The sequence below is a fragment of the Maribacter sp. UBA3344 genome (assembly GCF_002362375.1).
GTDB lineage: Bacteria > Bacteroidota > Bacteroidia > Flavobacteriales > Flavobacteriaceae > Maribacter > Maribacter dokdonensis.
Map to the genome: position 1 here is coordinate 58532 of NZ_DERI01000030.1, position 57671 is coordinate 116202.

General features: G+C 36.0%; 58 protein-coding genes (2 of these 58 running past the window's edge). 16 read left to right on the forward strand and 42 right to left on the reverse strand.

Annotated features, from left to right (window positions below; translation table 11 throughout):
- The 4 genes from B2Z27_RS18250 to dinB all read right to left on the reverse strand — a co-directional run.
- Positions 1 to 373: the start of an efflux RND transporter permease subunit gene (locus B2Z27_RS18250; RefSeq protein WP_286814758.1), read on the reverse strand. Its footprint begins 2870 nt before the window's first position; 373 of the gene's 3243 nt are visible here — the first part of the coding sequence; it begins with the start codon at positions 371 to 373; its stop codon lies off the left edge, out of view.
- A 16-nt stretch (positions 374 to 389) separates the two neighbouring features.
- Positions 390 to 1475: an efflux RND transporter periplasmic adaptor subunit gene (locus B2Z27_RS18255; RefSeq protein WP_074670560.1), complete on the reverse strand. Its 1086-nt coding sequence runs from the start codon at positions 1473 to 1475 to the stop codon at positions 390 to 392.
- Between the two features lie 153 nt (positions 1476 to 1628).
- A complete protein-coding gene (locus B2Z27_RS18260; protein WP_074670558.1) occupies positions 1629 to 2048 on the reverse strand; it encodes a hypothetical protein in 420 nt (139 codons plus the stop codon).
- A 108-nt stretch (positions 2049 to 2156) separates the two neighbouring features.
- Complete coding sequence (gene dinB, locus B2Z27_RS18265) at positions 2157 to 3260, reverse strand: DNA polymerase IV (RefSeq protein WP_286814759.1); 1104 nt, start codon at positions 3258 to 3260, stop codon at positions 2157 to 2159.
- A 52-nt stretch (positions 3261 to 3312) separates the two neighbouring features.
- Here dinB and B2Z27_RS18270 point away from each other — a divergent pair, with 52 nt between their 5' ends.
- Positions 3313 to 3780, forward strand: coding sequence for a CYTH domain-containing protein (locus B2Z27_RS18270; RefSeq protein ID WP_286814760.1), 468 nt, complete (start codon positions 3313 to 3315; stop codon positions 3778 to 3780).
- Positions 3774 to 4271: a YciI family protein gene (locus B2Z27_RS18275; RefSeq protein ID WP_074670552.1), complete on the forward strand. Its 498-nt coding sequence runs from the start codon at positions 3774 to 3776 to the stop codon at positions 4269 to 4271. Before B2Z27_RS18270 ends, B2Z27_RS18275 begins: the two co-directional genes overlap by 7 nt.
- An 8-nt stretch (positions 4272 to 4279) precedes the next feature.
- Here the strand turns inward: B2Z27_RS18275 and B2Z27_RS18280 are convergent, their stop codons facing one another.
- The 19 genes from B2Z27_RS18280 to B2Z27_RS18370 all read right to left on the reverse strand — a co-directional run bounded on the left by B2Z27_RS18280 (position 4280) and on the right by B2Z27_RS18370 (position 25288).
- On the reverse strand, positions 4280 to 4852 hold the full coding sequence (locus B2Z27_RS18280) for a TetR/AcrR family transcriptional regulator (protein ID WP_286814761.1): 573 nt from the start codon (positions 4850 to 4852) through the stop codon (positions 4280 to 4282).
- 17 nt (positions 4853 to 4869) lie between these two features.
- The gene (locus B2Z27_RS18285) at positions 4870 to 6273 is read right to left on the reverse strand and encodes a TolC family protein (protein WP_286814762.1); all 1404 of its coding nucleotides are present in this window, start codon (positions 6271 to 6273) and stop codon (positions 4870 to 4872) included.
- 15 nt (positions 6274 to 6288) lie between these two features.
- The gene (locus tag B2Z27_RS18290) at positions 6289 to 9426 is read right to left on the reverse strand and encodes an efflux RND transporter permease subunit (protein ID WP_286814763.1); all 3138 of its coding nucleotides are present in this window, start codon (positions 9424 to 9426) and stop codon (positions 6289 to 6291) included.
- A gap of 35 nt (positions 9427 to 9461) precedes the next feature.
- Positions 9462 to 10547 carry an efflux RND transporter periplasmic adaptor subunit gene (locus tag B2Z27_RS18295; protein ID WP_099190772.1) on the reverse strand — a complete coding sequence of 362 codons (1086 nt, stop codon included), beginning with the start codon at positions 10545 to 10547 and terminating at the stop codon, positions 9462 to 9464.
- Positions 10548 to 10641: 94 nt separating this feature from the next.
- Positions 10642 to 11127 (reverse strand): GbsR/MarR family transcriptional regulator, encoded by a 486-nt coding sequence (locus tag B2Z27_RS18300; protein WP_236973339.1) that lies wholly within the window; start codon positions 11125 to 11127, stop codon positions 10642 to 10644.
- 161 nt (positions 11128 to 11288) lie between these two features.
- Positions 11289 to 11753 carry a hypothetical protein gene (locus B2Z27_RS18305; protein ID WP_286814764.1) on the reverse strand — a complete coding sequence of 155 codons (465 nt, stop codon included), beginning with the start codon at positions 11751 to 11753 and terminating at the stop codon, positions 11289 to 11291.
- A gap of 49 nt (positions 11754 to 11802) precedes the next feature.
- Positions 11803 to 12198: a hypothetical protein gene (locus tag B2Z27_RS18310; RefSeq protein WP_286814765.1), complete on the reverse strand. Its 396-nt coding sequence runs from the start codon at positions 12196 to 12198 to the stop codon at positions 11803 to 11805.
- A gap of 9 nt (positions 12199 to 12207) precedes the next feature.
- On the reverse strand, positions 12208 to 13227 hold the full coding sequence (pheS, locus tag B2Z27_RS18315; RefSeq protein ID WP_058104759.1) for a phenylalanine--tRNA ligase subunit alpha: 1020 nt from the start codon (positions 13225 to 13227) through the stop codon (positions 12208 to 12210).
- 203 nt (positions 13228 to 13430) lie between these two features.
- Positions 13431 to 14060: a carbonic anhydrase family protein gene (locus B2Z27_RS18320; RefSeq protein ID WP_286814766.1), complete on the reverse strand. Its 630-nt coding sequence runs from the start codon at positions 14058 to 14060 to the stop codon at positions 13431 to 13433.
- Positions 14061 to 14196: 136 nt separating this feature from the next.
- Positions 14197 to 15789, reverse strand: coding sequence for a SulP family inorganic anion transporter (locus B2Z27_RS18325; RefSeq protein ID WP_286814767.1), 1593 nt, complete (start codon positions 15787 to 15789; stop codon positions 14197 to 14199).
- A 61-nt stretch (positions 15790 to 15850) separates the two neighbouring features.
- Positions 15851 to 16144 (reverse strand): hypothetical protein, encoded by a 294-nt coding sequence (locus B2Z27_RS18330; RefSeq protein ID WP_058104762.1) that lies wholly within the window; start codon positions 16142 to 16144, stop codon positions 15851 to 15853.
- A 59-nt stretch (positions 16145 to 16203) separates the two neighbouring features.
- Entirely contained in the window at positions 16204 to 16965 is a 762-nt protein-coding gene (locus B2Z27_RS18335) for a tetratricopeptide repeat protein (protein WP_074670537.1), read from the reverse strand.
- A 2-nt stretch (positions 16966 to 16967) separates the two neighbouring features.
- Positions 16968 to 18692, reverse strand: a complete 1725-nt coding sequence (locus B2Z27_RS18340) for a BatD family protein (RefSeq protein WP_074670535.1) — start codon at positions 18690 to 18692, stop codon at positions 16968 to 16970.
- Positions 18693 to 18751: 59 nt separating this feature from the next.
- A complete protein-coding gene (locus B2Z27_RS18345; protein ID WP_210708873.1) occupies positions 18752 to 19612 on the reverse strand; it encodes a tetratricopeptide repeat protein in 861 nt (286 codons plus the stop codon).
- Positions 19605 to 20651, reverse strand: a complete 1047-nt coding sequence (locus tag B2Z27_RS18350) for a VWA domain-containing protein (protein ID WP_058104766.1) — start codon at positions 20649 to 20651, stop codon at positions 19605 to 19607. The genes B2Z27_RS18345 and B2Z27_RS18350 overlap by 8 nt, the downstream gene beginning before the upstream one ends.
- 1 nt (position 20652) lies before the next feature.
- A complete protein-coding gene (locus B2Z27_RS18355) occupies positions 20653 to 21651 on the reverse strand; it encodes a vWA domain-containing protein (RefSeq protein WP_286814768.1) in 999 nt (332 codons plus the stop codon).
- Positions 21652 to 23313 (reverse strand): hypothetical protein, encoded by a 1662-nt coding sequence (locus B2Z27_RS18360; RefSeq protein ID WP_286814769.1) that lies wholly within the window; start codon positions 23311 to 23313, stop codon positions 21652 to 21654.
- 5 nt (positions 23314 to 23318) lie between these two features.
- Positions 23319 to 24185, reverse strand: a complete 867-nt coding sequence (locus B2Z27_RS18365; RefSeq protein WP_210708877.1) for a DUF58 domain-containing protein — start codon at positions 24183 to 24185, stop codon at positions 23319 to 23321.
- A gap of 101 nt (positions 24186 to 24286) precedes the next feature.
- Complete coding sequence (locus B2Z27_RS18370) at positions 24287 to 25288, reverse strand: AAA family ATPase (RefSeq protein WP_058104770.1); 1002 nt, start codon at positions 25286 to 25288, stop codon at positions 24287 to 24289.
- Between the two features lie 171 nt (positions 25289 to 25459).
- Between B2Z27_RS18370 and B2Z27_RS18375 the strand changes: the two genes are divergently transcribed.
- The 3 genes from B2Z27_RS18375 to B2Z27_RS18385 are packed head-to-tail and all read left to right on the forward strand — an operon-like array spanning position 25460 to position 28269.
- Positions 25460 to 26323, forward strand: coding sequence for an aldo/keto reductase (locus B2Z27_RS18375; protein ID WP_244745395.1), 864 nt, complete (start codon positions 25460 to 25462; stop codon positions 26321 to 26323).
- A 12-nt stretch (positions 26324 to 26335) separates the two neighbouring features.
- Complete coding sequence (locus B2Z27_RS18380) at positions 26336 to 27088, forward strand: SDR family NAD(P)-dependent oxidoreductase (protein ID WP_286814770.1); 753 nt, start codon at positions 26336 to 26338, stop codon at positions 27086 to 27088.
- Between the two features lie 44 nt (positions 27089 to 27132).
- Positions 27133 to 28269, forward strand: a complete 1137-nt coding sequence (locus B2Z27_RS18385; RefSeq protein WP_058104773.1) for an ATP-binding protein — start codon at positions 27133 to 27135, stop codon at positions 28267 to 28269.
- Here the strand turns inward: B2Z27_RS18385 and B2Z27_RS18390 are convergent.
- Both B2Z27_RS18390 and B2Z27_RS18395 read right to left on the reverse strand, forming a co-directional pair.
- Positions 28256 to 30187 carry an amylosucrase gene (locus B2Z27_RS18390; protein WP_286814771.1) on the reverse strand — a complete coding sequence of 644 codons (1932 nt, stop codon included), beginning with the start codon at positions 30185 to 30187 and terminating at the stop codon, positions 28256 to 28258. The two genes, B2Z27_RS18385 and B2Z27_RS18390, sit on opposite strands and share 14 nt — an antisense overlap.
- A gap of 1 nt (position 30188) precedes the next feature.
- Positions 30189 to 31133: a carbohydrate kinase family protein gene (locus B2Z27_RS18395; protein WP_210708880.1), complete on the reverse strand. Its 945-nt coding sequence runs from the start codon at positions 31131 to 31133 to the stop codon at positions 30189 to 30191.
- A gap of 185 nt (positions 31134 to 31318) precedes the next feature.
- On the opposite strand from B2Z27_RS18395, the gene B2Z27_RS18400 reads away from it, so the two are divergent.
- The 4 genes from B2Z27_RS18400 to B2Z27_RS18415 all read left to right on the forward strand — a co-directional run bounded on the left by B2Z27_RS18400 (position 31319) and on the right by B2Z27_RS18415 (position 35386).
- Positions 31319 to 32455, forward strand: coding sequence for an SPFH domain-containing protein (locus B2Z27_RS18400; protein WP_210708881.1), 1137 nt, complete (start codon positions 31319 to 31321; stop codon positions 32453 to 32455).
- A gap of 55 nt (positions 32456 to 32510) precedes the next feature.
- Entirely contained in the window at positions 32511 to 33593 is a 1083-nt protein-coding gene (locus B2Z27_RS18405) for a DNA helicase PriA (protein ID WP_099190791.1), read from the forward strand.
- A complete protein-coding gene (locus B2Z27_RS18410; protein WP_210708882.1) occupies positions 33590 to 34324 on the forward strand; it encodes a metallophosphoesterase family protein in 735 nt (244 codons plus the stop codon). Before B2Z27_RS18405 ends, B2Z27_RS18410 begins: the two co-directional genes overlap by 4 nt.
- A gap of 63 nt (positions 34325 to 34387) precedes the next feature.
- Entirely contained in the window at positions 34388 to 35386 is a 999-nt protein-coding gene (locus B2Z27_RS18415) for an acyl-ACP desaturase (protein ID WP_058104779.1), read from the forward strand.
- A 52-nt stretch (positions 35387 to 35438) separates the two neighbouring features.
- On the opposite strand, the gene B2Z27_RS18420 is transcribed toward B2Z27_RS18415, so the two are convergent.
- From B2Z27_RS18420 to B2Z27_RS18455, 8 genes are all read right to left on the reverse strand, one after another.
- A complete protein-coding gene (locus B2Z27_RS18420) occupies positions 35439 to 36080 on the reverse strand; it encodes a hypothetical protein (protein ID WP_286814772.1) in 642 nt (213 codons plus the stop codon).
- A 32-nt stretch (positions 36081 to 36112) separates the two neighbouring features.
- A complete protein-coding gene (locus tag B2Z27_RS18425; RefSeq protein ID WP_286814773.1) occupies positions 36113 to 37021 on the reverse strand; it encodes an OmpA family protein in 909 nt (302 codons plus the stop codon).
- A gap of 579 nt (positions 37022 to 37600) precedes the next feature.
- On the reverse strand, positions 37601 to 39154 hold the full coding sequence (locus B2Z27_RS18430; RefSeq protein WP_286814774.1) for an aldehyde dehydrogenase family protein: 1554 nt from the start codon (positions 39152 to 39154) through the stop codon (positions 37601 to 37603).
- An 80-nt stretch (positions 39155 to 39234) separates the two neighbouring features.
- The gene (locus B2Z27_RS18435; RefSeq protein WP_286814775.1) at positions 39235 to 39606 is read right to left on the reverse strand and encodes a DUF1304 domain-containing protein; all 372 of its coding nucleotides are present in this window, start codon (positions 39604 to 39606) and stop codon (positions 39235 to 39237) included.
- The gene (locus B2Z27_RS18440) at positions 39603 to 40145 is read right to left on the reverse strand and encodes a 3-hydroxyanthranilate 3,4-dioxygenase (RefSeq protein WP_074670503.1); all 543 of its coding nucleotides are present in this window, start codon (positions 40143 to 40145) and stop codon (positions 39603 to 39605) included. Before B2Z27_RS18440 ends, B2Z27_RS18435 begins: the two co-directional genes overlap by 4 nt.
- Before the next feature lie 111 nt (positions 40146 to 40256).
- Positions 40257 to 40766 carry a CAP domain-containing protein gene (locus tag B2Z27_RS18445; protein ID WP_286814776.1) on the reverse strand — a complete coding sequence of 170 codons (510 nt, stop codon included), beginning with the start codon at positions 40764 to 40766 and terminating at the stop codon, positions 40257 to 40259.
- A 269-nt stretch (positions 40767 to 41035) separates the two neighbouring features.
- Positions 41036 to 41515, reverse strand: a complete 480-nt coding sequence (locus B2Z27_RS18450) for a CAP domain-containing protein (RefSeq protein ID WP_286814778.1) — start codon at positions 41513 to 41515, stop codon at positions 41036 to 41038.
- 185 nt (positions 41516 to 41700) lie between these two features.
- Complete coding sequence (locus tag B2Z27_RS18455; RefSeq protein WP_286814779.1) at positions 41701 to 42225, reverse strand: CvpA family protein; 525 nt, start codon at positions 42223 to 42225, stop codon at positions 41701 to 41703.
- Between the two features lie 78 nt (positions 42226 to 42303).
- Between B2Z27_RS18455 and B2Z27_RS18460 the strand changes: the two genes are divergently transcribed.
- The 3 genes from B2Z27_RS18460 (at position 42304) to B2Z27_RS18470 (ending at position 46103) form a co-directional block, all read left to right on the forward strand.
- Complete coding sequence (locus B2Z27_RS18460; RefSeq protein ID WP_058104788.1) at positions 42304 to 42660, forward strand: hypothetical protein; 357 nt, start codon at positions 42304 to 42306, stop codon at positions 42658 to 42660.
- A 148-nt stretch (positions 42661 to 42808) separates the two neighbouring features.
- Positions 42809 to 44296: a glycerol kinase GlpK gene (glpK, locus tag B2Z27_RS18465; protein ID WP_286814781.1), complete on the forward strand. Its 1488-nt coding sequence runs from the start codon at positions 42809 to 42811 to the stop codon at positions 44294 to 44296.
- A gap of 139 nt (positions 44297 to 44435) precedes the next feature.
- The gene (locus B2Z27_RS18470; RefSeq protein WP_286814782.1) at positions 44436 to 46103 is read left to right on the forward strand and encodes a glycerol-3-phosphate dehydrogenase/oxidase; all 1668 of its coding nucleotides are present in this window, start codon (positions 44436 to 44438) and stop codon (positions 46101 to 46103) included.
- Here B2Z27_RS18470 and B2Z27_RS18475 read toward each other — a convergent pair.
- Complete coding sequence (locus B2Z27_RS18475) at positions 46100 to 47101, reverse strand: NAD(P)H-dependent glycerol-3-phosphate dehydrogenase (RefSeq protein WP_286814783.1); 1002 nt, start codon at positions 47099 to 47101, stop codon at positions 46100 to 46102. The genes B2Z27_RS18470 and B2Z27_RS18475 overlap by 4 nt on opposite strands.
- A 110-nt stretch (positions 47102 to 47211) precedes the next feature.
- Here B2Z27_RS18475 and B2Z27_RS18480 point away from each other — a divergent pair, with 110 nt between their 5' ends.
- Positions 47212 to 48129 (forward strand): hypothetical protein, encoded by a 918-nt coding sequence (locus B2Z27_RS18480; RefSeq protein ID WP_058104792.1) that lies wholly within the window; start codon positions 47212 to 47214, stop codon positions 48127 to 48129.
- Positions 48130 to 48183: 54 nt separating this feature from the next.
- Here B2Z27_RS18480 and B2Z27_RS18485 read toward each other — a convergent pair whose 3' ends face one another.
- Positions 48184 to 48711: a DUF421 domain-containing protein gene (locus tag B2Z27_RS18485; protein WP_286814784.1), complete on the reverse strand. Its 528-nt coding sequence runs from the start codon at positions 48709 to 48711 to the stop codon at positions 48184 to 48186.
- A gap of 82 nt (positions 48712 to 48793) precedes the next feature.
- Entirely contained in the window at positions 48794 to 49642 is an 849-nt protein-coding gene (locus tag B2Z27_RS18490) for a helix-turn-helix domain-containing protein (protein ID WP_058104793.1), read from the reverse strand.
- 144 nt (positions 49643 to 49786) lie between these two features.
- On the opposite strand from B2Z27_RS18490, the gene B2Z27_RS18495 reads away from it, so the two are divergent.
- Together B2Z27_RS18495 and B2Z27_RS18500 are read left to right on the forward strand one after the other, a co-directional pair.
- Entirely contained in the window at positions 49787 to 50761 is a 975-nt protein-coding gene (locus B2Z27_RS18495) for a phytanoyl-CoA dioxygenase family protein (protein ID WP_286814785.1), read from the forward strand.
- Between the two features lie 82 nt (positions 50762 to 50843).
- Positions 50844 to 52475 (forward strand): SulP family inorganic anion transporter, encoded by a 1632-nt coding sequence (locus tag B2Z27_RS18500; RefSeq protein ID WP_232231345.1) that lies wholly within the window; start codon positions 50844 to 50846, stop codon positions 52473 to 52475.
- A gap of 23 nt (positions 52476 to 52498) precedes the next feature.
- Here B2Z27_RS18500 and B2Z27_RS18505 read toward each other — a convergent pair whose 3' ends face one another.
- Entirely contained in the window at positions 52499 to 52750 is a 252-nt protein-coding gene (locus tag B2Z27_RS18505) for a hypothetical protein (protein WP_286814786.1), read from the reverse strand.
- 160 nt (positions 52751 to 52910) lie between these two features.
- Between B2Z27_RS18505 and B2Z27_RS18510 the strand changes: the two genes are divergently transcribed.
- On the forward strand, positions 52911 to 54014 hold the full coding sequence (locus B2Z27_RS18510; protein ID WP_286814787.1) for a lactonase family protein: 1104 nt from the start codon (positions 52911 to 52913) through the stop codon (positions 54012 to 54014).
- On the opposite strand, the gene trxA is transcribed toward B2Z27_RS18510, so the two are convergent.
- From trxA to B2Z27_RS18535, 5 genes are all read right to left on the reverse strand, one after another.
- Complete coding sequence (trxA, locus tag B2Z27_RS18515; RefSeq protein WP_074670481.1) at positions 54011 to 54307, reverse strand: thioredoxin; 297 nt, start codon at positions 54305 to 54307, stop codon at positions 54011 to 54013. The genes B2Z27_RS18510 and trxA overlap by 4 nt on opposite strands.
- Before the next feature lie 35 nt (positions 54308 to 54342).
- Positions 54343 to 55032 (reverse strand): DsbA family oxidoreductase, encoded by a 690-nt coding sequence (locus B2Z27_RS18520; protein WP_074670479.1) that lies wholly within the window; start codon positions 55030 to 55032, stop codon positions 54343 to 54345.
- Between the two features lie 139 nt (positions 55033 to 55171).
- A complete protein-coding gene (locus tag B2Z27_RS18525; protein WP_058104799.1) occupies positions 55172 to 55651 on the reverse strand; it encodes a c-type cytochrome in 480 nt (159 codons plus the stop codon).
- 170 nt (positions 55652 to 55821) lie between these two features.
- A complete protein-coding gene (locus B2Z27_RS18530; RefSeq protein ID WP_286814788.1) occupies positions 55822 to 56784 on the reverse strand; it encodes a YheT family hydrolase in 963 nt (320 codons plus the stop codon).
- Between the two features lie 9 nt (positions 56785 to 56793).
- Positions 56794 to 57671, reverse strand: the 3' portion of a protein-coding gene (locus B2Z27_RS18535) for an NAD(P)H-dependent flavin oxidoreductase (protein WP_071340610.1). The gene runs 97 nt beyond the window's last position; only the last 878 of its 975 coding nucleotides appear in the window; the start codon falls outside the window, past its right edge; the stop codon is at positions 56794 to 56796.

A 57671-nucleotide genomic window follows, 5' to 3' on the forward strand; every position in this document is an offset into this window, starting at 1 on the left:
CACGTTGTACCAGTTCTGGTAATAACGGCATTACTTGATCCACCCTTGTTTTGACCCTGACAACTGCTTGGTCAGGGTCTGTGCCAGGCTCAAAGATGATACGGATGGTACCTTCACCGGCACTTGTAGCATCAGAAGCAATATAGCGCATATCTTGTACACCATTAATTGCGGTTTCTAATGGAATAAGCGTTGATTTTACCAGTACGTCTGCACTAGAGCCCGGGTAGGCTATAAAGATATTGACCGTTGTGGGCGCAATATCCGGAAACTGTGAAATAGGTAATTGCTTTATGGAGAGCAACCCTACGAATACTATGATTACCGATATGACGATAGCCAATACCGGTCTTTTTATAAACTTACTGAACATGTTCTTTGTTTTTTGGTTATTCGGCGTAAACGGCCAATTTTGACATTACCTCGGTAGGTTCGGCAAATAGGGTTTCAATCTTTTCATTGTTTTTAACCATTCTGATACCATCTACCAAAATTCTGTCTTTAGGTTGAAGACCTTTGCTGATTACAAAAAGGTGAGGTAGTTCAGCGGCAACCGAAATTTCGGTTTGGTGAACAACATTATCATTATCAAGAACAAAGACATAGCGTTTGTCCAATATCTCAAAAGTTGCTTTTTGTGGTATGATCAAAGCGTCATTGAAAGGTATGGTCATGAGTACGCTACCGGTTTCACCGTGTCTTAAAATCTGATCTGGGTTAGGGAAAGTGGCCCTAAAGGCAATGTTACCGGTTTCATTATTGAATTCTCCTTCAATAGTTTCAACAATTCCCTTTTGGTTGAACCTTTTATTGTTGGCCATTAATAGTTGAACCTCTTTTTTAGAGTCTTTGTCCGTACTCATGATATAGTCTAGATACTCTGCCTCTGGTACATTGAAATAGACCCACATTTTAGAATTATCGGATAAGGTGGTAAGTAGTTCTCCCTCGTCTAAAAGGCTACCTTCCCTAACATGTAAATGGTCCATGATACCATCAAAAGGGGCTCGAATATTGGTAAAGCCTAAATGGGTCTGTGCGAGAGAAACTTCTGCGTTGGCCTTATCAAAATTGGCTTTTGCCATGGATAATTCATTTTCAGAAACCACATTTCCATCAGCTAAAAGTTGGGTATTTTGTAGTTCTATTTCGGCAACTTTAGCCTCTGCCTTTGCTTTTTGTAAATCTGCTTCATAAATGTTGGGCATTATATTGAACATTTTTTGCCCTTTTTTCACTATCTGTCCTTCGTCTACATGAATTTCGTTCAAATATCCTTTTTCAAGGGCCCTAAGTTCAATGTGTTTAAATGAATGTATTTGACATACATAATCTTTGGTAATAGAAGTGTCTTTTTTAATTGGACTGGTTATTAAGAATTTGGTGTGCTCTTCTTTTTTTTCTTTTTTAGAATTACAGCTTGCCACAATGAACAAAGTGCATGCGGTAGCGATCAGGAGTACGCTCTTGGTCATAAGTATAATATTTAATTGATTGGAAAATAAAATGTGAATATGTGGAGACACGCACAATTCTTAAAGCAGAAGATGATTACATCTTAAAATTGGCTGCTGCTAAAAAAATGTAGACGTGTTTTGGGTCAAATAGAGACTTGACCTGAAGAAATTTTAAATACGAAATACCTGATATAGGACAAAGCGCCTATTTGCTATGGGTAGAAAAGTAAATAGCTTTTGTAGTGTGCTGCTATTTGTAAAATAGCTGAATAAGAATAAAACAGCTAATAAATAAAATGAAGCAGAAGCTTGTTGCTGCGCTACATCTTTTTGAAAATGAGATTGTTTACTTTCTTCTTCTTCAATTTCAATGGCCTCAATTGCCATTACCTTATCTAGGTTGCCAAATGAGTTTTTAAGAACAGTTTTGTGTAAAGCAACCGTTTCTTGGGTATTGCCTATAGCATGTTGAAATTGCTGAATGTTATGAAAAGAGGTATGCTCTATATTGTAGTTACCGTATAGAGGGCTGTATATACCAGTTAGTAGTATACAGATGGAAAGAAGAAATTTTAAAAAACTCTTTTTCATTTAAGGAGCCAAAATTATTCTAGCTATAGTTGCTGTACAACTAAAAGCCGTTAATTTTTGTTAACATTTTCAATTATTGGTCAAAAGGCGAAAAAATGGGGTGAATAATTAAAAATCAAACTTTAATTGCACTAAAATCGATTTATCGTCAACTTTTTTAGTTTTCTTATCTTCTGTATTTAAATTGGATAAGGAGATGCCTAATAGTCGAACAGAGTTTTGTAACTCCTCTTGATAGAGAAGGTCTTTAGCCGTTTCTAAAATAAGATCTTTGTCCGCAATAAAATAGGGCATAGTTTTACTTCTAGTGTTTAAAGTGAAATCGCTGTATTTTATTTTTAGCGTAATAGTTTTTCCTGCTACCTTAGATTTCGTTAGTCTTCTTTCTAGTTCTTGAGCAATATGCTCTAACCTTTCCAGCATAAAAATTTCACTGCTGAGGTTTTCGTTGAATGTACGTTCCGCTCCAACAGATTTTGGTATGCGGTGCGGTTTAACTTCACTATTATGAATGCCACGTACTACATGATAATAGTATGGACCGCTTTTGCCAAAATTATCGGCAAGAAATTCAATGGATTTTGATTTTAAGTCCTTGCCCGTAAAAATGCCCAGCTTATACATTTTTTCTGCAGTAACCTTACCAACGCCATAAAACTTGCGTATATCTAAATTTTCTAAAAACGGAATTACCTCTTCTGGATTAACCGTTTTTTGTCCGTTAGGTTTATTGATATCACTTGCTACTTTGGCTATAAATTTATTGATCGAGATTCCTGCGGATGCATTTAAGCCTGTCTTTTCTAGAATACGTTGTCGGATTTCTGTGGCAAGCATAGTGGCAGAAGGGTTTCCTTTTTTATTTATGGTTACATCAAGGTATGCTTCATCAAGCGACAATGGTTCTACCAAATCTGTGTATTCAAAGAAAATGGCCCGTATTTGTTTTGAGATTTCTTTATAACGATCAAACCGGGGCTTTACAAAAGTAAGGTGAGGACAGTTTTTTCTAGCTTGAAATCCGCTCATAGCACTACGCACACCAAATTTACGGGCTTCATAATTAGCTGCCGATACCACGCCTCTTTTCTCACTGCCACCAACGGCCAAGGGCTTGCCCTTTAAATCTGGGTTGTCCAACTCTTCTACGGACGCATAAAAGGCATCCATATCAACATGAATAATTTTTCGAAGAGGCATTTCATTGGGCATAAGCAAATTTAAGACTTATCTTAGTTTATGAATAGTAGTTTTACCCATTCATATGTTAGAAATAGAGCGTAAATTTTTGGTAGGATCAGAAGATTATAAATCTGAAGCAAGGTCTAAAACTAGAATAGTACAAGGCTTTTTAAATACGGACCCCAACAGAACGATTAGAATTAGGATAAAGGGAGATTTAGGCTTTATTACCGTAAAGGGGAAATCCAATGCTTCAGGTACATCTAGGTTTGAATGGGAAAAGGAAATTTCTATAGTAGATGCTGAGAGTCTGTTGAAGTTGTGTGAAAAAGGAATTCTAGATAAATATAGATATGAAGTGCCGGTAGGGAACCATGTTTATGAGGTAGATGAATTCCGTGATGAAAATGAAGGCTTGACAGTAGCTGAAATTGAATTGAACGATGAGAATGAATTATTTGAAAAACCAGCTTGGTTGGGGGTAGAGGTCACCGGTGAGGTAAAATATTATAACTCCCAATTAAGTAAAACACCTTTTAATCTATGGTAGGAAGTAAGAATCTTTTTTTTGGCATACTGGTATTGATGCTCATTTTGGCATGTAATCAAAAGAAAGTAGAATTAAGCCCTAACGTGCCCAATGAGGAAAAGAAATCGGCGGCACAGTTGAAAACAGAACTAACTGAGAAGGGTTTTCAGATTTTTGATTATGTAGATGAGAAAACCAAAGACACGGTACTTATGCAGGAGTATTATATTGCTTTTTTAAAAAGTGGTCCAAACCGTGATCAGCCAAAAGCTGTAGCGGATAGTTTGCAAATGCTACATATGGCACACTTGGGTAAAATGTATGAATTGGGCTATGCGGATATTTCTGGACCATTTGGTGATGATGGCGATATAAGGGGAATAACTATTTACAATACACCAAGTATGGAAATTGCCGATAGTTTGGCCAACGCAGATCCCATGGTAAAAGCGGGTAGATTAAAAATAGAAATTCACCCGTGGTGGGCGGCCAAAGGTTTTGGACTTCGGTAATTCACATTTTATTTTTTGATACCATGTAAGGGTACCATAATTAAGTGTTCCAGTAGTTCCTCTGTACTGTAGCTATCAAAAAAGTCTCTATTTGGCAATATAACCTCATTTATTCGAATGAGAAATAACTCGCATATGAGCTTAAGATTGATATTATCTTTTAAAAGGCCTTTGTTCTTTGCCACTTCAAGCAAATCTAATACATAGGTCCAAACAACGGCTTGGGTAAAATTTTCGTAAAGAATATAGGACTGGGGATAATATTTTTTTAAACTATAAAAAAATGTAGGACTCAGGTTTCTAAGTTCCTTAAGTCCTACACTATAAATATGAATGATATTATTAAACGGATTTGGCTCTTGGTCAGAAATTAGAATAAACCTGCTTATTTTATCATGGGTACGATTAAGCAAAAGAGAAACACTTTCCTGAACTAGATTATTCTTATTTTCAAAAACTTCATATAATGTTTTTTTAGAGATGCCAAGGGTCTCAGCCACATCATCCATTCCGACCCTTTTGCATCCATATTTAGAGAAAAGCAGTAATGCCTGTTCTATATATTCAGTTTTTTTCTGCATTTTTTATAAGCAAAGATTTATTGCCATCCGCCGCCAAGGGAACGATACAATTCTACTGTAGCAGATAATTGATCAAGTTTGTTGTCCACTAAACTTAGTTCTGCGTTTAAAGAGTTTTCTCTTGCCGTTAATAGGTCCAAATACGTAAGGTAACCACTGTTCAATAACTCTTCAGAATTATCTTCAGCTCTTTTCAAAGCAACAACTTGCTTGCTTACAAAAGCCTCTTTTTCAACAGAGATATTGTAGTCATATAAGGCTTCGGATACTTCTTTTCCAGCAACCAAAAGCGATTGTTTAAAGCTTAATAGCGATTGCTCTTGTTGTGCTTTTGCTACTTCATAGGCAGTTCTTACTTTTCTGCCGTTGAAAATAGGTTGGGTTAGACCGCCAACTAAATTTGCGAAAATAGAGCTGGAATCTATCCAATTATCCAATTCTAAACTTTGAAATCCACCTTGTGCGGATAGGGTAATGGATGGGTAAAAGTTACTTCTGGCAACATTGGTCAATTCAAAACTATTTACCAATCCGTATTCCGCCTGCATAATGTCTGGTCTGTTACGTAATAAAAGTGCAGGTACACCAAGTTGCATGTTGGCAGATAGTTTTTGATCATCTAAAGTTCCACGGTCATAATTTTGTGGTGCCTCACTTAAAAGAATACTTAAAGTATTTTCTGTTTTGTAAAGGGCATTTTTAAGATCCAATAATTGACTTTGTGCACTATACAATTGCGCTGCTGTTTGGTCTACGCCTACCTGGTTTTCTTGCCCGGCTTCTTTTAAAGCTGTAATGGTCTCTAAACTTTTAGAGCGGGTTTCAATAGTTTCTTCGGTAACTGAAATTTGTTTGTCCAAAGCCAATAATTGATAGTAGGTAGTTGCTATTTGTGATACCAGACTTGTCTTTACCACTCTATGAGCGGCAACAGTCTGTAAGTAACTTGCATCACTGGCCCTTTTTGTACTTCTGATCTTTCCCCAAATATCTGCCTCCCAAGACAACGTTCCAGAGGTTTCAAATTGGTTAAAAGGTTGCGTAAAAAAGCTACCGAATTGTCCGTTCTCACTAGTTCTAGCGGTTCTTGTAGCACTTGCGGCACCGTTCAAGGTAGGTAAATAACCAGCCTTGCCTTGTTTAACGTAAGCCTCTGCGGCCGCAATGTTCTGCAGTGCAATTCTTATATCTAAATTGTTCTGTAAACCTCTTGCAATATAAGTTCTTAGGTAAGTATCTGTAAAAAGATCCTTGTAAGACACTGAGGCAAAAGAAATACTGTCTTGTGGCAGATTATCTGTTCTGTACAGATTCTCTGTTTCTACACTAGGGCGTTCATACGTTTTTGCCGTAAAGCAAGACTGTAATAACAGTGGCAGTATGGCTACCAGTATAAGTTTATTTGCTATTATTTTATTCATGATTTCTATAGTTCTTTATTTTTCTATGGCTTCTTTTGGAGCACCGGTAAATCTTTCTTGAATAGATTGGAAAATGACATATAGCGCAGGTATTACGAATACACCGAAAATGGTACCGATCAACATACCGCCAACGGCACTCATACCAATAGACCTGTTACCTACTGCGCCTATTCCACTGGATAGTGCCAATGGTAAAAGACCAAGGATAAAAGCAAAGGATGTCATTAAAATTGGTCTAAGCCTTGCTTTTGCACCATCAATGGCAGATTCCATTATAGACATGCCGTGCTTTCTACGCTGAAGCGCAAACTCAACTATTAGAATGGCATTTTTAGATAGCAGACCGATCAGCATGATCAATGCAATTTGAAAATAAATATTGTTTTCTAGTCCAAACAGGCTAACAAACCCAATGGCACCTGCAATACCTACCGGAAGCGATAATAAAATGGAGAATGGCAGTATATAAGATTCATACTGTGCACTTAACAAGAAATACACGAATACCAAACTCAATATAAATATGATGATGGTTTGACTACCAGCGCTATTCTCTTCTTTGGTAAGTCCGGAGTATTCATAGGTGTAATTATTGGGCAATACCTGAGCAGACACTTCTTCTATAGCGGTAATGGCATCACCGGTACTATAACCTGGATTCATGGCACCGTTAATCTTTACAGAATTCAGTAAGTTGAATCTACTAACAATTTCAGGACCATATATTTTTTGTAGCGATACAAATTGAGACACCGCAACAGATTCTCCGTTGGCATTGGTCACAAAGATGTGGTTCAGTGACTCCTCATTCGCCCTATCTTCGGGTTTAGCCTGTATCATGACACGATATTGCTTACCAAACTTATTAAAGTCGGTAGTATACAGTCCTCCATAATATCCTTGCATAGCATTGAATACATCAGTTACTGCTAAACCTGCAGACTTGGTTTTTTCAATATCTACTTGCAGCTCATATTGTGGGAAATTAGGGTTAAAGGAAGTAATAGCATATTGAACTTCCGGACGTGCATTTAAAGCTGCCAAAAACTCATTGGTCGTTTGACCAATAGACTGCCAATCTTCTGCATCTTTATTCTGTAGATTCAGCTCAAAACCGGCCGAGTTACCAAAACCTCTAACCGCTGGAGGTGTAAAGAAAAAGATACGGGCATTTTTTAACCCTGCCGTTTTAGCAAACAATTGGCCAATGGTAGCATCTACAGTTTGTGAAGGTTCTGTTCTTTCTTCCCAATCTTGTAAACGAATTACAGAGAAGCCGTAAGAACCCCCGTTAACACTGTTTAATATACTAAAGCCAGTAATGTTCATTCTTGCTTTAACAATATCCATTGATTCATAAATAGAATCTAATTGCTTAACGGTTCTTTGAGTTTCTTCCAATGTAGTACCAGGAGGCATAGTAACATCGGCAAAAATGATTCCTTTATCCTCATTTGGTATAAACCCGGTAGGTGTGGTCTTAAACATGAAAATGGTAATTACCGTGAATACTACTAAACTACCAATGGTAAGCCATTTATTTTTGGCAAATACTTTAACGGATCCTACATATTTGTCGGTTATAGTATCAAAACCAGTGTTAAAGGCTGTAAAGAAACGTTGCTTCAATCCTTTTTTATGTTCTTCTGATGGATTGTGTGGTTTTAAGAACAGTGCTGCTAATGCCGGACTCAAAGTCAAAGCGTTAACTGCTGAAATTAATATGGCGATGGCCAATGTAATACCAAATTGTTGGTAGAATACCCCAGAAGAACCACTAATGAATGATACCGGAATAAATACTGCTGACATTACCAAAGTAATGGAAATAATGGCACCGGATATTTCGGACATCGCAGATTTCGTTGCCGTTTTTGCATTGGTGGCACCTTCCTCCATTTTAGCATGAACCGCCTCTACGACTACAATGGCATCATCTACAACAATACCAATAGCCAAAATCATAGCGAACAAGGTCAACATGTTAATAGAATACCCAAATAGGGATAGGAAGAAGAATGTTCCTATAATGGCCACAGGTACCGCAATTGCGGGAATTAAGGTGGATCTGAAATCTTGTAAGAACAAGAAAACAACCAAGAATACAAGTAAAAAAGCTTCAATTAAGGTTTGTACTACGTGCTCTATTGAGGCACTTAAGAAATCTTTTGTGTTATATGGAATTACATAATCTAAACCGTCAGGAAAATCTGGTTGACTCTCTTGTAATATAGACTGTATTTGGTCAATAATTTCGTTTGCATTTGACCCAGAAGTTTGAAAAACCCCAACTGCTGTTCCAGGGTTACCCATACCTTCATTCTTGGTACCGTAATTAAATGCTCCTAATTCTAACTCTGCAACATCTTTTAAGCGTAAAAATTGTCCGTTTTCTTGAGCTCTAATTATGATGTCCTCATATTCTTCTTCTTCAGAAAGTCTACCTTTATATTTAAGAACATATTCATAAACACCATCCGCATTTTCACCTATTTTACCAGTTGCTGCTTCAAGGTTTTGTTCGTTTAAGGCTGCTTGAATATCAGAAGGCATAAGCTTATAAGCGGCCATCTTAGCTGGGTCTAGCCAAATACGCATAGAATAATCTTTGGCACCAAAAACCGTTACGTTACCCACACCTTCTATACGTTGAAGCTTAGGTACTAGGTTAATACGAGCATAGTTTTCTACGAACGTAGCATCATAATTATCATTTTCTGAAAATAATGAAAAGAACAGTAGGGCACTTGTTTGTGACTTTTGTGTAATTACACCTGTTTGTATTACAGCTTGTGGTAATACACTATTTGCCCTAGCTACTCTATTTTGAACGTTAACCGCCGCAATATCTGGATCGGTTCCTAATTTAAAGTAGACGTTTATGGTGGCACTACCATCGTTACTGGCATTAGAGGTCATATAAAGCATGTCTTCCACACCGTTTATCTGTTCTTCTAATGGTACTACTACACTTTTTAGTACGGTCTCTGCGTTGGCACCCGTGTAAGTACTAGTTACCTGTACTGTTGGCGGTGCAATTTCTGGATATTCCTCAATAGGTAAGGTACTTAAACCTAAGACACCTAGAATTACTATAATAATCGATATAACCGTAGATAGTACTGGCCGATCAATAAATTTTTGAAACATTGTTCTTTATTTATGTATTATGAAATAGCGGATGTTTATTTAACCGGAGAAATGGTCATACCGTCTTTAATTTTTGTAACACCTTCAAGAACAATTTGTGTTCCTGGTTCCAATCCGTTTTTAATAATAAAACCATGCTGCGTATTTGCAATAATGTTCAACGGTTGTGTGGTTACTGTGTTATCATCCTTAAGAATGTAAACTAGTTTTTTACCCTGTAAATCTATGGTAGCAGATTGTGGAATTTCAAATGCATTTTCATAAACTGTGGGTAATTTAATTTTACCGGTACTACCACTGCTTAGCATGTTGTTTTTATTGTCAAAATCCGCTCTAGCGGTAACACTGCCCGTTGAACTATTAATAATGTTATTGATCATTGCAATTTTTCCTTCTTCAGGATATTCTTCGCCGTTGATCATAATTAAAGATACTTTAGGAGCTTGGCTAAGGTCCATTTGGTTCTTCTCATTTTTAGGCATAGACTCCTTAAGCTTCAAAAGCTCTTTTTCATTTAGGGAAAAGTATGCACGTACCTCACTAATATCAGAAACTGTAGTCAAAGGCTGGGTCATATTAGAGCTGACCAATGCGCCTACTTTAAATGGAATTTCACCAATATAACCGTCAACAGGACTAGTTATTCTAGAATAGCCAATATTAGAAGCTACACTTTCATAGTTGGCTTTTGCTTGAGCCAATTGGGCTTTTGCCGTTTCTAATTGAACTTCACTGATAATGTTCTTTTCAACAAGAGGCTTCAATTTATTTACTTCTACTTGTGCTACGTTAACAGAAGCCTTAGCAGCATTGGCATCTTGATTTAAGGTTTGAGTTTCTAATTTAAAAAGTAATTGTCCTTTCTTTATTTTCTGCCCTTCTTCAACATAAACTTCTTGTACAAATCCTGATACTTTTGGCCATATTTCAACATTTTGCTTTCCTTCTAAGGTGGTTGAAAATTCGTTGTAAACGGTTATAGTTTCGGGGCTTAGAGACGCTACTTTTAAACTAGGTGGCGGTGGTGCCGTAGCACCTTGTGCCGGTTGCTCAGATGAGCCAAAGCAAGAGCTCAATAGTAGAGCAGAACTTAATATTCCTATAATCGATAATTTTTTCATGATAGATAGTTGTTGTTTGTATGATTGTTTTTGCGTGTTAAGGTTTTGTTAATTCTGTAAGTTCGGTAATAAACGAACTAATTAAATAAAAAAATTAGTCATCTAATTTTTTAAGATTATTAATAGTTTGTTTAAAAATCTTTCTAGTTTCTTCTAAACAGTTAAGGTAGATTTCTTTTTTCTCTTTGTTTTCCTCATATTTTGTAATGTTGTGCTCTTTATTATATTCAGCGACTTTATCAATCATTTTGCATTCAGTTTCTAATTTTTTTAATGATTGTTTTAATTTATTACTAAAGAATGCATCCTTTTCTGAAACTTTAAAATAACGTTTACGATCACCAGATTTAGTGAAATAGTTGATAAAACCAATTTGTTGTAAAAGGTTTAAAGATGTGGAAATGGAACTTTTACTAGCACCTCTTTTTTCAAGGCAATCATCAAACGTTAATCCATCTTCATCGGTTACCACAAGATTTGCAAATATTCTGGCAGCAAGTGGGGGTAGGTCATACTCTGTCTCAAAGTATACTCCTAACTCCTCAATTAACACTTGTTTGCTTTGTTCTTTGTTCATCATTCTTAATTTGAAACCACAAAGGTATGATTAGTTCGGTAGCAAGCAAACCAAAAGAACTTAAAAATTGTTAAAATTATATTTAAACGGTATTTGGTAAAATATAATATACATAACTAACTGATGTGTAGGTTTTTACCAATAGTGTGCTGCAGTATTTACCATTATGGTTTGATTATGGTGATTTTAAAAAAATCACGGTTCTCGTTAGGTAAAACTTTGTAATCAGTTGTATTATAAGTAGCGGTTTCTATATCGAAGTAAGGACCACAGCACTCGGATGTTTGATTTAATTCAACCAAATTGAGATTTAACGTATCAATTTCAGATTCTGAAAATCGTATGGTATAAATGCTTTCTCCACTTTTATTTTCAACTATAAAATTTAGAAAATCGTTTGAATTAAAAGGTATTACATCTACTTCAGATTCATTATAGTTTATTGAAATTTCAGAAAGTGAGTAGGTACCATTGGTAAATAAATTATTGCCACTGGCATCAACCAGTTCAATTGAAAACCACTGTTCAATAGCACAATCTACTAAAGAGCAATCAGTTCCTTCTTGAGAAACATTACAACTATAGTTTATAATAAGTAAAACAAAAAGAATTGCCGTTTTTAGGTTCATTTTTTATCCATAAGACGCCAACGAACAGCGTTGGTTGCTTTAGAACCTATTATTTAGCCATTATCCCTTCTTTATCTATAAGCTGAATTTGGACTAAATTATTTTCTTTAACCGTATTTTTTTCAAACACAAAACGTTTTTCGTACAATTTATTATCGGCATAAAATGTGACAAAAAATTCATTGTTCAAACCTAGAACATCTTCTTGAACAACTTCAATTTTTCTAAAAGATTTTGGTTGCATATCACCAATGCCATGTCTCATAGTTGAAGATTTACGATCTTTATCATATCCTTTTGAAACGACCATGGTCATCTCAATAGGAGTGTTGCGATCGTTAATGATATAGGCATTCCAATCTTTATCCAAAAACTCTTTGTTCCATTCACGGATCATGGCAACATAGACATCTTTGGCAACCGGTATTTCAATATCTTTTTTCACGTAATGGTTTTACAGGGCGCTTTTAAATTGTTCTAAAAATCTAACATCGTTTTCACTTAATAAACGAATGTCGGTGATTTGATGTAAAAGCATAGCAATACGATCTATACCTACGCCAAAAGCAAAGCCAGAATATTCATTAGGGTCAATTTTACAGTTGGTCAATACATTTGGATCAACCATACCACAGCCACCAATTTCTAACCAACCTGTACCTTTGGTTATTCTATAGTCTGCCTCTGATTCTAACCCCCAATAAACATCTACTTCTGCACTAGGTTCAGTAAATGGAAAATATGAAGGTCTTAGTCTAATTTTAGATTTCCCAAAAAGTTCAGAGGTAAAGTATTGAAGTGTCTGCTTTAGATCGGCAAAAGAGACATCTTTATCTATATATAAGCCTTCAACTTGATGAAAGAAGCAGTGTGATCTAGCCGAAATGGCTTCGTTTCTATATACTCGTCCAGGAGAAATAGTTCGTATAGGCGGCTTATTATTTTCCATATAACGTACTTGAACCGATGAGGTATGGGTACGCAATAGTATATCTGGATCAGTTTGTACAAAGAATGTATCTTGCATATCTCTTGCCGGATGATATTCCGGTAAGTTCAATGCGGTGAAATTATGCCAATCATCTTCAATTTCAGGACCTTCTGAAACATTAAAACCTATTCTTGAGAAAATATCAATGATTCTATTCTTTACAATAGATATTGGATGGCGCGATCCTAGTTCAATAGGATTACCTGGTCTAGTCAAATCACCATATAACTGCTCATCTGTTTTTGAATTCTCTAAAGCCTCTTTTAATTCCTCAACTTTTGCAGTTGCAGCTTGCTTAAGTTCGTTAATGGTTTGCCCAAATTCCTTTTTTTGTTCATTGGGTACATTCTTAAATTCAGCAAAAAAGTCATTAAGAATACCCTTTTTACCAAGGTATTTAATTCTAAATGTCTCAACAGCGTCAATATTATCTGCTGTGAACGAAGCTACTGTGGCAATTTCTTTCTTTATATTATCAATCATAAATGTTGATTAAAGCCGCAAATTTAAAACTTTTACAAGAGGTTTAATATGTTTTTGGCGGTTTATATAGGTTAAGTAGAATTTATAGAATTAAAATGATACAAATACCTTTATATTAAAAATGTAGATAGAACATTCATTAATAAAAAAACCGATGTATGTACATCGGTTTTTTTAAATACTTTGTTAAAATGTATTTGCGGTTATGCATAAAATTCTACAGCTCCAGAAGCAATATCATACATAGCACCTACAATCTTAATTTCTCCGTTTTCTTCCAATTCTGCAAGTACCGGGCTTTGTTTTCTTATATTCTCTATAGTTAACTCCACGTTTTTAGCTGCTACTTTATCTACAAATTCTAAATTTTTTGAATTTCTAATGCTTTCATCCGCTGGTTCAGTTACGGCTTCTACGGCTGGTTCTATCTTATTGATCAATGCCGTTAGGTTTCCTAGCCTTGCGTGATCACAAGCTCCCTTGATAGCGCCACAACTAGTATGTCCTAGAACAACAATTAATTTGGTTCCGGCTAATTTGCAACCGAATTCCATGCTACCAAGAATATCTTCGTTTACAAAATTACCTGCAATTCTAACACTGAATATATCGCCAAGTCCTTGGTCGAAAACCAGTTCTGCAGAAACTCTAGAGTCAATACAACTTAATATGGTTGCAAATGGAAATTGTCCTTCACTAGTATCATTTACCTGCTCTAACAGATTTCTGTTTGCTTTAAGGTTGTTTTGAAATCTTTCATTGCCTTCCTTTAAAAAAGTTAATGACTTTTCAGGAGTCATTGTAGCCTGTGTTTCTTTAGTATGTGCTTTCATAATGTTTTTAATATTTTAATTTGTCCAGTAATTTCTTCCTAATACTACTGCTATAACAGCGTTATAAACTTAAGCGTTTATAAAGTTTGGGTAAGCAATATGGACATTATTTTTTATTGTGTGTTAAAGGTACTGTTTAACTTAAGCTTAAATTAGATTTTGGTTTTTGCTTAAAAAACTCAATATAGCTAGGAGGGTTTTCAACCACACCTCTTTTGGAAATTAACTTAATATCAATATTTCTCTCCTTTGCCTTTAGACTAAAATCTTCTAAAATTTCAATGATATCATAATCTAAATATCTAGTTTTCATAACATCCAATTCTAGGTAGGTTCCTTCGGGTAAACTGTCAAGTTCTTTTAAAATAGCTCCTTTGTTAATAAAAGTCACTTCTTCTGCTAAAGTCATTTTTATTTTGTTTTTACCATCACTATTATCTTCAATATGCAAAAAATGAGAGTTTTGGTAATTTTTTAAAAGAATAACGATAATACCAACAGCAAGACCTAAACTAATACCTACCAGTAAATCCGTAAATACGATACCTAATACGGTTACAAAAAATGGAATAGATTGTTTCCAGCCAAGTTTGTACATTTTCATGAATAACGATGGTTTTGCTAATTTAAAACCTACAATAAATAAAATTGCAGCTAAAACCGATAGCGGAATCATATTCAACAAAGTTGGGATTAAAATCACCGAAATCAACAACAAGAATCCATGTATGATAGCCGATAATTTGGTTCTACCACCAGATTGAATGTTCGCGGAACTACGAACAATTACCTGTGTAATAGGCAAACCACCGATCAATCCAGATATGATGTTACCGGTACCTTGTGCTAATAATTCCCTGTTTGTTGGGGTAACATTTTTATGTGGATCTAACTTATCCGTAGCCTCAACACACAGCAATGTTTCTAAACTTGCTACTAAGGCAATGGTAAATCCTGTTACCCATACCTGAGGATTGGTTATGGCACTAAAGTTTGGAAAGCTGAACTGACCAATAAATGATGCTGCATCTTCAGGAACTGGAACACTCACCAAATGATCTTTAGAGATACCAAGTACTTCACTATCTTGGGTGACGATATAAAATATAATACCAACGGCAACCGCTACCAAAGGACCTTGTACCAATTGGAAGATTTTTCCTTTTTTAGACAGCACCTTATCCCAGAGTAACAAAATAGATAGTCCTATAATTGCAATAAGGGTTGCACCCGGACTTATATTGTTGACTGTATTTATTATTTCTGAAAAGGTATTCTCACCATCAACTTGAAAAAATGCCCAATCACCTTCTGGATCTGGGTCATAGCCAAAAAAGTGAGGAATCTGTTTTAGTATAATGATGATACCTATACCGGTAAGCATGCCTTTAATTACAGAAGATGGAAAATAATAACCAATAACCCCTGCTTTTAAAACACCGAAAATAATTTGGATAATTCCACCTAAAACCACGGCAACCAAGAAATTTTGATAACCGCCCAAAGTACCAATGGCAGTAAGTACTATTGCCGCCAATCCGGCAGCGGGACCACTAACCCCAATTTTAGAGCCACTAAGTCCGCCGACTACGACACCTCCAATTATACCGGCAATTAACCCTGAAAATAAGGGAGCTCCACTAGCTAATGCAATACCTAAACATAAAGGTAGCGCAACGAAAAATACAACGATACTCGATGGAATATCACTTTTAATATGTTTGAACATGAAATACAAAATTTTGCCCTAAACTAAGGACAGATTAGTTAAAATATTGAAAATGGTACAATTAACTAATATAATCTGGCGGGGGTGAAAAGACTTCTAAATATAAATCTAGATATCCTATTTTATTATTGTTTCCAATTACGGAATTTTCATAAATTGAAATGAATGAAAAATCAATAAAATTTTCATTTACAAATTTTTCTTCCCCTAAGGATTTTTTACCGGATTCTTGCTCTTCTTCGTTTAAATTGGTAATAACAATAGGGTTTTCAACATCGCACAGGGTAATAATGCTTGGTGCAGTAATTGCAAAAAGCCAAAATATTAAAAGAGTTAAACGTGCGATTAATTGCATATACTAAAATAAGAAAGGTAAAGATAGTACCCAAACGGGTATAAACTGTTAACAAGGTACTAAAAATCCTTTAACAATCTTATATCATCTTGCGGTAACCAACCTGTTTTACCGTCCGTTAGTTTAATTTTTTTCCAGTCTTCCAATTGGTCTAGAACATTCACCTTTGTACCGGCATGTATTACAAAAACTTCAGCGCTATTGGTATTGGGTTCCGCTTTAACGGTACTCTCTTCTGCAAAAACAATTGCTGGTTGGTCTTTATCAAAATCAGCTCTTTGCACGTAAGCAAACAATACCGAAATTATACAGAAAAACAGTGCGAGTAAACTACCAATAAACGTAAATCTTTTCCTAGTTGAATAGTTGGAATAATAGAATAAAATATAAAGTAGTACAAAAAGGAACATGAAGATTACTCCCAAATATGCCCATTGGTCAAAGGTTAGTTTACCGGTAACGTTTTTATAAAGTCTAGCCAAACCAGTCTCGGGCATGGTATCAATAGCGTCTATGGTCATATTTTGAGCATAGCTAAGATTTGTTTTTATTTCTTGATCATTTGGCGATAGTAACAGGGCTTTTTCATAGAAATAGATACTTTCTGCAATCTTATTTTGTTTGTAATAAGCATTGCCCAGGTTATAATAAAGGGCAGATGAATGCTTACCATTATCCAGGATATTGTTATAAAAACTTACCGCTTTCTCATAATCTCCCGCATTATATGCATCGGTAGCCTGCTCAAACAATTGATCGTTCTGAGCGGTACACAGTAGAACCATAAATAGGCCAATAAGAGTAACTAGCTTTTTGAACATGTTTATAATTGTTTATCCATTATAGAAATTACCTCGCTCGCTTTATCATAATCTGCCTGCATCTGTACGTTTGAAAAAGGACTGTACCTAGCAGCTTCGCAGTTTTTAAGTAATGCTATAAAACTATCAACAGTGGTAGGGTCTATATTTTTTTCAGTGAGTAATTCGGTAATTTTATCTTTACTGAACTCAGAAGTCTCAATTTTTAACTTGGCTTTCAGGTAATTATGAAGAGCTCTTTCTAAGGCAATATAAAAGGAGTCTTTGTTACCCAATTCTTTTCTGGCCGCAGATAAATATTTACGTGCCAATTTGTTTGCCTTTCTTATTTTATTACCTACAATATCGCCGGCCATTGCATCTCTCTTCTTTCTAAATACTATTGCAATAGGGATTAATAATAATGGGCATAACAACCAAAGGTAAAATGAGGTGGAACCAAAGAAATATGAATAACCTTTTCCGGTTAAATTAGGATTCAACTTAATAAAATTGAATTGATTTCCACTGGCAACAACCGATTGTTTTTGATTATTGGTAGAAGCGGAAGCATTGGAAGATGCGCTTAGAGGTCCTTCTAAAACATTGATTACTATTTCATCTGAGGTAAGTGTGGCATATTTACCTGTTGATGGATTAAAATAGCTAAAGTTTAAAGATGGAATAGGGTATTTTCCTCTAAATGATGGTACAATGGTATATTGGTTGCTTACCTTACCCTGCATGCCGGCCAATGTAGTTCTGACCCCTTCCGTAAATTCTGGCTCATAAACTTCTAAGGCACTTGGAAGTTCAAGTTCAGGAAGCTTAAACAGTTTAAGATTTCCTTTTCCACTAACTTCTACGGTAGCTTGCAAAGATTCAGAGGCATTTAAACTTGTTTTACTAGTAGTTACGGCAAAATCAAAATCGCCAACGGCGCCGTTAAAATTGGCGGGTTGATTATCTAATGGTAAAGGTTTTACATTAATAGTCCTATTACCGGCAGATACGGTTTTATTTGTTTGAGCGTACATACGTTGACCAAAGAAATCTCTTCTTCCTGTGGGTACGTCTACGGTAACATCTAGGGATAAGGGTTCTATATCTAATTTACCGGATTTTTGGGGATACAATACTACACGTTTTAATATGACATAACGATAAGGTTTTCCCTTATATGTGCCATTTTGGGCACTTAGGGCATTCACTTTAATGTCTTGGCTCCAAAAATTATTGTAAGTAGGATTGTCTAACGGTTGATAGTTGGATACACTAATGTTAGGACTCACATACAACTTGTAAATAACCGTAATAGCTTCGTTTAAATATGGGTTGGATTTAGAGACTTCTGCAACTAAATGTAAATTTTCATCGGCTATATCATCAGCGGTCATTTGATCGCTTGGTTTGTCTACCGCGGCAGTAACCTCAACATCTTGCGCTAGTGATTTATAGGTCTCGCCACCAATGACAATAGTAGCCTGTTTTATGGTAAACTTACCCCTGGCGGTAGGTGCCAAGGTGTATGAATATGATTTGGAATAACTTCTAACCCCGTTGATCCAAGATGAACTTATAGATTGCGACGGACCCATAATAACTTTGAACCCAGTAAAGTCCGGAGGACTAAAATTATCACCATCACGGTTCATGACAAAGTCTACCCTTAACCTTTCATTGATGCCAAGCTTTGGTTTGCTCAACTTCATTTCAAAAGTAACGTCATTACTGCCTTGGGCCATCATCAAAACAGATGATAGAAAAACGGTTAATACTAACCCTAGCTTAGTTATGGACTTAAAGTCTACCAATCCTTTTCGTTTTTAATTTTAGCACCTTTTACTTTCTTGGCATCAATCTTATCTTGAACCTTTTTCTCGGCATTTTGCATTGCCCTTAATAAGTTCTCAACTTGTTGCTTGGAAAGTTGGTTAGGTCTGGGTTGTTGTTGGTTCTGTTCATTTTCTCCATCACCTTGTTCAGGCTTTTTTTGTTGATCAGACTTATTGTCCCCGTCACCTTCACTATTATCGTCTTTTTTCTCTTCGTCTTGATCCCCTTCATCACCCTTGTCACCGTCGTCACCTTGATCTTTCTTATCCTCGTTTTCTCCTTCGTCCTTTTTGTCTTGATCTTTATTCTCGTCTTGATCCTCTTTGTCCTTGTCCTTATCGTCTTGGTTCTGTTTATTTTCGTCTTGATCTTTTTTAAGAAGCTCTTTTGCCAAAGCTAGGTTATAACGGGTTTCCTCATCGGTTGGATCGTTACGCAATGCTTCCTTATATGCTTCAACAGCTTTAGCGTAATCTTTACGTTTCATGAAAACATTGCCCATATTATGGTAGGCTTTGTGTTTGTCAGCTTTGGAGGTAGAGGTTTCACCAGCTTCCTTAAACCTACTAAATGCTTCATTATACGTTTCGTTATTATAATAAGCATTACCTAAATTATAGGGTGCAGCGCTATTATCCGGGCTTTTGGAAATCGCTTTTCTGTAATCTACTTCGGCGGCAATAAAATTGTCTTCTGATAAAGCCTTGTTACCATCCCAAGTTAAATTGGTAGATAACCTTAAAGCTTTTTCTTTTTCCTTCTCGTCTACCTCTTGAGCAAAAGATGAAAAGCAAACAAGAAGTAATACTAAAATTGTGCTTGTGTTATTCATTTCTTTTCTCATTGAACAAATTGAGTTTCTTTAACCAGCTTGTCTTGCGGTCCAAGATAAAAATATCTAAAAAGAGAAGCAATAGTGCCCCGCCAATAAACCATTGAAACTGATCTTTATATTCTGCGAATTGTTTGGCTTCAAATTCTTTTTTATCCATTTTCAACAATTCTTCTTTTATGAACTCGACGGCAGCATCAGTGTTAGACCCGTCAATATATTGTCCGTCACCTTCACTTGCTATATCTACTAGAACACTCTCGTTTAATTTTGTAATTACGGTTTCACCTTGACTATCTTTCTTCAGGCTTTCTAGTATACCGTTTCTTTTAATGGGTATTGGAGCTCCCTTTTCTTTACCAACACCAATGGTATAAATAATGATACCTTCATCTGCAGCATCTTCAACAGCGTCTATAGTTGATCCTTCTGAGTGATCTTCACCATCAGAAATTATAAATAGAACCCGGTTGGTTTGTTCGGCATCATCGTAGTACGTAGTGGCCAATTCAATAGCTTGGTCAATTGCCGTACCTTGTGATGTTAGCATATCTGTATTCATACTCTGCAAAAACATCTTTGCAGCGCCATAATCAGTAGTAATAGGTAATTGCGGGTAGGCTTGGCCAGCATAGGCAATTATACCTATTCTATCGCTTGCCAGTTGGTTGATAATTTCGGAGACCAAACGTTTTGCCTTCTCCAAACGATTGGGGGCAATGTCTTCTGCCAGCATACTTTTACTGACATCAACAGCAAAAACAATATCCACCCCTTCGCGTTTAACGGTTTCTAGTTTCGTGCCAATTTTAGGGTTGACCAAACCAATGATCAATAAAGCCAAGGCCAATATAAATACCACAAGTTTAATACCGCCTTTATTGTATGAACGGTTAGGCGTTAGCCTTTTTAATAGATCGGTATTGGCAAATTTTTTCTGTGTTCTCTTTTTCCAAACCAGTAACAAAAGGAACAGTACCACTATCACCGGAATGATAATAAGCAAATAGAAATATATTTTTTCGTCGTACTGTATCATATTATACAAAGCTTCTAAATACCGTGTTTCTTAATATCCATTCTAACAAAAGCAACCCTAGTGCCAAAAGTGCCCAAAATCTAAATTTCTCTTCGTAACGATAATATTTAAATTCCTCTACTTCGGTTTTTTCTAACTTATTGATCTCATCGTAGATTTCTTCCAATGACTCATTGTCCGTAGCTCTAAAATATCTACCGCCCGTAGCACTTGCAATATCTTTTAGAAGATTTTCATCGATTTCTACTTGTCTCATGCCATATCTAAAAGAACCATCTGGATTGTATTGTATGGGAGTTAAAGCATTTCCGTTAGTTCCTATAGCGATGGTATACGTTTTAATGCCAAATTCAATAGCTAGGTCTGCAGCCGTCTGCGGCTCTATAAAACCAGAATTGTTTACACCATCGGTCAATAAAATGATAATTTTACTTTTTGCCGTACTCTCTTTAAGTCGGTTTACAGAGGTTGCCAGCCCCATACCAATGGCAGTACCGTCGTCCAATTGCCCATAAGTAATTTCAGACAGCGCATTGAGCACTATAGATTTGTCTGTGGTAATAGGTGTTTTTGTGTAACCTTCACCGGCATATACAACAAGACCTATACGATCGTTTGGTCTCTCTTTTATAAAATCTGCGGCAACTTTCTTTAATGCAGATAATCTATTGGGTTTTAGATCGCGTGCCAACATACTTGAAGACACGTCTATGGCCATAACAATATCAATACCCTTTGTAGTTTTTGTTCTGGTAGAAATATCCTCGGTCTGTGGTCTTGCCAGCGCAACTATAATGGCGCCCAAAGCCAGTAATCTTAATAAGAAAAGTAATGGTTTAAGTTTTGGTAAAATACTGTTATGGCTAAATCCTTTGGCACTAGAAATTCGTAGTGATGCAGTTTGCTCTTTTTGTTTAAAGATATACCACACAATTGCCAATGGCAGTAATAGGAACAGCCAAAAGAAATCAGGATTTGCAAATGATATATTATCGAACATTTATGCTTCTGTTTTTACTTCTACCGATGTTAAAATACGGTCTACTATTTCTTGTGCGTATGTGTCTTCTTCTAGCCAGGTGAGTATTACATATTGTTGAAAGCCTTTTCCGCCAAAAAGTAATACTGCATATTCGCCATCAATTAATTCTTCCGATCCGGGCATAGGAAACTTGCCACTACCAAAAACCTTAACACCTTTTACCCCGCTAATAGTGCTAAATTCCTCTTGTTTGGTAATGATGTTCTTAGCTCCCTGACTTTCAAAATTTGATAGTATTTGTTCAATGGTCTTATCAAATTCTGGTTCTACATCTTGTTGTGCTAAAGTGATGCTGGTTGTACCAATGTTAAAAAGTGCAATTGGACTTCTATATTCAAAAGCTTGAATATCCGCTATGGCAGCTTTTGCTTCTGCCGGTAATTTTATCTTTTGGCGTACCAGTACTTGTGGGGTTTCTAATTGTATTGGCGGAAAACCATAGCTACTTTGTACCCATTCACCTTCTAAAAGCTCTTTTGTTGGGTGGCCCAGAACAGTGTCTTTTAAATAACCGAAACCAAATTTAACACCGGCAATGGTAAAACCTATCAATATTACGGCTACTACGGATATTACGGCAATTTGTATTTTTTTCTTTTTTGCCTTTCGCTCTAATTCTTCTTGGTATTCAGCTTGCTCCAGCAATTCTTCTTCTGTAGGTTCAGGTAAAGCCTCGTGTGTTTTTTCTACTATTTGCTCAACCAGTTTTCGATCTTGTTCAGCAACAGATGTAGAAGGTTTGTTCTTTGCGAATTTTACTAAATCTGCCGTTTGTAAAATTTGTTGAAACTGTTTTATAGTATCATCATCTAGTTTTAATTCGCCAGCATCCTTTAGTAGTTCTAACTTTTCGATCAGTTGACCGGTGGTACTCTCTAAAGCAGTTACGTGGGCATCTTCTTCTAAGTATGAACGTACAATGGTGGTTAATTCAGAATAATATTGCTTGTATTCATCTTGAATTAAATACTTGGAGTTTTCTAACTTTTTAAGTTCAAGTAATGCCCTGTCGTAAGGTGGTAACAGTGCTACTTTTTCTTCTTCGGTCAATGGTTTTTTGCGTAAGACGAACCAGTAGAAAAGTGCTCCTAAAATCAAAAGGATCAAAAGACCGATAAGTAGGTATTTCCAAAAGGTATAATTACTTTTTTCTACATTGATTATTGGTTTTATGTCATACATTTTCTGATTCAGGGTATCTACAGGAACCGTAGCTACATTGATCAAAGAAGAATCGGTCATAAAACCGGTACCGTTGATGTCAATACGTTGAGATGGTAATTTATAGGCGCCAGAATCAAATTGGGTTAATGCGTATATTTTTTGGAGCGTAAGCCGATCCTTATTTCTAGTGGTATCCGTTGCAAAGGCTTCTACGGTTTCCAATGGCGAAAATGTTTGCCCTTCAGGAAAAATTACAAAGTCTGTAGAATCTATATCTACGGTAACCTTCCATTGAACCTGTTCACCTATTTTTATAAAAGTTGTATCTATCTCAGTGGATATTCGTGGACTTTCTTGAGCGCTCATTTTAGAGCCGCATAATAGAAATACGAATACGGGTAATACACGTAAAAAGTACGATACACCTATTTTATTTGTTCTATTAGTATAACTCATTCGTATCAACCTCTTCTTTTAAAATAGCCCAATAATTTTTTCACATAACTTTCATCTACCCTACAGTCTAAAACACCGCAACCTGATTTTGTAAAAGAATCCTTGAAATACGTAACACGCTCTCTGTGAAACTCAGCATAGGCATTGCGTACTTTTTTAGATTTGGTATTCACCAATTGCAATTTGCCCGTTTCGGCATCTTCCATTTGTACCATGCCCAAGTTGGGAATAGATTCTTCACGCTCATCATAAATACGGATACCCGTGACATCATGTTTGCTACCTGTAATCTTTAAAGTTTTCTCATATCCTTCATCAATAAAATCAGAAAGCACAAAAACAATGGCTTTTTTCTTCATGACACTGCTCAAAAATTTCAGCGCTTGGGCAATGTTGGTTTTATTACTTTTAGGCTTAAACTCCAATAATTCCCTAATGATTCGCAGAACATGCGTTTTACCCTTTTTGGGCGGAATAAAAAGTTCTATTTGATCAGAGAATAATATTACACCTACCTTATCATTGTTTTGTAAGGCGCTAAAAGCTAAAGTGGCAGATATCTCCGTCACAATTTCATTTTTGAACTGGTTGGTAGTACCAAATAATTCTGAACCACTAATGTCTACCATTAGCATCATGGTCAGCTCTCTTTCTTCTTCAAAGACCTTAATGTAGGGTTCGTTATAACGAGCGGTTACGTTCCAATCTATATTTCTAACATCATCTCCAAATTGATACTGCCGTACTTCACTAAACGTCATACCGCGACCCTTAAAGGTAGAGTGGTATTCCCCACCAAATATATGGTCAGAAAGACGTCTTGTCTTAATCTCTATTTTACGTACTTTTTTGAGTAGCTCTTTGGTATCCATTGTAAGGTAAACAGTTTACAGTTTCCGTTTTAAGTATCATTGGTTCAGCACAAAAATAAATCAATGCATAAAAAGCAAATGCTGAATAAGTTGTACTGTATTTAAGGAACCTCTATCTCGTTTACAATTTTGTTGATGATATCAACAGAAGTAATATTTTCCGCTTCGGCCTCATAGGTAATACCTATTCTATGTCTTAATACATCATGTACTACGGCACGTACATCTTCTGGCACAACATAGCCCCTTCTTTTTATAAAGGCATAACATTTGGCAGCAGTACCTAAATTGATACTACCCCTAGGAGATGCACCGAAACTGATCAAAGGCTTTAAGCTTTCTAAATTGTATTTTTCCGGATATCTGGTAGCGAAAACAAGATCAAGTATGTATTTTTCTATTTTCTCGTCCATATACACTTCACGAACGGCTTTTTGTGCACTAAGTATTTGATCTATGGAAACAACAGGATTAACCGTTTCATAGCTGCCCTTTAAATTTTGGCGCATGATCAATTGCTCCTCGTTTATTTTTGGATAGTCAATAACCGTTTTCAACATAAAACGATCCACTTGTGCTTCTGGTAATGGGTATGTACCTTCTTGCTCTACAGGGTTTTGTGTTGCCATTACTAAAAATGGTTTGTCAAGTACAAAGGTTTCATCGCCAATGGTCACCTGCTTTTCTTGCATGGCTTCTAGCAGTGCCGACTGTACTTTGGCAGGAGCACGGTTAATTTCATCTGCAAGAACAAAGTTTGCGAAAATTGGTCCTTTCTTTATTGAGAAATCATTCAGTTTCATGTTATAGATCAAGGTACCAACAACATCTGCGGGTAAAAGATCGGGTGTAAACTGAATTCTGCTAAAACTACCTTTTACAGCTTTTGATAAAGTGTTGATCGCTAATGTTTTTGCTAGCCCCGGAACACCTTCCAATAATATGTGGCCCTGTCCTAAAAGTCCAATTAATAATCGTTCAACCATATATTTTTGGCCAACGATCACTTTATTCATTTCAAGCATCAATAAATCGATAAAAGCGCTTTCTTGAGCAATTTTCTCATTTACTGCACTAATGTCAATTGAGGTATTTTCTTCCATTTAAAATATTATATTATTGATTGTTAAGGCTTCTAATTTTAACAGTTATGCAAATTGAAAATTAATTCAGTCAGTCGCTGTTAATGATAGGTTAAAAAATTGGAAAAGCCCTTATTTTTATGAACGTTTTAAGGTATTTCTTTTTAATTTCATTAAACAAAATACAATATATTGAAATATTCAAGAATAATTGCAGGAACTATGACCTGGGGCAAATGGGGAAAACAACTTTCTACTGCTGAAATGATAGCTTTAATGAACCATTGTGTTGAAAATAAGATTACTACGTTTGATCATGCCGATATTTATGGAGATTATACAAATGAGGAAGATTTTGGTAAGGCTTTTAGTAAGAGTAGTATCAAGAGAGAAGATGTTCAGCTTATAAGTAAATGCGGAATTCAATTCAACGTAAAAGAAAGAAGTAATAGGGTTAAGCACTATGATTATAATGCCAGCTACATTATTTCATCTGTAGAAAGGTCATTAAAAATGCTACAGACAGATTATTTGGATTTACTCTTGTTACATAGGCCAAGCCCTTTAATGGATCCTTCAGAAATTGCCGAAGCAATAGATAAACTAAAAATTGAAGGAAAGATCAAACAATTTGGAGTGTCCAATTTCTCACCTTCCCAAATACAATTGATAGAGAAAGAGATTCAGGTAGAAGCCAATCAAGTAGAATTTTCACTTTCGTCCAATGGGGTAATGAATGATGGAACATTGGATGACTGCGTAACTTTTGACAGACTAGCCATGAGCTGGAGCCCATTGGGAAGTTATTTTAGGGAAGATTCCAAGGCAAATCTTAGGATAAAAACGGTATTGGCAGACCTGACCAAAAAGTATGGCGCTACAGAAGACCAGTTGCTCTTGGCATGGATTTTAAAACACCCAAGTACTATACATCCTGTGGTTGGTACCGCAACACCACAACGGTTGAAACTAGCCATGGATGCCGTTGAAATTGACATGGAGTTACAGGATTGGTTTATTTTACTTGAGGCTAATGAGGGGCACGAAGTTGCATAATTAAAAAAGAAAATGACAAAAACAGCATTTATTACAGGCGCTACAAGCGGCATAGGAAAATCAACGGCAATTCATTTTGCCTTAAAAGGAATAAACTTGGTGTTGTGCGGTAGAAGACAAGACCGTTTAGATGCCCTTGAAAAAGAATTGGGGAAAGAAGTACAAATTCATTCGTTGAATTTTGATATTAGAAGTAAGGAAGCTGTTCATGCGGCCATAGCATCTTTACCTAGTGAATTTTCTCAAATAGATATTCTAATTAACAATGCCGGTAATGCCCATGGTTTAGATACCATACAAGATGGTAGTATAGATGATTGGGATGCCATGCTTGATATTAATGTAAAGGGTTTGCTATATGTTTCAAAGGCATTGCTACCGCAAATGATAGCGCGTAAATCTGGGCATATCATCAATATTGGTTCAACTGCAGGTAAAGAAGTGTACCCAAAAGGAAATGTGTATTGCGCCAGTAAGCATGCCGTTGATGCCATTAACCAAGGTATGCGGATAGATTTAAACGGTACAGGTGTACGTGTTGGTGCCGTTAACCCTGGTTTGGTAGAAACCGAGTTCAGTAATGTAAGGTTCAAGGGAGATGAAGAAAGGGCAGATAGTGTTTACAAGGGTTTTCAACCTTTAAAACCAGAGGATATTGCCGATATTATTTATTTTGTAGTTACCAGGCCATATCATGTAAATATTGCAGATTTGGTAGTTATGCCCACCGCCCAAGCTTCTTCAACAATTGTAGATAAAACGTAGGTCATTAATAATTAGAAGTTTACATTTAAAAAAAATAGCTCAAAATGATCAATAAACGGCTTTTGGTAAAAAACTTGCTCGCACATAATGATGAGAACAGTTTTTACGATAAAAAGCGGTTTATTGCAATTGGGGAAAAGGAGGGGAAAGGCAAATTCTTAAAGCACGTTTGTGCTTTGGCCAATAGCAACCCATCCAATAATTCATTCATTGTTATTGGAGTTGAAGATGAGGATAATAGTATTGTAGGTGTAGATTTTTTTGATGACAGCAAGATTCAGAATTTAGTGAACGCTTATTTGGATAATCCACCGTTGATCTCTTATGAAAATATTCCTTTTCCACATTTGCCCGAAGGTAAAGTTGTGGGCTTGGTTACCATAAAATCTATTGGAAAAATCTGCTCGCTCAGAAAAAATATTTGGAAGTATTATGGAGGTTCTGTTTTCTTTAGGGAAGGCAGTATAAGCTTGCCAAAAGTGTTTGATATTGAATTGAAAGATATTAATTCTGAAGCGGTCGCCACCATTGAGCAACACGCCAAGAATAATATTGAACTTACGTTAGACGGTGTAATTGATTTTATTAATCACCGTCACAAGGATCTTGAAAGTGATTATAAAGTTTTTAAAGAACAGTTTGTAGTCTGTTGGGCGGGTAATAAGAAGGTGGTCAATGGTGTTACCTATTATTATCGTGTTGATATAGAATTAATCAACGAGCAAGTAAAACTCTTCTATTCAAATTTAGATGAGGTAACTATAACCTATGACAATGATTCTTTTTCCACAATAGAGTTTGTGCAATTGGGCTTGGGCGCAAAGCAAAAATATTACCCGTTAGAAAAGGTTGTCATTAATTTTAGTGAAAATGGCACCTATCAAATTAAAAGCGATTTGTTGTTTGATCCACCTGTACATGATAAAGAGGAATTGAAGAAAATCTATGAAAGTAACAATGCCTTGGTGATTAAGGCAAAGAAAAATGTAGAACTGACCATTGCAGAAATAAAGCAATTAAAATATTTGGCAGATTCTTATTTGATATGTTTTTTAAACGGATTTGAAGAAGCAAAGGAGCGCATGGAAAAAGCAAGACAGATTTTAAAACCTAAGTATCCTAATATAAATGCTTCGCTCAAAGAAGCACTTCGTGTATTAAGAAAAGTTAAATATTCTTAATCCACAGTTGCTCGTAGGGTTTTAAAGGTAATTCGTTACGTATTAATTCTAATGTTTTTCCGGAAAGCAAATCAGTAGATTTTTTGCCCGTGTGAATGCCTATAGAAAGTAGCCAGCCTACGTTTATCATCTCGGTGACCTCGTTAAAATTACTCAGTACCCAAATAGTTTCGTTTTTATTGGTACGTTCAAAAACAAATATATGTTCATTAGGGCAACCATGTACTTTAAGGTCGTTAGTGTCGGCAAATACGCTATGCTCTTTTCGTATGCGGATCATATCTTTTAATCCGTTATAAACTATAGAGGGGGCACTTTTTATATCTTTTTCAATTTTAGAAACTACATCCCAATTTTGTATGGGTCTGTTAACCCACCTATTGTCATTTATATGCTCTTGGTTTTGCTCATAGCTATAATCATTTAAAGTGGCGATTTCATCACCAGCATAAATCATGGGTATGCCACCGTAGGTTAAAATTATGCCGTGCATCATTAAAATTTTAGCGATGGCATAGTCAATAATTTTATCATTCTTTTGCTCAAGTGCGGTTTCTAAACCTAATAAGGATGCGGCACTTCCGGTTATTCTACCATCTCCATTTTTAGGGTTGTACATGAACATGAGCCCTTTTGCTGGCGACCAATCTAACTTTCCACAATAATAGTTAAGAATAAACTGTTTGTGTGCCGTAGGGTCATAACCCATAGCCCTTACAAAATCATCATCATAGCCAAGACCAATATCATCATGACAGCGTATGTAATTGATCCAAGTGGCATCCTCTGGTTTTGTAGGAATATCAGAAACGCTTTTTACCAATAAAGAGGCTTTTTTGGTGGCTATTGAATTCCAAAGCAATGCCATTAAAGAGGCGTTGTAGGCAACTTCACACTCATTACCGGTTAATATGCCTTCCCCAAAATACTTTATAATATTTCTAGGAGCTACAATAGCTTCCGCTAAAAGAATAACACCAGGTGCCACAACTTGTAAGCACATTCTAAAAAGGGAAATTAGGGTATGGGCTTCCGGTAAATTTTGTGACAGTGTACCTAGTTTTTTCCATAGAAACGCAAGAGCATCAAAACGGATAACATCTACCCCCAAATTTGCAAGTCCAACTAAATTACTGAGCATTTCAATGAACACTTCTGGGTTTCTATAATTTAAATCCCATTGGTAACTATTGAAACAGGTCATTACCCATTTTTCCATTTCAGGGCAATAGGTAAAATTACCAGGTGCAGATTGCGGAAAAATTTCGGGCATGGTTTTTTCGAACTCGTCAGGGATATGACGGTCAGGGTAGGTGTAGTAATAGTTTTGATAATGAAGATCACCTTTTTTTGCTTTTTGTGCCCACTCAAATTCATCTGAAGTATGGTTAACAACAAAATCAAGCATTAAGAACATATTGTTTTTACGTGCCTTTTTGGTGAAATCCAAAAAATCTGCCTTGGTACCATACTTACTATCAATATCATGATAGCTGTTTACGGCATAACCGCCGTCATTTTCACCATCTGGCCGGGTGGTAATAGGCATTAGATGTAGAAAATTAATTCCTAGATCATCAAAATAAGGCAGTTTATCTTTAAGTCCGTTAATGTCTTTGTTAAACCTATCAACATACATTTGCATACCCACCATTTGTTCGCTTTGGTACCAATTACCAGAATTTAAACGGTCAATGTCTTGATTTTGCAGTTCTTTTGGTCGGTTTTTAAAGAGTGATTCTAAGGTATTTAACAGCGTATTAAAAAATACTTTGTGTTCTTTCTCTTGGTATAAAGAGAAAAATTGGGTTTTAATAAGAGAAATGTTTGTAGCTAACCTCTGATCAAACAAAGATTGGGTACTTCTTTTCTTTTGGTCCCTAGAGGCCAACAATCTTAATAATTTCGCCTGGTTCATATTAAGAATCTAATTGTTGTAAAGTAGGTAAAGATTCTATTGCACCAAAGTTTTCTGTTGTGATGGCGCCGGCTTTATTAGCTCTGGCAACCATGTTGGTCAATAGGTTTTCGTTTGTAAGTAAGTCTTCAAAATTTGAGTATTGCGCAATTTGTTGAAGAAAGCAGCCAATGAAAGCGTCACCTGCGCCTGTAGTGTCTTTTGGGGAGACTTTTATACTAGGTATGGTCTTCTTAAATTTTTCGGTACTTAATAATGTACCTGCTCCACCAAGGGTAACAACTATAATTTTTGTTCCCATTTCATGAAAAATTTGGCAAGCATCTTCAAGGTCCTCTTTATCGGAAAGAAGTTGGGCTTCTTCAAGGCTAAATTTGCATAAATGAGATTTTTCAATAAAAGGATGGCATTTTCTAATAAATACTTCCTCTTTATTTTTCCAAAGGTCAACTCTATAGTTAGGGTCAAAACTGATAATGGCATTTTTGGTAAGACCATCAAAAAGATATCTGCTATAAGTTTCCTCTAACGGACCTCCCAATAAAGCTGTTGCAGCGCCAAAGTGTATTATATTATTATCAAAATTTGATTTTAGTGAAGAATCATAGGTAAGCTCTTTATCTGCACCACGGCTAAACACAAAATCTCTTTCACCATCTTCGGCAATAGAAACAAAAGCTAGAGTAGTGAAGGTATCGCTTTTCTGTGCTAACGAAATATCTACTTTTTCATTTTCAAGAATACGCAATAGAAAAGAGCCAAATGGATCATTGCCAACTGCACCAACAAAGAAGCTGTCACCACCAAGCTTGCTAATAGCACAAGCTACATTGGCAGGTGCACCACCTGCTTTTTTGGAAAATTCTTTTGCTTTTGATAAATCTTTGCCTTGGTTCTCGGCAACAAAATCAATCAGTAATTCTCCAATACAAAAAACCTTTTTCATAGTACAAAAAGAAAATTAGGAGGTCTAAGTTAAATAGAAATGGTCGCTTCATCCTAAATAATCTTAAATAAATATTAAATTATGGTTGTGTACGGTTTATTTTTATGATTTATTACCCAAGGTATTTTGGGTCTGTTGCCTAATTGCATATCTTGAATTGCACATTTTTAAAACACAAACCGACTATGAGCATATTTGATGAAATTAAGAAAAAACTAAGTCATGAATTTATTGACATAATAGAATGGTTAGATACTAGCAATGATACCATTGTACATAGATTTGAGCGTTATCAAAACGAAATTAAGAATAACGCAAAACTGATCGTAAGGGAAGGGCAAACCGCAGTTTTTATTAATGAAGGGCAGTTGGCAGATGTTTTTAAACCTGGTACGTACACACTAAACACCCAAAACCTACCTATTCTTACAACGTTAAAAGGATGGAAATATGGATTTGATAGTCCGTTCAAGGCAGAGGTATATTTCGTAAATACCCGTTTGTTTACAGATGAGAAATGGGGAACTAAAAATCCGTTCATGCTTAGTGATGACCGGTTTGGTCTGGTAGAAATACGTGCTTTTGGTACTTATAGTTTTAGAATAAATGATCCAGGTAAGTTTGTAGTAGATGTAGTGGGTACCGATGGTAATTTTACCAATTATGAAGTAAACGAACATTTAAAAAGTTTAATTGTAACCCGATTTACAGATACTGTTGGCGAAGCCAATTTGCCTATAGAGTTATATGCGGCCAATACCAGTGAACTCTCTGAAACTTGCCAAGAGGTTATGCAACCTGAGTTCAATAGGGTAGGTATAGAATTAGAGCGATTCTACATTGAGAATGTGTCTATGCCAGAAGAACTTAAAAAGGAAATTTTTGAGTACAGCCGTTTAGATAAATTGGACATGGGTAAACTGGCACAGTTCAAAGCGGCCAAGGCTATGGAGCTGGCAGCAAAGAACGAAGGCGGTACAGCAGGTGCTGGCATGGGCATGGGCATGGGTTTTGTGCTGGCTCAGCAAATGGGTGGTCTTATGGGACAACCGGCAGCACAGCCAATTGGTGGTCAAGCAGTACAACAACCACAGGCGCCACCACCAATACCAGCACAGGTTAGTTATTTCTATGCTGTAAACGGTCAGCAGTTGGGCCCTGTTTCTTTTGAGAAATTAAAGGAGCTCTTTGCAGGCAGAACCATTAATAGAGACTCCTTAATTTGGAAACAAGGAATGGAAAATTGGGCGGCACTTAAAGAAATTGAGGAGTTAAAGTCTTTCTTGGGTGGTAATACACCACCACCTTTACCAACGGTCTAAAAAATGTAAAAATATTACTGGACAATCTTTCTTTTTTAGATAAGGTATACTCTCTATGGACGATATTCAACAATCGGAATATAAAAAAGCGTGCGCCAATTGTGGGGCAGAACTTAAATTTAAGCCAGGTTCCCATCAACTTACCTGCGAATATTGTGGTTATGAAGAATTTATTGAACAATCTAAGAGCAGTTTTGAAGAACTAGAACTAGAGCACTACTTAAAAATTGTTGGTGAAAATGCTTATACCGACACCATTGAGTTATTGCATTGTAAAAATTGTGGGGCAAACCAGCATGTAGAGGAAAACTATAAATCATTAAATTGTGTGTACTGTAGTGAACCTTTAATACGGGAAGACGTTGAAAAAGAAGGTTGGATCTTGCCCGGTGCCTTGGTACCGTTTGAATTGGATGCAAAGAAGGCACAATCTATTTTTAAATCTTGGGTAGGCAAAATTTGGTTTGCACCGGATAATTTGAAAAAAGCAGCATTAGATCCAGAAGGTTTGCATGGTCTTTATATTCCTTACTGGACTTTTGATGCCAATCTTTTTGCGTCTTATCAAGGGCAAAGAGGAGATTATTATTACGAAAATCAGACCTATAATAGTGATAAGGGCAAAAGAACTAGAAGGGTTCGTAAAACAAGATGGACGTATGCTTCTGGTAAAGTAGATGGGTTTGTTGATGACATCTTGATCAGTGCATCGGAAAAAAAGAGAAAAGAAATACCGTCAAAGGTTGCTTTTTGGAACCTAAAGGATTTGGTGGTATTCAACTCCAAATATTTATCGGGGTTTGTAACAGAGAAATATACCGTTTCATTAAAAGAAGGTCATCATAAGTCTTTTCAAGAAGCCAAAAATATAGCCTATAACTGGATCAGAAGAGACATTGGTGGCGATACCCAACGAGTGGCAAATGCCGACATTAAATTATCTAACGAGAAATTTAAACATATTCTGCTTCCTGTTTATATAAGCTCCTACAGATATGAGGGAAAGGAATATAACTTTTATATAAATGGACAAACCGGGGTGCTTAGCGGAAATAGGCCATATTCATTCTGGAAAATCTTCTTTTTAGTACTTTTTATACTTGTCATAATCACCATAATTGCGATTTTTGCTAAATGAATATAAATAGAACACTGGTTGTAGGTGACATTCATTCGGGCTTACAAGCGTTAAAACAAGTGCTTAGTAAAGCAGCTGTATCAGAACACGATACTATAATATTTTTAGGGGACTATATAGATGGATGGAGTGAAGCGGTAGAAACTATTGATTACCTACTAGAATTAAAGAAAAAATACAATTGCATATACCTAAGGGGCAATCATGATGAACTTTGCTATGAATGGTTGACAGGTAAAGCAGATAACCCAACTTGGTTTATGCATGGTGGTGAAGCTACTTCCAATTCTTACGCCAATATTTCTAGCGAGGATAAAGAGATTCATCTCAATTTTTATGAAAGTCTAGAGAATTATCACTTAGATACCGAAAATAGGTTGTTTTTACATGCAGGATTTACTAACTTAAAAGGTATTGAGCATGAATATTTTAAAAAAACGTTTTACTGGGACCGTACCTTATGGGAGCTAGCTCTTTCTCTGAACAAAAATTTAGAAGAAGATCATATACATTACCCAAAACGACTAAAGAACTATTCTGAAATCTATATTGGTCATACACCAGTAACAAGAATTGGTAAAACTACACCGCAAAAAGCGGCCAATGTTTGGAATATTGACACAGGTGCAGCTTTTAAAGGACCTTTGACCATTTTCAATGCAGATTCAAAAGAATACTGGCAAAGCGATCCCGTACATACGTTTTACCCTAATGAAAAGGGTAGAAACTAAGAAAACAGTTAACTTTACTAAAAATGGATTGTTTAAATGACGATCTTTGATAAAAAATAAACTATGTCTACTAAAAATATAAGATTAGAAGTGATGCAGGCTTTAGAGCCTCAGGTAGAAGGATTTATGGATTCTTTCCTTATTAAACCAGAGGATATATGGCAGCCTACGGATTTTTTACCAAATTCTGAAAAAGATACATTTTTACAAGAAGTAAAAGATATTAGAGAGGAGTCTAAAGAACTTGGTTATGATTTTTGGGTAACCATGGTAGCGGATACGATAACTGAAGAAGCTTTGCCAACCTATGAATCTTGGTTGATGGATGTAGTAGGTATAGACCAACATGGTGATCATAAGACCAATGGTTGGGCAAAATGGGTAAGAGCTTGGACAGCAGAAGAGAATAGACATGGCGATGTGTTGAACAAGTATCTATATTTATCCGGTAGGGTAAATATGAGAGAAATAGAGTTGACCACCCAACATTTAATTTCAGACGGTTTTGATATTGGTACGGATCGTGACCCTTATAAGAACTTTGTATATACCTCTTTTCAAGAATTGGCTACCAATATTTCACACAAGCGTGTTGGGCAAATGGCTAAGAAGAAAGGAAATACCCTGTTAGGTAAAATGTGTACAATTATTGCAGGTGATGAAATGAGGCACCACTTGGCATATAGAGAATTCGTTAAGACTATTTTTGGCGAAGATCCATCTGGTATGATGATTGCCTTCGCAGATATGATGAAGAAGAAGATTGTAATGCCTGCTCATTTTTTAAGGGAGTCCGGTGGTACAATTGGATCGGCATTTGAGAATTTTTCAAATTGCGCACAACGTTTAGGTGTATATACAGCACAGGATTATGTAGATATATTAAGCAAATTAAATGCTTATTGGCAGTTAGATTCTGTACGTTCTTTAAATGAGGAAGCAGAAAAGGCTCGTGATTATTTAATTAAATTACCGGCAAGGTTAGAGCGAATTGCGGAAAGAATGAAATTTCCAGAAGATCAATATCACTTTAAGTGGGTAGAAGCTAATGGAGCATTATAAAATAAAAAATCCCGATAATTCATTATCGGGATTTTTTTTGCTAAACGGTGATTTATAGTTTACCGTGTTTATGCTCATCTTGCCATTTAACAAGTTCTGTCCATTTACCTTCATAACACATTTTAGCTTGCATTGGCCAAGATGCCGGGTCGTGTATCTTATACCGTGTTCCACCTGTATCCAATATTTTCTGACAATCTTCAAGACTGGCTTCAGAAAGTGCTTTCCAGGTTTTAATACCATGGTCTTTGAACATACCTTCAATTTTTGGACCAATACCTTCTACAAGTTTTAAATCGTCTTGTTTAACGGTTTTGCCAAAAGCAGCTTTTGCAGCAGCGCCATCAAAAGCTAAGGCGCTACTTGTAGCGGCGCCGGCGGCAAATGATGCTGCTGTAGCAGAAGCACCAAGATTTGTGCTTGTTGTTGGCGGTACGGCTTTGCTAGCGGCAATTACCTTTTGGTTGCAGGCATCAAGGTCAGCTTTTAATTTAGTGTTGCTTGCCTTTAAGTTGTTCAATTCTGCCAATTGGGCGTTTAACTTTGTATTATTGGCTTTAAGACTGTTTATTTCAGCAGAGTTGTCAATTACTTTGGTAGAACTTTTACCGAGTAGATAACCTAAAATACCGCAGATAAGACCTACTAACAATGGAATTATCCAGCACCAAATACTCATATTTTCAAAATTCATGATTTTACTTATTTATAGGATTAGTGTATGTTTTAATTTAATGTAATAACTGTTCTTCTATTTTTTTCTCTGCCTTCTTCGGTAGCATTTGTTGCAATAGGTTGGGTCTGCCCTTTGGATGTAGCAATGATTTTACTTTCAGCTATACCGTTTTGCATTAGATAGTTTTTGGCGAATTCTGCCCTGTCTTGCCCTAGCCTCATGTTAGTACTTGCTTGTCCAGTAGCATCGGTATGGCCTACAACACTTACTGTTGCATCTTCAACTTTATCTATATATCTAGAAATATCTGCAACCTTTTGGCGCTGCTCGGCATCTAGGTAAATAGAAGCTTCTGCAGTATTAAAGTAAAGTATTAACGGGTCGGCTTTAATTTTCTCATAAAGGGCATTAAGGTCATCCTTTTCATTAACAGATCGCTCTTCAATATCAAAAGAAGCCGCACCCCAATAGGTATTTTCTTTAGGTACCATGTCATCCATTAGTTTGCCCAAAGTATTTATTTGTGCAGTAGAAATACCTTTAGATGCTAAATCATTTTTTATGGCATTGGCTCTTGCTAAACCTAAATTAGGAAACGCTGAGTTGTTCTCTTCTTCACTTGTGTAATAACCGGTGACATTGACTACGTTGCCATCATTTGCTTCTAAATAGCTCTTAAGACCATTAATGCCTTTTGTAAGGTTGGCGCTTAAAGGCATTAAAATAGCATTGGAAGAGACATTAAAATTGTAGTTGTCATTAGTATTATAGGCAAATCCGTTTGCATCAATTGCAAAAGGGTAAGATGTTGCCGAGGGTTCTTTTACGATTACTTTTTCTTTAGCGGGTTCTTCATGTGTACTTGTTGCATTACATTCGCTACAATAAGTGATAAAGAAATAAGTACCTATTAGAATGGTAATCAACATACCTAATAAATACGTTATTGTTTTTGTCATTATTAATACTGTTTAGTGTTTAGCCCACAATTTATTAAAAAAATCTTAAAAATGTTAAATCATTTGAGCCTAATTGCCTTACAGTCAATCATTATAGTAATAACATTTATGTAGCGTATAGTACCAAGTATACGATCAGTTGGTGAGATTGTAAAAAAAGTTAATGATGCAACAACTATTAATTGCAATTTTGCGTAAGTATTTAAATGGTATGCATCTCCCCACAAAGTTTGGGCATTGATTATACAATTTAAAGTTTTGAGTTAGTTGGTTAAAAAATCCTGTCTTCAATATGTCGACAGGATTTTTTTATGTTCAATAGTTTATAAAGTAGGTTTCCATCTATACAATTTTTACATGAATTTGTACAGATTTCACACCATTAAAGGATACAATTTGTTAGCTTGAAACAGCTGTATTTGTATTGAAAATGAAGAAAAAAATAAAAAAGTGTTTCAATTTTCTTTGCATGTTTATCGTACTGGGCACTCAAACATTATTACATGGAAGTTGGTCTCATGAACCAACAAATAGAAAAGCTGCTTAGATAATAAACATGCAAAAGAAAATATGATTTGATTATAGGTCGAATTTTATTCCCTGAGCCAATGGCAGTTCGGTAGTAAAATTAATGGTATTGGTCTGTCTTCTCATATACACTTTCCATGCATCTGAACCACTTTCACGACCACCGCCAGTTTCTTTTTCTCCACCAAAGGCACCGCCGATTTCTGCGCCAGAGGTACCAATGTTTACATTAGCTATACCGCAATCACTGCCCCAAGCAGAAAGAAAACGTTCTGCCTCTCTTAAATTATTGGTCATAATTGCAGATGACAGCCCTTGAACAACTCCATTTTGAATGGCGATGGCATTTTCAACGTCACCGGAATATTTTAAAAGATAGAGAACAGGTGCGAAAGTTTCGTGCTGAACAATTTCAAAATCATTACTAGCCTCTGCAATGGCAGGTTTAACATAACAACCACTTTCATAGCCTTCACCATCTAAAACACCACCCTCAACAATTAATTTACCACCTTCTTCAACTACCTTTTTCAAAGCATTTTTATAATGTGAAACAGCATCAGTATCAATCAATGGTCCTACGTGGTTATTCTCATCTAATGGATTACCTATTCTTAATTGTTGGTAAGCGGCAACAACGGCATCTTTCACCTTATCATACATAGATTCATGAATAATCAATCTTCTGGTTGAAGTACAACGTTGCCCAGCCGTTCCTACGGCACCAAAAACGGCTCCTATAACGGTCATTTTTAAATCGGCATCCGGTGTAACAATAATAGCATTGTTTCCGCCCAACTCCAATAGAGATTTTCCAAGACGGGCGGCAACTGCTTGGGCAACTATTTTACCCATTCTAATTGAACCCGTAGCGGATACCAACGGTATTCTATTATCTTGGGTCATAAGTTCACCAATCTTATAATCGCCGTTTATTAAGCAGGAAATTCCTTCGGGTAGGTTATTTGCCTTAAAAACTTCAGCAGCAATGTTTTGGCAGGCTACACCACATAAAGGGGTTTTTTCTGATGGTTTCCAAACACAAACATCACCACAGATCCATGCCAACGCTGTATTCCATGCCCATACGGCAACCGGGAAGTTAAAGGCGGAAATAATACCCACTACACCAAGTGAATGGTATTGCTCGTACATTCTATGCCCAGGTCTTTCAGAATGCATGGTCAATCCGTGCAATTGTCGAGAAAGACCAACGGCAAAATCGCAGATATCTATCATTTCTTGCACTTCTCCTAAACCTTCTTGGTAGCTTTTTCCCATTTCATAGGAAACCAGTTTTCCAAGGGGCTCTTTTAGCTCTCTAAGTTTGTCACCAAATTGTCTTACAATTTCGCCACGTTGAGGTGCGGGTTTTGTTCTCCATTGCTTAAAAGCAGTGGTAGCAGAAGACATTACTTTTTCATAATCTTCTTTTGTGGTCGTTTTTACCTTTGCAATTAAAGATCCGTCTACAGGTGAGTAAGATGAGATAATATCACCTGAGGAGAAATAATCTGATCCGGTTGATGTACCGTCATTTACCTCTTTAATTCCAAGTGCCTTAAGGGCATCATGTATTCCAAAATCTGCTGCTATTTTTGACATTTTATAACTTTTTACGCAATTAATGTTAGATATATTACAAAAATACAAAGAATTTTGTCTTTAGGAAGAACTAATTACGACTAGGCAAATTTGACGATCAACCATAGAATAATACCTGCCAAGGCAGGTACACTCTGTACAATAAATATCTTTTTGCTTACCGAAACGGCACCGTACATACCGGCGACAGTAACACAGCCTAAAAAGAAAAGGGCTACGTTGCATGACCAGTTACCATCAGAAATCAGTAAGGACCAAATTAACCCTGCTGCCAAAAAACCATTGTAAAGTCCTTGGTTTGCCGCCATTTGTTTAGTGGGTATAAATAAATCTTTCGGGAAATTTTTAAACACCTTTCTACCGGTAGTGGTCCATGCGAACATTTCTATCCATAAGATATAAACATGAATAAATGCTACAAGTACTGTAATTATTTTAGCTAATACTATCATTCTTCCTTGGCAATAAAACGTTCGTCAACAGGCATTACCGTGCCGCAATTATCACATGTTCTCAATTCTTTTGAACTGTAAAAATGTTTAAAGTGTGCTAAAAAATCTTTTTCTATGTCATGAAGGGTGAAATAGGCTTCATAGAGTTTATGATTACAATTGTCACAAAACCAAAGCAAACCATCATCAACATTCATGCTAGCTCGTTTTCTTTCAATGACCAAGCCAATAGATCCTTCTTTACGAACAGGAGAATGTGGCACTTTAGCAGGATGCAAATACATATCTCCCGGACCTAATTTCATGGTCCTTTTTTTACCGTCTTCTTGAATGTGAACTTCTATATTTCCTTCTAATTGATAAAACAGCTCTTCGGTTTCGTTGTAATGGTAATCTTTACGTGCATTTGGTCCGGCTACGATCATGACAATATAATCGCCAGCATCTTTATATAAGTTTTTATTTCCAACAGGAGGTTTTAGTAATGCTCTGTTATCTTCTATCCATTTGTTGAGATTAAATGGTGCTTGTATACTCATTTCACTGAAATTAATTGAAAGTTAATTAAACGATCGTTTCTCACTGAAAAGTTAAGCATAAAAAAAGCCTTTGTATAACAAAGGCTTCTTAAAATTATATTTTACGATGTTTTATCTAAAGAACAACTGTGTAAAGTATAGGTCGCCATTGCTATTTTGGTTAATGCTTATGGCTGAGTAGTTGTATTCACCTTCAATATTTACTCTATGCCCCGGACTTTCTAACCATGCCTCAAAAGCTTCTTCAATAGTGTCATAATTTCTTGCAACATTTTCTGCTACAAAAACTGCACCGGTTCTCTTTGAAATATTCTCTGCACGTTGCGTAAAATTATCATGACTAGTATTTCCTTTAGAAATCATATAGTCGGTATGAAGCGTTGCATAATAATAGGTGGTACTTTCAAATTCCATTTCATTTAATCCTATACTAGCTCTATATGTATTTATTATTTCAAAAAGTTCATCTTCCAGTGTACTGTGATTTTTAGAAGATGCCAAAGTATATTGCTCTAGGGTGTCTTCAGATTTACTCTCGTAACCTGCGAAATTCTCATATTTTGAACAAGATGATAAAGTGATGACTATTAATACTATTAAGAAAGGAAATTTAATTTTCATAGGGGGAATAGTTGTTGTCTTATTGAGTGCCAAAAGTAGTTTAGTGAGTAGGCTTAAAAAGAAGAACATCTATAGATAGGGTAAAATATTCGATAAGCTGCATCTAATTGAAATAGAAGTACTCATCGGTAAAATACACTTTGATTTACATCGTAAAAAAGTGCATTTAATATGATTTTTCCCACTTAATCTGCAAAACGGAACATGTCATCCCAAAGCAGTCATGTTCAAGCGTTGGATATTCACGAATTAGGAGTTGAAAAAAATTATTACTGCTTGTAGAAAAGTTGTGTAAAGTAGTAATTGCCGAAATCATCTTTTTTGACACTAATGGCGGTATGGGTAAAATCTCCTTCCATGGTTTTTTTATGGCTACTACTTATATACCAACCTTCAAAAGCTTCTTGTGCGGTATCATAATCTTTGGCAACATTCTCAGCCACCATTTCAACAGATATCTCAGAATCTATGTTTGAAGCGCGAGAGCTAAAATTGTCATGGCTAATGCTACCTTTAGAAATCATGTAATCTGTATGCAGGTTTGCATATTTATATGCTACATCGCTAAACCGCAAAGTATTAGTGTTGAGACTAAGTCTATGTGTGTTGACAATATCCAGTAGGTCCTGCTCTATAGTTAAAACATTTTCAGCTTCCAATACAGGCGTTTCTTCAAGAGAATCGCTAGTACAAGAACCAAGAAAAAGTAATAAAAAGACAGTGACCGCATTAAGCAATCTCATTTTCATATAAGTGTCTTTTAATTAGCCTCTCGGCGTAGCGAAGTAGGTAAGAAGGTGAGAATGTTCTAAGTTCTCTATTTTCGATTTGGGTTATCGATAACGTAATATTATATAAAAATTGAACACAGGGGAGGAACAATATTACTTATTCGACAAAGTGCACAATATGTAAGATTATTGAACGATCAAATTTAGATTGTCATCGATTCTTCGCTAGACTCTTCTGGCATTACTTCTGTCTTAAGAACAGTATCAAATATTAACGCACCTATATCTTTAATGGGTTGGTAAAGTATAGACTCTTTCTTGGTTTCATCTGTAAGTAGGTTCAAGGAGGTATCCATACGATCAAAAAAGATAAATGCGGCCCCTAATAGAATAGCTACTTTTAAGGTGCCAAAAATTCCACCGGCTATTTTATTCAACCACCCTAACATAGCAAAATTGGCGACTTTGGTCAATAATTTTCCGGCTAGGTTCACTACTATAATGATAAGGATCAACGTAATTATAAAAGCTATAATACTCATATTACGTTCATTCCAATCTAAATGGTTAGATAGATAGTTGCCTGTTATATATGAAAAGTGAATAGCGCCAAAAATACCGGCTACCAAGGCTACTATAGAAGCAATTTCCATGAATAGTCCGTTATTATATCCTTTCCACAGACCCCAAATGAGCGGTAATCCAAGTAAAATATCCAAAAGTCCCATTCGTATAGTGTTTTGACAAATATAGAACTTTGATTTGTACCTTTGCAAGGTCTAGATTATAGTAGATAGCAGGTTGATATGGCAAGGGATATACAGTTAAAAGAACGTTGGGATTATTTAGTAGAGAAACTATCTGAAAAGTTTTCTGATGGAGATCCGTTAGAATTGGATGCTATCATCTACTTGGTGGGTGTTCAAGAATTGGGCCAATATCATAGAAAATACAAGAAAGATGATAAACTAGACCTTATGCACATAGCAATTTGCAGATTGTTGGAGCCTTACGGTTTTTATGAGTTTAGCTTTTTTGATGAAGATGGCTGGCCACATTATAATGTATTAGAGGAACTACCTTCTCTAAAAGCGGGTGAGCAAACGGTGCTCATGAAAGAAGCAATTGTCTCTTACTTCCTGGAAAAAGAATTTATAAAGTAATTACATTGAATAACTGTTCGGAAAAAAGAGCTGCCTAAAATGTATAGGTAGAGAAATTATCTTGAATAGAAATATACTTGGTCCATTAGATTTTTGATGTTTGAATTGGGTATTAAATCTGCTATATTTAAAGAAATAACTATAGCACATGTCAAGGCAATTTATAATATCATTAGATCAAGGTACCACTAGCTCAAGAGCTTTATTGGTAGACCATGATGGAACTATTCAAGGAATGGTTCAAAAAGAATTCAAACAAATTTTTCCAAAATCGGGTTGGGTAGAGCATGATCCAAAAGAGATTTTAGATTCTCAAATGATGGTTTTAAAAGAGCTTCTTGAAAAAGAAGTAAAGCCTTCAGAAATTATGGGCATTGGTATTACCAACCAAAGGGAAACTACTGTGGTTTGGGATAAAAATACCGGAGAACCTATTTATAATGCCATTGTTTGGCAAGATAAACGTACAGCTGATATTTGCGAACATCTTAAAAAATCCGGTCTTACGGAGCATGTAAAGAAGACTACTGGTCTGGTTATAGATTCCTATTTCTCTGGCACCAAGGTAAAGTGGATTTTGGATAATGTTGAGGGAGCAAAAAAGAAAGCACAGGCAGGAGATTTGTTAATGGGCACCATTGATACCTGGTTGGTTTGGAACATGACCAAAGAACATAATCACGTAACGGACTATACCAACGCATCACGAACTATGATTTACGATATCGTAAATTTAAAATGGGATGACAAAATGCTAAAGGTGTTAGATATACCCAAAACCATGCTTCCAGAAGTAAAACCATCTTCTGCTCATTTTGGTAATTATGAAATTGATGGTGTTAAAATACCTATTGCAGGAATAGCGGGAGATCAACAGGCAGCGCTTTTTGGTCAGGCTTGTTTTAAAAAAGGTTCAGCTAAAAATACCTACGGTACAGGTTGTTTTATGCTAATGAATACGGGAGAAAAGCCACAGTTTTCTAAAAACGGATTGCTGGCCACTATAGCTTACGGTTTAAATGGTAAGGTACACTATGCACTAGAAGGAAGTATTTTTATTGCAGGTGCCGCAATACAATGGTTGCGAGATGGTCTAGAGTTGATAGACCACGCTAAGGAAACAGAAGAACTGGCCAACTCCATTGAAGGTGAAAACCCGGTTTATGTGGTGCCGGCGTTTGCAGGTCTTGGGGCGCCCTATTGGGATATGTATGCAAGGGGAGCAGTATTCGGTTTAACGCGTGATACCGGTAAAGCTCATTTGGCGAAAGCAACACTAGAGGCACTTGCATATCAAACAAAGGATATTTTAAAGGCTATGGAAGATGATTCTGGTATTCAACTTAAGAACTTAAGGGTAGATGGGGGTGCATGTGCTAACGACCATTTAATGCAATTTCAAGCCGATATCTTGGATTCAGAGGTGCATAGACCAGAGATTATTGAATCTACCGCAATGGGTGCGGCATTTTTAGCGGGCATAGAGGTCGGGTTCTGGCAACAGTCAGATATTGATGAGAGTAGACCAATGAACAAAATATTTACCCCAACTTTTGACCGTGTAAAAAGAAAGCGCCTATATAAGAAATGGCAAAAAGCGGTAGAACGCTCAAAAGGTTGGGAAGACGAAGAGTAAATACACATTGAATTTACAATTAATTAATTCTTTAGAGCATAAAATAGCATAAGGGTCACGCTATCTTTGATTTTTTGTACTGGCTTTTGTCTGCAATATGGAACAAGCACAAGCATATTAATTTAAATAGAAACTACCGATGGAAAATATAAAATTCACAAATTTAGAACGCCAAAAAACAATAGGTAATCTAGAATCGGAGGAATTTGATTTGGTAGTTATTGGTGGTGGTATCACTGGTGGTGGTATTGCGTTAGATGCTGCCTCGCGTGGATTAAAGGTAGTGCTGCTTGAGAAAGGAGATTTTGCTTCGGGTACAAGTAGCAAATCCACCAAATTAATACATGGCGGACTCCGTTACTTAAAACAATTCGATTTTTGGTTGGTGAAAGAAGTAGGTTCAGAACGTGCTATTGTGCACAAACTGGCTCCACATTTGGTTCTGCCCGAAAAGATGTTGTTACCTTTAATTGAAAATGGGTCCTACGGTAAATGGTTAACGTCAATAGGGCTTAAGGTTTATGATATACTGGCACAGGTATCTGGTGACGATAAACGAAAAATGCTCGAGAAAAAAGAAGCAATGAAATTAGAGCCTTTATTGCCAAAAAAGATACTGAACGGGGCGGGTTATTATGCGGAATATAGAACAGATGATGCCCGTTTGACTATAGAAAACATAAAAACTAGTTTACTTTTTGGTGCACAGGCCTTGAACTATGCCAAGGTAAACGACTTTCTTTATGACAATGAAAAGGTTGCTGGGGTAAAAGTTACAGATGAAACTACGGGTAAGGAGTTTACCATTAAATCTAAGTATGTAATTAGCGCTGCCGGACCGTGGGTAGATGAGCTAAGAAGTCTTAATAATTCTAAAAAAGGAAAACAGCTTCATTTGACCAAAGGGGTACATTTGGTTTTTCCATATGAAAAATTGCCGGTGAAGCAATCGGTTTATTTTGATATACCTGATGGTAGAATGATGTTCGCAATACCAAGAGGTAAAGTTACTTATGTAGGTACAACAGATACCAACTATAATGATAATAAGGACCGCGTAAGAACAGATATTGCAGACGCTATTTATTTAATATCTGCCGTTAACAATATGTTCCCGGATATAAATCTGGAATTAGATGATATCGTTTCTTCTTGGGCAGGTTTACGACCGTTAATTCATGAAGAAGGAAAATCTGCATCAGAATTGTCTAGAAAAGATGAAATTTTTGTTTCAGATACAGGCTTGATCAGTATTGCGGGGGGTAAGTTGACCGGTTATCGTAAAATGGCAGAAAGAGTTGTAGATCGCATTGCCAAGAAAATGGAAGAAGAATACGATACCGAACTGAAAGAATGTTATACAGAGAAGATATTTTTGTGTGGTAATGTGGATTTCAAAAAATTCAAACATGTAAAAAAATACATAAGCGAGGTTTACGACAACATTAAAAATGAAGGCTTTTCAAAACATGATGCCTGGTTTTTGGTAACCAATTATGGTAAGCAGACAGAGAAAATATTAGAACTGTATGCAACCATTGTAGAAGCTGATCCCTATGTAAGGTTGGCAAAGGCAGAAGTAGCATTTGGTATAGATTATGAAATGGTACAAACCCCAATGGACTTTTTCATAAGAAGAACGGGTAGACTGTATTTTGATATTGAAAGCATTAGAACCCTAATGGAACCTATCTTAAAAGAATTCCAGAATAAATTTGGGGTATCTAATGATATAGTTCAAGGTTGGAGAATTACTTTAGAGGAAGAATTAAAAGAGCATTCAGATTTCTCTTTGGAGCGAGGTTAGTCTAATTTCTCTGTTAAATCTAGAAAAACCTTTTTAGGGTTTTTATTTTCATAGAGAACTTTATAAACAGCATCTATAATAGGTGTTTTAACCTTTTTACTGAAGTTTTCTTTAATGTTATAAGCACTTTTTGCTGCGTAGTAGCCTTCAGCGATCATACTCATTTCCATCTGTGCGCTTTTTACGGTGTACCCTTTACCTATCATATTACCGAACATCCTGTTTCGGCTAAAAATAGAGTACCCAGTAACTAATAAATCGCCTAAATAGGCAGATTTATTAATGTTACGATCTAGGTTATGAATGCGTTTAGTGTATCGCTTCATCTCACGAATTGCATTGCTCATCAATACACTTTGAAAATTATCTCCATATCCCAGACCATGGGCAATACCCGCAGCAATGGCGTAAATATTCTTTAGCATTGCGGCATATTCTGTACCAATAATATCTTTACTGATACTGGTTTTTATGTATGAACAAGCTAAATTGTTGGCAACCAGTTCTGCCTTTTCCGTATCAGCACAGGCAATGGTCAAATAGGAAAGTCGCTCCATAGCAACTTCTTCGGCATGGCAAGGACCTGTAATTACTCCAATGTTTTCAAATGGTATATCAAAAACTTCATGAAAATGTTCGCCAACGATCAATCCAGATTCTGGAACAATACCTTTTATGGCCGAAAAAATGATTTTTTCCTGTAATGAACTGTTCAGCTTTTCTAATTCACCCACTAAAAAAGCAGAAGGAATAGCAAAAATTAGAACATCTGCATATTTTACAATCTCATTTATGTCGCTAGTCAATACTAATTGCTCTGGTCTAAACTCTACAGAAGTAAGGTAGTTAGGATTGTGTTTTTGAGATTTAATATGCTCAATAGCTTCATCATTTCTCATATACCAACCTACCCTATCTTGGTTGTTGGTCAACATTTTAACAATCGCCGTAGCCCAACTTCCACCGCCTAAAACCGCAAACTTTACATCATTGTTCATACTGCAAATTTACCAATAAATTGCATGTTTGGTATAAGCTTAGTATCAGTCTTATGTAAAATTTGGCATGGAGATTGTTTCTAGGTAAATAATCAATTAAATGAAATCATATGAAAACGATAAAACTACTTACAGGATATTTTCTTTTGGCCACCATGTTGGTTTCTTGTTATACAGAGGTAATTATTGAAGATGATTTCATTGAGGAATCTGCCTTTAATACCGATCAAGTATTACAGAGCTATGACCTTTGGTATGTAGATATCAATGCTACACGAGGCAATGGTGAAATTCCTTTTTTACAAAGGGCATTTACGGTTTCTTTTGATAGAGGAGTCTTTTACGCTAACAATAATATAGTAGGTATAGGTAAGACCGGTGGTGGTTATGGTATAGACGTAGGATCGTATGGTACTCTTAGAGGTACGGTAGATATTGACCATGATATTGATGGGTCTTGGTTTTTAGAAGTGTATGCCGTTAACAATAATACCATTGAGCTGTATGATGCCGGTACTGATACTTCATACTATTTAAAAGGATATCAGATCAACAATTTTGATTATGACATGGTATTCTACGATAACATCAATTACTTTTTGCAGGAGTATGATGCGTGGGAAAAAATTTATACAAGTGAAACAGGCGCGTTAAATGATTTTGATGAAGAAAATTACCTGCAATTTCTACCTAATTTCTTTAGATCTTCATTAGATACGCCCAATACAAGTATTTCTAATCTGCAGTGGGATTTTGAGGGAGATTATCAGGTATATAACGTTCAAGGAGATAACTCTTTAAAAACGCTGACCTTGGATTATGATTTTTTTGGTGATGATTACTTTGAACTATATGTCATAAACGACAGCACTATAGAATTATATCACCCAGATAGTGGAACAACCTATGAGTTTAGGGGCAGGGGATATATAGAATACTTAAAGTCCGGTAAAGGATACGATGAAAGTAAAAAAAGAAGTAAATCTTCTAACCCAACAATGAATGTTGAAAGGAAGAAAGCAAAATAGTTTTTAGGTTGATTGTCTTAAGAATGCCCAATTCAATTAGAAGAGGGCATTTTTTTATGCTTGAGATTTCACATCTCCCATAATGATGGAATCAATGGTTATAGGGTCGTTGGAATGCAGTACAGAAATATCACCGGTAGTTTCAAAAACAACAGCCTTTACTTGAGATAATTGTAGCACATTGGCCTCTCTTAATTTACCCATTAAATCAGCTTCACTTACCAATGCCTTTTTAAGGTTGTCTTTTAATATGGTGCCATTTTCCATAAGCAAAATAGGGGTGTTTGTAATAAATTGTTGCGCAGCATCAGAAGATGACAATAATTTAGCGAACAAAGCTTGTAGACCAGCCAATAAGGCTAAGGAAACTAAAGCTGGCATTAGATTGTCTACCGGTTTGTTTACGGCATCTGCAAGTATGGATCCCATAGCTATGGTCACAGCAAAATCAAAACTGGTCATTTTTGCAAATGTTCTTTTACCGGTAACTCGGGTAATAAACATTATGTATACGTAAACAAACAGTGCTGCAACGCATATTTGAATTACTGTTTTTATTGAAAGTGGGTCAAAAATTTCCATTATGTTGGTTTTAGGGTTTACACCTAAAGGTAGCAACTCAATGGTCCTATAGTATACTCAATACAATAGAATACTACTTCATTTAATGGGTCTGCAATCTTTTTTTAAATGCCGACGGATTTTCTCCTGTTACTTTCTTAAAAGTTCTATTGAAATAGGACAAGCTTTCAAACCCACATTCAAAACAGGTTTCACTTACGTTTTTGCCTGTTAAAAGCATTCTTTTAGACTGGCTAATTCGATATTGATTTAAAAACTCAATAAATGTACTACCTGTGGCTTTTTTAAAGTAACGACAAAAAGCCGGTTTGGTCAGGTTGCAGAATTTGGCAACTTCGTCTACAGAGATTTTTCCTTGGTAGCGCTCATCGATCAATGCATAAATGTCACGAATTCTACTTTGTTCCTTTTTACTGTATCTATTTTTATAAGGTTTCTTATGTAGTAGTTGAAACTCGTTGCTTTGGGAAAGTCTTTTAAGAATAGCCATAATGGCCATAAAATATTCAAATGGTTTAAGGGTGTGCAGTTCTTTAAGCATTTCCCCTACTTCTTTTTTTGTATTTCCATGAAAGGCAATGCCATATCTTGATAAGTCTAGTAATCTATTCAGGCTTTGTAATTCTGGTATTGGGTCTACATAGGTGTTTTTAAAAGAAGGTTTTATGTGTAAAACCTCTTCTCTATAAGTGGTTTTTACACCATAGTCAAAATTCAAATGTGGTATATTGGAACCAATGAGAACAAGATCGTTTTCTTCATACTCGGAAATATGATCGCCCACATGTCTTGTACCGTTTGCCCCTTCAATATAAACGATTTCATATTCAGGGTGAAAGTGCCAATAAAAGAGATGACTCAGTTTAGGGTCGTGCAACAAACGGAACGGACTTTTTGTTGCGGGTTCAATGGTTTCTAATTCAACTTTCATAATTAAATGTAACAAAATTGCGCAATATACAAGGTGTCAAGTCCATCAAAATCAATATTGTTCAAATTTAGGTCAATATTACGGTGGTTTAAGTTGCTAAGGCTCAATAGCTTTGTTATGGTATAACGACTTAAATTTTATAAGATGAAACAGACAAAAAATAATGTAGAGCAAGGCAACAAAGCTCACGTAGATATTCCAGGAAATCCGTCTACGGCAACTAGTAGTAAACAGAAACTAAATGATCGTACCAATGGAAAGCCGCTTCGTGTACTCAGTGAAGATGATTGGAAATTTTGGAAAGAGAACGGCTATGTGGTAGTTAAAAATGCAGTTCCGTTGGATCAGGCTAAGGCTACTGCAGGTTTTCTTTGGGAGTTCGATGAGAAAGATCCCAATGACAAATCTACATGGTATGCAGCTCCAAGGGCAGAAATGCAAATGAAAGAGCTAACAGGTACAGGTATGGTTGAGGTATACAATCATCAACATCTGTGGAACAATAGGCAAACACAAAAGGTCTATGATGCCTTTGTAGACGTTTGGGGAACAGAAAAATTATGGGTAACCATTGATCGTGCAAATTTGAATTTTCCATTGCCGGAAGATGTAGATAAAAAGGGATTTATTCATTGGGATTATGATCCAGAAACAAAGCCCCAGAATGTTCAGGGTGTTTTGGCCCTTGCAGATCAAGAAGATGAGAATATGGGTGGTTTTCAGTGTATACCCTGGCTATATAGAAATTATGATTCATGGAAACTGACCCAGCCCAATGACCGAGATCGATTTCAACCCAGTTTAAAAGGATTGGAAGATAAAATTGTAAAAGTAAAAATGAAAGCGGGCGATCTTTTGATTTTCAATAGTACAGAACCTCATGGTATACGACCCAATAAATCTAAAGATAAAGTTAGAATAGCGCAGTACATTTCAATGATGCCCGCTGAGCCAGAAAATCAGGCTCTTAAGAATTGGAGAATAAACTCTTGGAAAAATAGGGTAGCGCCAGAAGGCTTTGCATTTCCTGGTGACCCAAGAAAATGGGAGCAGACTAAATATGAAACTGCAAAATTATCGCCATTGGGAGAGAAGCTTTTAGGATTAAAAGACTGGTAAACAGATAATTTGGTAATAATTAGCTTGTTAGTGGCGAGGCCGGTAAATATGGCTTATTTTTGCGCCCTTTAAATGATAGAGCATGCAGAAGTACCTTAATATATTCGATTTTAAACAGAAGGTAGATTATAAAAATGAAATCTTAGCAGGATTAACGGTTGCAATGACAATGATTCCTGAGTCATTGATGTTTGCAATTCTTGCAGGATTTTCTCCCTTGGTAGGTTTGTACGGGGCATTTATTATGGGCTTGGTCACATCTATTTTTGGAGGAAGACCCGGACTAATTTCTGGTGGCGCGGGTGCAACTGTGGTAGTACTTATGGCCTTAATGAATTCCCACGGACTAGAATATGTTTTTGGGGCGGTTGCTTTGGCAGGTGTTATTCAAATGATAATTGGCTTTTTAAAGCTCGGTAAATTTATTCGTCTAGTGCCACAGCCTGTAATGTTCGGGTTTGTTAATGGTTTGGCCATCATTATTTTTATGGCCCAGATGGATCAATTTAAAGTAGGTGTGGGCGATGCTGCGGTTTGGCTTACGGGACCTGCAATGTATACCATGTTAGGTTTGGTGTTATTTACAATTGCAATAATTGTTTTTGTTCCAAAGCTTACAAAGGCGGTACCGGCATCTTTAATTGGAATTATTGTTGTGTTTTTAATAGTATATTTTTTCAATATTGATACCAAGCAGGTAGTTGATATCATTAATCAAGATACATTACCAGGAGAAGAACTAAAGTCGCTTAGTGGAACATTACCTACTTTTCACATACCGCAAATTCCATTTACGTTTGAGGATTTCAAAATTATTTTGCCTTATGGGTTAATAATGGCTGCAGTTGGTTTAACCGAAGGGCTGCTAACTTTAAACTTGGTAGATGAAATTACCGGTACAAAAGGCAATAGTAACAGAGAATGTGTTGCGCAAGGTGGTGCCAATATATTAAACGGTTTCTTTGGTGGAATGGGTGGTTGTCCAATGATAGCGCAAACATTGGTTAACCTATCTGCAGGTTCTAGGGCAAGGTTGTCTGGTATAATTGCTTCGTTGACTATATTGTTGATCATACTTTTTGGGGCGCCAGTAATAGAACTTGTACCAATAGCTGCATTGGTTGGGGTTATGGTAATGGTTTCAGTGGGTACGTTTGAATGGGCAAGTTTTAAAGCATTGAGAAGAATGCCTAAATCAGATATTTTTGTAATGATATTGGTTACTTTGATTACGGTATTTTTGCACAATTTAGCATTAGCGGTATTAATAGGTGTTATTATTTCTGCACTGGTATTCGCTTGGGAAAGTGCCAAAAGAATTAGGGCTAGAAAACACATAGATGAAAACGGAGTAAAACATTATGAAATTTATGGTCCGTTATTCTTTGGCTCTACAACCCTTTTCAATGAAAAATTTGATGTTCAAGGTGATCCAGACCATATTATTATAGATTTTAAGGAAAGTCGTGTTTCTGATATGAGTGGTATAGAGGCATTGAACAAAATTACAGAACGTTACGCCCAAGTAGGTAAGAAAGTTTTATTGCGCCATTTGAGTAAGGACTGTATTCGCTTATTAGCAAATGCAGATGATATTATAGACGTAAATGTAATGGAAGATCCTACGTATAAAGTAATGGTTGATAAACCTCTGGCTAAGAAAAAGGATAAGGATCCGGAAACCCAAAACCCTTTTAAATTATGGGGTTTGTAGAAATCGTGATTTAAGTTACTGGTCTACCCATAATAGAATATGGCATAAAAAGTACCCAAAACGATAGCAAAAGAAATCAGGTAGATTCCTATTTCTTGTATGCTATCTTTTTTTGCTTGCGCTCTAATTTTATCTCGTACAATTTTACGCTCAATATCAGTGAGTTCTTTAAAATGTAATTTTGTTGCTTGGGCATGGTTTACATAATCTTTACTCAATTCTCTAAAGCTTCTACTTTTTTTAAGTAATGCTCTATTTGCCTTTATTACCTTCATAGGTTGTCCGCTGTACCCCATTGTCTTCTCTTTCTTATATGTAGATAAAATTCGATTTTTGTTACATATAACTGAATAAATCTTAATGATTTTACAATTCTTTTATATTTTTGGCAAAATTTATACAGTATCTTGCCTTTTGGCCATTTAATTTAAGTTTATGAAATATAGTATCGGATTTTTGTTGGGCGTATTAGGTTTGATTGTGGTAAACAGTTGTAAGATGGAAGAATCAGAAAATGAAGAAGTTCTTTTTGTGGGAACATATACAGATAATGGAAGTGAAGGTATTTATACATTCAATTTAAATACTGATACAGGTGAATTGACGAACAAATCATTAACAGCGAAAATTAAGAATCCTTCTTATATAGCGTTTTCACCAGATAGAAATTCCTTATACGCAGTTAGCGAGGTAGACGATTATAAAAAAGATGAAGGTTCAATTACCACCTTTAGTATAAAAGATACTACACTAATTAAGGTTAGCGAGCAATCTACTTATGGTGCCAACCCGTGTTATATTGGTGTAGATACAACTGGAAAAATCGTTGCCGTTGCAAATTACACAGGAGGCAATGTGGCGGTATATAATACATTGGAAAATGGTGATTTAAGGAACGGTCCTCAAATAATAGATCATAAAATTTTAGATTCGACCAAAACGGCACATGCTCACATGGCAATGTTCTTAAATGATGAGTTGGTAGTAACTGATTTAGGTCTTGATAAGATCAGGATATATAGCGAAACAGAAGAAAAATTTGTTTCTAGCGAACAAGAAGAATTAGTCGTTGCCGAAGGTGCTGGTCCAAGGCATTTTGTAACGTCCAAAAATGGAAATTTTCTTTATGTCATCAATGAGTTGAATTCAACGATAACTGTTTTTAAAGATGTTTCAGGGCAATTCGTTGAATTGGACACATATAATACTGTTGATGCTACTTTTAAAGGGGAAAGTTATTGTGCGGATATTCATTTATCACCCGATGGTAAATATCTGTATGGTACAAACAGAGGTGAGAACACCGTAGTTATATTTCAAGTAAATGAAACTACGGGTAAACTAAAGTTAGTAGGTAGGGAACCTGTAAAAGGAGATTGGCCTAGAAATTTTGTTTTAGATCCTTCTGGTAAATATGTACTGGTGGCAAATCAACGAAGCAACAATATTGTTGTTTTTAGTAGAGATGAAAAAAATGGAACCCTAACTTTTGTAAGCCAGGTTGATTTGCCCAGTCCCGTATGTTTAAAATTCTATTAATTAGATTTTATTATTTGCAATAAATCATTCTTTGGTATAACTCCAGATTGTCTCCATACCTGTTTGCCGTTTTTAAATAGGATCATGGTTGGCACACCTCTTACTTGATATTTAGATGCTAAGGTCTGATTTTTATCTACATCGATCTTTACGACCTTAATATCGTCACCCAAATCTTCTTTCACATCTTTAAGAATAGGGGCAAGAGTTTTACATGGTCCGCACCAGTCTGCAAAAAAGTCTACTAATACTGGAGTTTCCCCACCAATGATATCAGAAAATGATGCTTTCATATCTTTAAGTTTTAATAATTAAATACTGTTTTAAATTAGCAAATTCCGGTAGTAGGGTCGCAACTATCACCGTTAGCTATGATTTTTAGAGGAGCAATTTGTTTAAAGGCTTCTAAAAATGCTTCTGGGGGTTGAGCTCCGCTAATGCCATATTTATCGTTGATAATAAAAAAAGGAACACTGTTTACACCACGTTGTTGGTAGTGAGCTATTTCTTGTTTTACCGCATAAGCAATAGAGTCATCATTTATAATACGATTTGTTTTTTCTGCAGTCCAATCATATTCTGCCATAATATTGCTAAGAACGTCAACATCGTTCAAATGAAGATTCTCGTCAAAGTAAGCTCTCATGAACCGTTCTTTTAAAGCATCTTTAAACCCTTCTTCTCCTGCTACATGTAAAAGCTGATGTAATGGTAAGGTGTTAACTGCTAACCACTCTTTTCCAAAGTTAAAATTAATACCTTCTGCTTTACCACTTTCTTCTAAGCGTTTGGTCATTTCCATGGGTCCGTCTAAACTTCCAAATTTATTGGTGAGATAGGTATCTCTATCCAGACCTTCTTTTGGTATACTGGGGTCTAACTGAAAAGGATGCCATTCTACTTCAATTTCGGTACCATCCCATTGTTTAATTGCACTTTCTAATCGCTTCTTACCTACATAACACCAAGGGCAGGCTACATCAGAAACTATATCTATTTTTATTTTATCGTTTTTCATAGGTCTTTTAATTTTTACTACATCTAATTGGTCGTAATTAGATGGTAAAACCTACATGTATTATGTTCTAACGTATTTTAAAAAAGAAAGCCCTTTCAAAACTATGAAAGGGCTTTCGGTATATTAAGGTTGGCGTTTTTTATAACGTACGTAAGTATTCTGCTATATTACGAGCCTCTTCTTCGTTTAAATTCTGATTTAGCATTATGGCATTATTGTATTCTTTCAATAATGCTTTGGCAATAGGGTCTTCTTTTAACATTTTATCTGGATTGATGATCATGTTCATAACCCACTCAGGACTTCTACGCTCGTAAACCCCTTTTAACGCAGGTCCGATCATACGTTGTTCTGCCATATGGCAAGCAGTACAGATAGCTTGAAATTTTTCTTTACCGGCAGCAGCCATATCTTCATTAACAGCATCGTCAAAAGTAACACTGGTTATAGGACCAACACCTTTATTATCTAAATCAACAGGCACACCTTCAGTTGCTGTTTCTTTTTTAGTTTCTTTTTTGGTCCTGTTCATTTCAAAACCTTCTTTTTTCTCTTCCTTCTTTTCACCACAACTCATTATCATGGAGCCAAGAACTAATAAAGTGAATAATTTGCGCATACGTTTACTAAATTTTAAGTGTTGTCTGTAAATTGAGCGACTAATATATGAATTTTTACGTGTCTCAGTACCTTTTTAGAGTAGATGTATGCTTGTTTTTAATCAATAAATGTAACAGGATAACAATTTATTATAGACTTATGATATTTATTGTGAGTACAAGTAAAATATTAGGTGATGCTATCCAAGAATTCTAAAGTGCGTTTTTCTGAGTATGTAAAGTTGTTTTTTCCATAAAAACCCACATGCCCACCATATTTGGGCATTTCTAGAAATATATTCTTGTTGTTTTTAGCAGTATTTATGGGATAACAATCTTTACCAAGAAAAGAATCGTTTAAGGCATTGATGATTAGTGTAGGCACTTTTATATATTTTAGAAACTGTAAGCTGCTACTTTGTGTGTAGTAGTCCAAGGCATCTTTAAAACCATGTGCTCTACTGGTGTAGATATCATCAAAATCTTTAAGGGTTTTTATATTTTCAATATCGGTATCTGAAATGTGATCAGGAAACAATTGCTGTTTTATCTTCAGTTTTTGTATAAGGTTTCCCTTAAACCTTTTGGCGTATATTGCATTTTTAAACTGCAGTAATTGCTCTAGGGAATCTGCCAATTGGCAGGGCACAGATATAGCAACGGCACCTTTTATAGTGTTAGGGACATCTCTTTTTTCCCCCAAATATTTAAGAAGAAGGTTACCTCCTAAACTAAAACCATGTAGATAAATGCTGTGATATTCATCTAATTGAGTAATATGTGTTATCACCGATCGTAAATCATCTGTAGCGCCAGAATGATATGAGCGGTAGAGTTTATTGGTTGCACCGCTACAGCCTCTTAGGTTTATAGCGCAAACATCATAACCAGCTTTAGACAATATCTTTGCGCTACCTTTTATATAGGCCCTTTTTGAGCTTCCTTCTAATCCATGAATAATAATGACCAGTTTTTTTGAAGGTGTTGAAGCATAGCTCCAATCTAAATCTAAAAAATCTGTATCGGGCAAATCAATACGAATTCGTATTTGCTCTAAATCATTAACTTTTCTAATTAACCCTGCATAAATAGTTGAAATATGCCCATTTTTAAAAAATAATGGCGGGTTATATGAAGAGTGTACTAAGGGCATTTTTAGGTTTTACTTTGGGTATGTTTCTAGAACCTTTATCTGCTCTTCAATAGCATCTTTAAATTCAGTTTTAAGGTTGCTAACCAATTCTGCAACAGATGAAGAATCCTCTATAAGGGCAGAGCCTTGACCTGCGGACCAAATGGTTTTCCATGCTTTCGCTTCGGTATCTAGCTCTTTGCCAAAATCGATTTTTACATCTTTTTTAAGGTCTTCTTCGGTAATACCTGCAGCTTTTAAACTCGCTGCTAAAAAATTGGCATGTACACCAGAAATAGATGCAGTGTAGACTACATCGCTTGCACCGGCATCAATAATCATTTTACGATATTCTGGAGTTGCTTTACTTTCGGTAGTGTTGATAAAACGGGTTCCCATATAGGCTAGGTCCGCACCCATTTGTAAAGCAGAAGCTATGTCTCTACCAGTACTTATACAGCCCGAAAGAAGAATGGTTTTATTAAAGAATTTTTTTATTTCAGCAACAAATGGCATTGGATTCAACGTACCAGCATGTCCACCGGCACCAGCAGCTACAAGAATCAACCCATCTACACCTGCTTCGGCAGCTTTCTGGGCATGTCGTTTTTTTATGACATCATGAAAAACTAAACCGCCGTAACTATGAATGGCGTCTACAACTTGTGAAACAGCACCTAGAGAAGTGATAATCAATGGTACTTTATGTTTTACGCACAATTTAATGTCAGCTTCTAATCTTGGGTTTGTTGGGTGTACTATTAGGTTAACTCCAAAAGGAGCAGCTTTTTTTCCGGTTTCTTCCTCATAGGTTTTTAATGCAGACTTAATTTCTACTAACCATTCTTCAAACCCTTCACTGGTTCTTTGGTTCAAGGCAGGAAAAGTACCAACAATTCCATTTTTAC

Bases quoted from the DNA above. Each gene is read 5' to 3' on its own strand.
- B2Z27_RS18435 (WP_286814775.1), bottom strand. From the start codon at position 39,606: ATGATAGTATTAGCTAAAATAATTACAGTACTTGTAGCATTTATTCAT.
- B2Z27_RS18300 (WP_236973339.1), bottom strand. From the start codon at position 11,127: ATGATGAACAAAGAACAAAGCAAACAAGTGTTAATTGAGGAGTTAGGA.
- B2Z27_RS18430 (WP_286814774.1), bottom strand. From the start codon at position 39,154: ATGTCAAAAATAGCAGCAGATTTTGGAATACATGATGCCCTTAAGGCA.
- B2Z27_RS18305 (WP_286814764.1), bottom strand. From the start codon at position 11,753: ATGAACCTAAAAACGGCAATTCTTTTTGTTTTACTTATTATAAACTAT.
- B2Z27_RS18410 (WP_210708882.1), top strand. From the start codon at position 33,590: ATGAATATAAATAGAACACTGGTTGTAGGTGACATTCATTCGGGCTTA.
- B2Z27_RS18510 (WP_286814787.1), top strand. From the start codon at position 52,911: ATGAAATATAGTATCGGATTTTTGTTGGGCGTATTAGGTTTGATTGTG.
- B2Z27_RS18280 (WP_286814761.1), bottom strand. From the start codon at position 4,852: ATGCAGAAAAAAACTGAATATATAGAACAGGCATTACTGCTTTTCTCT.
- B2Z27_RS18340 (WP_074670535.1), bottom strand. From the start codon at position 18,692: ATGATGGCCCAAGGCAGTAATGACGTTACTTTTGAAATGAAGTTGAGC.
- B2Z27_RS18450 (WP_286814778.1), bottom strand. From the start codon at position 41,515: ATGAAAATGAGATTGCTTAATGCGGTCACTGTCTTTTTATTACTTTTT.
- B2Z27_RS18455 (WP_286814779.1), bottom strand. From the start codon at position 42,225: ATGGGACTTTTGGATATTTTACTTGGATTACCGCTCATTTGGGGTCTG.
- B2Z27_RS18405 (WP_099190791.1), top strand. From the start codon at position 32,511: ATGGACGATATTCAACAATCGGAATATAAAAAAGCGTGCGCCAATTGT.
- B2Z27_RS18320 (WP_286814766.1), bottom strand. From the start codon at position 14,060: ATGAAAGCACATACTAAAGAAACACAGGCTACAATGACTCCTGAAAAG.
- B2Z27_RS18355 (WP_286814768.1), bottom strand. From the start codon at position 21,651: ATGTTCGATAATATATCATTTGCAAATCCTGATTTCTTTTGGCTGTTC.
- B2Z27_RS18270 (WP_286814760.1), top strand. From the start codon at position 3,313: ATGTTAGAAATAGAGCGTAAATTTTTGGTAGGATCAGAAGATTATAAA.
- B2Z27_RS18445 (WP_286814776.1), bottom strand. From the start codon at position 40,766: ATGAAAATTAAATTTCCTTTCTTAATAGTATTAATAGTCATCACTTTA.
- B2Z27_RS18420 (WP_286814772.1), bottom strand. From the start codon at position 36,080: ATGAATTTTGAAAATATGAGTATTTGGTGCTGGATAATTCCATTGTTA.
- B2Z27_RS18460 (WP_058104788.1), top strand. From the start codon at position 42,304: ATGGCAAGGGATATACAGTTAAAAGAACGTTGGGATTATTTAGTAGAG.
- B2Z27_RS18260 (WP_074670558.1), bottom strand. From the start codon at position 2,048: ATGAAAAAGAGTTTTTTAAAATTTCTTCTTTCCATCTGTATACTACTA.
- B2Z27_RS18350 (WP_058104766.1), bottom strand. From the start codon at position 20,651: ATGATACAGTACGACGAAAAAATATATTTCTATTTGCTTATTATCATT.
- pheS (WP_058104759.1), bottom strand. From the start codon at position 13,227: ATGATTGATAATATAAAGAAAGAAATTGCCACAGTAGCTTCGTTCACA.
- B2Z27_RS18440 (WP_074670503.1), bottom strand. From the start codon at position 40,145: ATGAGTATACAAGCACCATTTAATCTCAACAAATGGATAGAAGATAAC.
- B2Z27_RS18520 (WP_074670479.1), bottom strand. From the start codon at position 55,032: ATGAAAAACGATAAAATAAAAATAGATATAGTTTCTGATGTAGCCTGC.
- B2Z27_RS18525 (WP_058104799.1), bottom strand. From the start codon at position 55,651: ATGCGCAAATTATTCACTTTATTAGTTCTTGGCTCCATGATAATGAGT.
- B2Z27_RS18480 (WP_058104792.1), top strand. From the start codon at position 47,212: ATGAAAACGATAAAACTACTTACAGGATATTTTCTTTTGGCCACCATG.
- B2Z27_RS18370 (WP_058104770.1), bottom strand. From the start codon at position 25,288: ATGGAAGAAAATACCTCAATTGACATTAGTGCAGTAAATGAGAAAATT.
- B2Z27_RS18385 (WP_058104773.1), top strand. From the start codon at position 27,133: ATGATCAATAAACGGCTTTTGGTAAAAAACTTGCTCGCACATAATGAT.
- B2Z27_RS18295 (WP_099190772.1), bottom strand. From the start codon at position 10,547: ATGAAAAAATTATCGATTATAGGAATATTAAGTTCTGCTCTACTATTG.
- B2Z27_RS18415 (WP_058104779.1), top strand. From the start codon at position 34,388: ATGTCTACTAAAAATATAAGATTAGAAGTGATGCAGGCTTTAGAGCCT.
- B2Z27_RS18290 (WP_286814763.1), bottom strand. From the start codon at position 9,426: ATGTTTCAAAAATTTATTGATCGGCCAGTACTATCTACGGTTATATCG.
- B2Z27_RS18505 (WP_286814786.1), bottom strand. From the start codon at position 52,750: ATGAAGGTAATAAAGGCAAATAGAGCATTACTTAAAAAAAGTAGAAGC.
- B2Z27_RS18345 (WP_210708873.1), bottom strand. From the start codon at position 19,612: ATGAATAACACAAGCACAATTTTAGTATTACTTCTTGTTTGCTTTTCA.
- B2Z27_RS18275 (WP_074670552.1), top strand. From the start codon at position 3,774: ATGGTAGGAAGTAAGAATCTTTTTTTTGGCATACTGGTATTGATGCTC.
- glpK (WP_286814781.1), top strand. From the start codon at position 42,809: ATGTCAAGGCAATTTATAATATCATTAGATCAAGGTACCACTAGCTCA.
- B2Z27_RS18285 (WP_286814762.1), bottom strand. From the start codon at position 6,273: ATGAATAAAATAATAGCAAATAAACTTATACTGGTAGCCATACTGCCA.
- B2Z27_RS18500 (WP_232231345.1), top strand. From the start codon at position 50,844: ATGCAGAAGTACCTTAATATATTCGATTTTAAACAGAAGGTAGATTAT.
- B2Z27_RS18490 (WP_058104793.1), bottom strand. From the start codon at position 49,642: ATGAAAGTTGAATTAGAAACCATTGAACCCGCAACAAAAAGTCCGTTC.
- trxA (WP_074670481.1), bottom strand. From the start codon at position 54,307: ATGAAAGCATCATTTTCTGATATCATTGGTGGGGAAACTCCAGTATTA.
- B2Z27_RS18255 (WP_074670560.1), bottom strand. From the start codon at position 1,475: ATGACCAAGAGCGTACTCCTGATCGCTACCGCATGCACTTTGTTCATT.
- dinB (WP_286814759.1), bottom strand. From the start codon at position 3,260: ATGCCCAATGAAATGCCTCTTCGAAAAATTATTCATGTTGATATGGAT.
- B2Z27_RS18470 (WP_286814782.1), top strand. From the start codon at position 44,436: ATGGAAAATATAAAATTCACAAATTTAGAACGCCAAAAAACAATAGGT.
- B2Z27_RS18380 (WP_286814770.1), top strand. From the start codon at position 26,336: ATGACAAAAACAGCATTTATTACAGGCGCTACAAGCGGCATAGGAAAA.
- B2Z27_RS18335 (WP_074670537.1), bottom strand. From the start codon at position 16,965: ATGTTCAAAAAGCTAGTTACTCTTATTGGCCTATTTATGGTTCTACTG.
- B2Z27_RS18530 (WP_286814788.1), bottom strand. From the start codon at position 56,784: ATGCCCTTAGTACACTCTTCATATAACCCGCCATTATTTTTTAAAAAT.
- B2Z27_RS18330 (WP_058104762.1), bottom strand. From the start codon at position 16,144: ATGCAATTAATCGCACGTTTAACTCTTTTAATATTTTGGCTTTTTGCA.
- B2Z27_RS18360 (WP_286814769.1), bottom strand. From the start codon at position 23,313: ATGAGTTATACTAATAGAACAAATAAAATAGGTGTATCGTACTTTTTA.
- B2Z27_RS18475 (WP_286814783.1), bottom strand. From the start codon at position 47,101: ATGAACAATGATGTAAAGTTTGCGGTTTTAGGCGGTGGAAGTTGGGCT.
- B2Z27_RS18495 (WP_286814785.1), top strand. From the start codon at position 49,787: ATGAAACAGACAAAAAATAATGTAGAGCAAGGCAACAAAGCTCACGTA.
- B2Z27_RS18325 (WP_286814767.1), bottom strand. From the start codon at position 15,789: ATGTTCAAACATATTAAAAGTGATATTCCATCGAGTATCGTTGTATTT.
- B2Z27_RS18425 (WP_286814773.1), bottom strand. From the start codon at position 37,021: ATGACAAAAACAATAACGTATTTATTAGGTATGTTGATTACCATTCTA.
- B2Z27_RS18395 (WP_210708880.1), bottom strand. From the start codon at position 31,133: ATGAAAAAGGTTTTTTGTATTGGAGAATTACTGATTGATTTTGTTGCC.
- B2Z27_RS18390 (WP_286814771.1), bottom strand. From the start codon at position 30,187: ATGAACCAGGCGAAATTATTAAGATTGTTGGCCTCTAGGGACCAAAAG.
- B2Z27_RS18400 (WP_210708881.1), top strand. From the start codon at position 31,319: ATGAGCATATTTGATGAAATTAAGAAAAAACTAAGTCATGAATTTATT.
- B2Z27_RS18485 (WP_286814784.1), bottom strand. From the start codon at position 48,711: ATGGAAATTTTTGACCCACTTTCAATAAAAACAGTAATTCAAATATGC.
- B2Z27_RS18365 (WP_210708877.1), bottom strand. From the start codon at position 24,185: ATGGATACCAAAGAGCTACTCAAAAAAGTACGTAAAATAGAGATTAAG.